Consider the following 48239-nt stretch of genomic DNA (forward strand, 5'->3'; position numbering starts at 1 on the left):
TTTTTCTTTGCGCGCAGCGCGACCCGCAACAGGTCACCGCCAGGGGCTTTATCCCAAAAACCCGGTCTCATTGAGGCCGGGTTTTTTCTTTGCGCCTGTGGGAGCGCGCTCGCGCGCGATCAGGTGCTCGCCCCAAGCATCCCAATCCCCGGTGGGAGCCAGCCTGCTGGCGAACGGTGCTCGCGGCAAGCCCCCTTCGCCAGCAGGCTGGCTCCCACCAGGCTGATGCTTATCGGATTAGTCGGGTCCACCACATTCGACGGACCCGCACCAGCGACATGACACCCACGCGACAAGGCGGCATCATGTCCCCCGCGCTATGCGTTAACGGGACGGACGATGGAGTCACGACTCAACAGACGACAGGAAGAACTCATCGCGATCGTGCAGCGCGAGGGCTTCGTTGGCGTGGAAGATCTCGCCAGTCATTTCGACGTGGCACCCCAGACCATCCGTCGCGATCTCAACTTCCTTGCCGACGGTGGCCTCATCCGTCGCTATCACGGGGGCGTCAGCGCGCCCTCGAGCGTCGAAAACGTCGCTTACGCGGCACGCCAGGCGCTCCAGACCGACGAGAAGAATCGCATCGCGGCATCGATCGCCGCGGCCATCCCCAACGGCTCGTCGCTCTTCATCAATCTGGGCACGACCAACGAAGGCGTCGGCCGCGCGCTGCTGGATCATCGCGATCTTCGCGTTATCACCAACAACCTCAACATCGCGATCCTGCTCAGCGACAACCCGACGTTCGAAGTGATCGTCGCCGGCGGCGTGGTGCGTGGACGGGACCATGGTGTCACCGGCGAGGCCACGATCGAGCTGATACGCCAGTTCAAGGTCGACATCGGCATCATCGGCATTTCGGGCATCGAGCTCGACGGCACGCTCCTGGACTTCGACTTCCACGAGGTCCGTGTCGCGCAGGCCATCATCGAGCACTCGCGCCAGGTCTTCCTCGGTGCGGATCACAGCAAGATCGGCCGTAACGCGATGGTTCGCCTCGGCGACTTCTCGCAGGTCGACGCGTGGTTCACCGACCGCGAGCCGCCCGACGCCCTGCGACCGGTCCTCGACGCATCAGGCACCCAGGTCCACATCGCCGGCTAGCCCGCGCCCCGAGCAACGAGCCGCCCGACCTGTGGGAGCGCGCTCGCGCGCGAGCGCGCTCCCACAGGGCACCCGTTACCGCACAGCACACCATACGAACCACTCTTCGCTGCACTGCAGCGTGCGATGTTCGTTTATGTTCGAATATGCTCGTTTACATGCAGGCGAAGCCTGACCGCGCGTATGAAATGTTCGAATGCGCAAGGATCGATGCGCATGGCACGGAAAACGAACGTACCCGAGCGTAGGGTTTTCTTACCGTCGGCGGCATCGCCTCCCACCTCTGGAGTGCGCGATGGTCGAGCAGGTCGATGTCTTGGTGGTCGGTGGTGGTGTCAACGGCGTCGGTATCGCCCGTGACGCCGCGGGACGTGGTCTCAGTGTGTGGCTCTGCGAGCGCGACGACCTCGCGTCGCACACGTCGAGTGCCAGCACGAAGCTGATTCACGGGGGGCTGCGTTACCTCGAGCAGTTCGAATTCGCCCTCGTGGGCAAGGCGCTCGCCGAGCGCGAAGTGCTGCTCCGCGCCGCGCCGCACATCATCTGGCCGCTGCGCTTCGTCCTCCCTCACCAGCCGCACCTGCGCCCCGCGTGGATGATCCGCATCGGCCTGTTCCTCTACGACCACCTCGGTCGCGGCCGGCGCACGCTCCCGGGGTCGCGTCGCGTGCGCTTCGCCAAGCACGTCACCGGCGAACCCCTGCGCGATGACTTCAGCGTCGGCTTCGTCTACTCCGACGCCTGGGTGCAGGATGCCCGACTCGTCGTGCTCAACGCGATGGACGCGGCACGGCGCGGCGTGAAGATCGAGACGCACACGCGCTGCGTCAGCGCGCGCCGCGACGGCGAAGGCTGGACCGCGGAGCTCGAAGCGCGCGACGGCAGCCGTCATTTCGTGAAGGCACGCGCGCTCGTGAACGCCGCCGGTCCCTGGGCGGCGTCGTTCCTCGACGACGTCGCGCACGTGAAACACGATCACTCGCTGCGCCTGATCAAGGGCAGCCACATCGTCGTGCCGCGCATCTTCGACCATCGCTACGCCTACATCTTCCAGCAGCCCGATCGCCGCATCGTGTTCGCCATCCCCTATGAGCGCGACTTCACGCTCGTCGGTACCACCGATATCGAATACAAGGACGACCCGTCGCATCCGGTCATCACGGACGACGAAACCCGCTACCTCTGCGATGCCGCGAATCGCTACTTCAAGAAGCAGCTCACGCCGGACGACGTGGTCTGGAGCTACAGCGGCGTGCGTCCGCTGCTGCAGGACGAGTCGGGCAACGCGTCGGAAGTCACGCGCGACTACCTGCTCGACATCGACACGAAGGGCCCGCCGCTGCTCAACGTCTTTGGCGGCAAGCTCACGACGTTCCGCAAGCTCTCCGAGGAGGCCGTGGACCGTCTCGCGCCGCTGCTCGGCAACGAGCGTCCGGCGTGGACCGCCGACGCGCCCCCGCTGCCGGGTGGCGGCGAGCGCGACATCGACGAGCTCCTCGCCGACGTACGTGCGACGCGCCCATGGCTGCCGGAAACGTTCGCGTGGCGTCTCGTGCACAGCTACGGCACCCGTGCACGCGACCTGCTCGGCGAAGCCGATGGTCTCCACGCCTTGGGCACGCACTTCGGCGCCGACCTCTACCAGGCCGAGGTCGACTACCTCGTCCGCCACGAGTGGGCGACGGAAGCCGAGGACATCCTCTGGCGTCGCAGCAAGCTCGGCCTGCGCGTCGGTCCCGACGACGTCCAGCGCCTTTCCGCTTACCTATCCACGAAGCGCTGAGCGCTCGCGGTCCCCAGCGCGCGCCGGACTGCTGACCGGCGCGTGTTTCCCAGAAAAAAAGGAGTACTCAGCATGTCGGTGTACCTGAGTGAGTTCCTCGGAACGATGGTGATGATCCTGCTCGGCGATGGTGTCGTCGCCGGCGTGCTGCTGAAGGACTCGAAAGCGAAGGATGCGGGCTGGAGCGTGATCACGTGGGCGTGGGGCCTCGCGGTGCTCATGGGTATCTTCGTCGCCGCGAAGAGCGGCGCGCACATGAATCCGGCGATCACGCTGGCGATGGCGTCCGTCGGCAAGCTGTCGTGGTCGCTCGTGCCGGGCTACATCGTCGCGCAGGTTGCCGGTGCGTTCACCGGTGCCGTGCTGGTCTACTTCACCTACCTCGCGCACTGGCGCGGCACGCAGGACCCGACGGCCAAGCTCGGCATCTTCTGCACCATCCCCGCCGTGCGTTCGCTGCCGGCGAACCTGCTGACCGAAGTCATCGGTACGTTCGTGCTCGTTTACTGCGTGCTCGCCATCGGCAGCAACGACCTGTCCAAGGGCCTCGCGCCGATCGCCGTGGCGCTGCTCGTCGTCGTCATCGGCATGGGCCTCGGCGGTCCCACCGGTTACGCGATCAATCCGGCGCGCGACTTCGGCCCGCGCCTCGCCCATGCCCTGCTGCCCATTCCGGGCAAGGGCGGTTCCGACTTCGCTTATGCGCCCGTGCCCATCGTCGGCTCGATCGTCGGCGCACTGCTTGCCGCCTTCGCCTATACCGCCCTCGCAGCGTGAACCTGAGGACCCCAGACGTGACCACGAAGAAGAAGTACATCCTCGCCATCGACCAGGGCACCACGAGCTCGCGCACGATCCTGTTCGATCACGATGGCAACATCGCCGGCACCGCGCAGCGCGAGTTCACGCAGATCTTTCCGCAGCCGGGCTGGGTCGAACACAATCCGCGCGAGATCATGACGAGCGTGCTGTCGACGATGACCGAGGTCATAAGCAACTCGCAGGTCGACGCGTCGTGCATCGAAGGCATCGGCATCACGAACCAGCGCGAGACCGCGGTGGTGTGGGATCGCCACACGGGACAGCCGATCTACAACGCCATCGTCTGGCAGTCGCGACAGACCGCCGAGATCTGCGACAAGCTGAAGGCCGACGGCTTCGACGACATGGTGCGCGAAAAGACCGGCCTGCTCATCGACGCCTACTTCGCGGGCACGAAGGTGCGCTGGATCCTCGACCACGTGGAAGGCGCGCAGGAAAAGGCGGAAGCTGGCGACCTGCTGTTCGGCACGATCGACACGTGGCTCATCTGGAACCTCACTGGCGGCAAGGTGCACGTCACCGATTACACCAACGCGTCGCGCACGCTGATGTACGACATCTTCGAGCGCCGGTGGGACGACGAGCTGCTGAAGATGCTCAACGTGCCGCGCGCCATGCTGCCCGAGGTGAAATCGTCCAGTGAGGTATACGGCACCACGCAGGCGAAGCAGTTCTTCGGTCGCGAAGTGCCGATCGCCGGTATCGCCGGCGACCAGCAGGCCGCGCTGTTCGGCCAGGCGTGTTTCGAAGAAGGCCTCGCGAAGAATACGTACGGCACCGGCTGCTTCATGCTCATGAACACGGGCGAGAAAGCGGTGCGCTCCAAGAACGGCCTGCTGACGACGATCGCGTGGGGTGTCGATGGCAAGGTCGAGTACGCCCTGGAGGGCAGCATCTTCGTCGCGGGTTCGGTCATCCAGTGGTTGCGCGATGGCCTGCGCATGCTCGGCAAGGCGTCGGATTCGCAGGCGTACGCCGAGCGCGCGAAGGACAACGATGGCGTTTACTTCGTGCCGGCGTTCGTTGGCCTCGGTGCGCCGTACTGGCGTAGCGACGTACGCGGTGCGGTGTTCGGCCTGTCGCGCGGTACCACCAAGGAGCAGTTCATTCGCGCGGCGCTCGAATCGATGGCGTATCAGACGCGCGACGTGCTCGAAGCGATGCAGACCGATTCGGGCATCGAACTGAAGGAATTGCGCGCGGACGGTGGCGCGATCGCCAACGACTTCATGGCGCAGTTCCAGGCCGACATTCTCGACGTCACGCTGCTGCGTCCGAAGGTGCAGGAAACCACCGCGCAGGGCGCCGCGTATCTCGCCGGACTGGCGGTCGGTTTCTGGAAGGACAAGAAGGACATCGCCACGCGCTGGGCGGTCGATCGCGAGTTCAAGCCGGCGATGACGAAGGAGCGCCGCGACGATCTGTATGACGGCTGGAAGCAGGCGGTGAACGCGACGATGGGTTTCAAACCGCGCAACTGAGGCAAGCGCGTTCGCCAGCAGGCTGGCTCCCACCGACGGGCACTGGCCATTAATGGGCTGAGCTCTTTCGCCAGCAGGCTGGCTCCCACCGACGGTGATTGCCTGGTGGGAGCCAGCCTGCTGGCGAAGGGTGCTCGCGAAAGCGATCAATAAAAGAAGGGGCGGCGCATCGCTACGCCGCCCCTTCGTTTCAGGCCTTTCGACCGATCAACCGATCGTGTAACCGAACTGCTCTTCGAATGCCGTGGCGAACTGCTCGTACGTGAAGAACTGATTCTGCGTACCCGGGTGCTCGACCTTCAGCGCGCCCATCAGCGACGCCATGTTGCCGATCGTCTTCCAGTCGTAGCCCTTCATGATGCCGAAGATCAGACCGGCACGATACGCGTCGCCGCAGCCCGTGGGATCGACGACCTGGCGCTCGCGCGCCGGTCCGATCTCGATCGTTTCGCCACCGGCGTGGATCAGCGACCCGCGCGGGCCGAGCGTCACGATGTATGCCTTCACCTTCGACGCGATCTCAGTCGCGCTCCAGCCGGTGCGCTGCTGCAGAAGCTGCGACTCGTAGTCGTTGACGATGACGTACGTGGCCTTCTCGATCATCGAGCGGAACTCGTCGCCGTTGAACAGCGGCATCGCCTGGCCCGGATCGAAGATGAAGGGCACGCCACGCGCGGCGAACTCCTCGACGTGCTGCAGCATCGCCTCGCGGCCGTCCGGCGCGACGATGCCGAACTCGTAGTCGGGAATGTCGCGCACGTGGTTGTCATGCGCGTTCGACATCGCACCCGGATGGAACGCGGTGATCTGGTTGTTGTCCAGGTCCGTCGTGATGAAACACTGCGGCGTGAACATGTCGTCGTACTGGCGCACGCCGTCGAGGCGGATGCCGTGCTTCTCCATGTGCGCGCGATACGGCGCGAAATCCTGGCCCACCGTGGCGACCGGCATCGGGTCGCCGCCGAGCAGCTTCAGGTTGTAGGCGATGTTGCCGGCGCAGCCGCCGAACTCGCGGCGCATGGCCGGCACCAGGAACGACACGTTCAGGATGTGGACCTGATCGGGAATGATGTGATTCTTGAACTGGTCCTGGAACACCATGATGGTGTCGTAGGCGAGCGATCCGCAGATAACGGCAGTCATGCGTTGAGTGGCCCTGGAAGGATAGGTGGGACGACCCGGTCGGGTCGCCGCAAACGCCGCCCGCGACGGGTCCGGCAAACCTGCGGATCGTACCCAAAAACGGGTCCGGAGGCGACCTCCGATGTGGTGCCGGACCACGCGAGACGGGGAGGGCGCTCACGCATCATCCGGACTTACAAGGCTTTCTTAACGTATTCGCCCTTGCACGGGAGGGGGCGCCAATCTAGACTCGCACGCTTACTTTTTGCCGCTACGGGCGCCCGCCGCACCATGTTTAAGAAGTTCCGCGGACTTTTCTCGAACGACATCTCCATCGATCTCGGTACGGCGAATACGCTCATCTACGTGCGCGGTCAGGGCATCGTCCTGAACGAACCGTCGGTGGTGGCGATCCGTCAGGACCGCGGTCCCGGTGGCCCCCGTGCCGTCGCCGCCGTCGGTGGCGACGCCAAGCGGATGCTCGGCCGTACGCCGGGCAACATCGCCACCGTGCGTCCGATGAAGGACGGCGTTATCGCCGACTTCACCATGACCGAGGCGATGCTGCAGCACTTCATCAAGCAGGTGCATCGTTCGCGCATGCTCCGCCCGAGCCCGCGCGTGCTGGTCTGCGTGCCGTGCGGCTCCACCCAGGTGGAGCGCCGCGCGATCAAGGAATCGGCGGAAGGCGCCGGCGCCCGCGACGTCTTCCTCATCGAAGAGCCCATGGCCGCCGCGATCGGCGCCGGGATTCCGGTGCACGAGGCCCGCGGCTCCATGGTGCTCGACATCGGCGGCGGCACCTCCGAGGTGGCTGTGATCTCGCTGAACGGCATCGTGTACTCGCAGTCGGTGCGCGTCGGCGGCGATCGCTTCGACGAAGCCATCATCAACTACGTGCGCCGTAACCACGGCACGCTGATCGGCGAATCCACCGCCGAGCGCATCAAGCTCGAAATCGGCTGCGCCTTCCCGCAGAGCGAAGTCCGCGAGATCGAGATCTCCGGCCGTAACCTCGCCGAGGGCGTGCCGCGCATGTTCACGATCAACTCCAACGAGGTGCTCGAAGCCCTCCACGAGCCGCTCTCCGGCATCGTGGCGGCCGTCAAGGCCGCGCTGGAACAGACCCCGCCGGAGCTCTGCTCCGACGTGGCCGAGCGCGGCATCGTGCTCACCGGCGGTGGCGCGCTGCTGCGCGACCTGGATCGCCTGATCTCCGAGGAAACCGGCCTGCACGTGGCCGTGGCCGACGACCCGCTCACCTGCGTGGCGCGTGGCGGCGGCAAGGCCCTGGAGATGATCGACCAGCACGGCAGCGACTTCTTCGCGTTCGAATGATGACGGCGCGCAGCGGCGCTATGGCCGGAGCGCGCTGAATGGCCCTGAATCGCGACGACAAGTCGCCCCTGTTCGCACCGGGCGTGGCGGGAACGCTGCGCCTGATCGTGTACCTCGCGCTCGCCTGCGTGCTCATGGTGCTCGATCATCGCGGTGGCTGGCTGGGTAACGTCCGTTACGGCCTTTCGCTCGTCGTCGAGCCCGTCTACCGCATCGCCGGCCTGCCGTCGCAGGGTTTCCAGGCGGCGACGGTCGCGTTCGCCGACCGGCAGCGCCTGACCGAACAGAACCAGCGCCTGCGCGAAGACCTGCTGCTGGCCAACGCCAAGCTCAACCGCATGGCGTCCGTGGCCGAGCAGAACACCCGCCTGAAAGAGCTGCTCGACACCCAGCACAGCCTGTCGCTCAACGTGCAGCTCGCGCGCCTCATCGGCGTGGACCTCGGCAGTTTCCGCCACCGCATCGTGCTCAACGTGGGCGCGCGCGACAAGGTGCAGCCCGGGCAGGTGGTGATCGACGCGCGCGGCGTCATGGGCCAGATCGTCGAAGTGATGCCCACGACGGCGGTGGCGATGCTGATCACCGACCCCAACCATGCGATCCCCGTGACCATCGAACGCACGGGGCTGCGTACCATCGCCTACGGCTCGCGCGCGGGCGACATGCTGACGCTGCCGAACATCCCCGTGTCCGCCGATGTGCAGGTGGGCGACAAACTCGTCACCTCGGGGCTCGGCGGGCGCTTTCCGCCCGGTTTCCCCGTGGGCGAGATCCGCGACGTGGCCCAGACGGCGTCGGGCACCTTCCTGTCCGCGCAGGCGAAGCCGGCCGCCGATCTGGACCGCAGCGAAGACGTCCTATTGCTGCACGACCTCGCGGAATCCGCGGGTCCGCCGCCGCCCGCGCCCAACGTCGGGCCGCCGTCCGACCTGAAACCGGATCCGGCCGTCGCCCCGACGCTGCCGTCCGTGACGTCGCCCACCGCCACGCCGCTGCCCGCGCGCGCGTCCACCGCCGCCACACCGACGGGGGCCACGCCATGAATCGTCTCCGCGTTCGCCAGCTCTGGTTCGCCGCCACGCTGCTGCTGTCGCTGTTCCTCATGCTGATCCCGCTGCCGGGTCCGCTCACGCCGTTCAAGCCCTACTGGCCGGCACTGATCCTGCTCTACTGGTGCCTGCAGTCGGGCGATCGCGTGACGCTGGGGCTCGCCTTCTGCGTCGGCGTGGCCGCCGATCTCTTCGACGGCGTGCTGCTGGGCGAACAGGCGCTGCGGCTCACCGCGATGGTGTTCATCGCACTGCGCTTCCGCTCGCGCCTGCGTTTCTTCCCGATGTGGCAACAGTCGCTCGCCGTGCTCGGCTTCCTCGTCAACGACCGCATCCTGCTCCTGCTGGTGCGCGTGTTCGGTGGCGATCCGCTTCCGCCGGTGGAGTACTGGATCTCGCCGCTGGTCGGCGCGGCCCTGTGGCCGTTCGTCTTCCTGATCCTCGACGACCTGCGCGCGCGGCTGCGCATTCACGACGCATGAAGCGCCGGCGCGCCTCGATCAAGGAAAGCCGCGGCGAAGTCGCGCTGTTCCGTCGCCGCGCGCTCGCCGGCTTCGCGCTGATCCTGCTCGGCCTGTGCGCGGTGTGCGTGCGCTACGTGTACCTGCAGGTGCTGCACCACGAGGAATTCGTGGCGCGCTCGGACCAGAACCGCGTGAAGCCCCGTGCGATCCCGCCCGCGCGCGGTCTGATCTACGACCGCAACGGCGTGCTGCTCGCCGACAACGTGCCGGCCTTCCGCCTGGAAGTCACGCCCGAGCAGGTCGGCGACATGGACGACATGCTCGGCAAGCTCGGCGCCGTGGTGCCGCTCAGCGACGACGACATCGCCACCTTCCGCAAACAGGTGAAGCAGGGCCGCCGCTTCGAAGGCATCCCGCTGCGGCTCAAGCTGACCGAAGACGAGATCGGCCGCTTCGCCGTGAATCGCTGGCGTTTTCCGGGTGTGGACGTGGTGCCGTACCTCACGCGGCGCTATCCGCTCGGGCCGTCGATGGCCCACGTCATCGGCTACGTCAGTCGCATCGACACCGACGACCTCGACCGCATGGACGACGACGAAGAGGCCGGCTACAAGGGCACCACGCACATCGGCCGCATCGGCATCGAACGTTATTACGAGAAGCTGCTGCACGGCGCGCCCGGGTACGAGCTGGTGGAGGTGAACGCCGACGGTCGCACGCAGGCCGTGCTGGACACCACGCCGCCCACGCCGGGCAAGAACATCTACCTGAGCATCGACGTGCGCCTGCAGAAGGCGGCCGAGCAAGCGATGGCGGGCAGGGCGGGCGCGGCCATCGCGATCGATCCGCGCAACGGCCAGGTGCTCGCGTTCGTCAGCGTGCCGGACTTCGACCCCAACCTTTTCGTGAACGGCATCAGCTCCGCCGACTACAAGGCGCTGACCACCGCGCCCGACAAACCGCTGTACAACCGCGCGCTGCGCGGTGTGTATCCGCCGGGTTCCACCGTCAAGCCCTTCCTCGCGCTGGGTGGCCTCACGCTGGGCATCCGCCGCCCGAGCGACACCGTGCTCTCGACGGGCGAGTTCTGCATCCCGGGTCAGTCGCGTTGCTATCGCGACGACAAGCGTGGCGGCGACGGCACGGTGAACATGATCCGCGCCATCGAGCTGTCGACGAACACGTATTTCTATCGCCTCGCGCTCGACATGGGCATCGACCGGCTGGCCTCGTGGATGGGCAGCCTCGGCTTCGGCAAGAAGACGGGCATCGATCTCGTCGGCGAAGTGGAGGGCATCCTGCCGTCGCGCGAGTGGAAGATGGGCCGCAGCAAGGCCGGCTGGTACCCGGGCGAGACGATCATCGCCGGCATCGGCCAGGGCTACTGGGCCGTCACGCCGCTGCAGCTGGCGCACGCCACCGCGACGTTCGCGGGGCACGGCATTCCGTACACGCCGCACCTGCTGCTCGACACGCAGGATGGCGTCGACAGCCCGCGCGTGCCGCAGGCGTTTCCGCCGTCGGGGCCGTCCGTGGTGCGCAAGCAGGCCGACTGGAACGCCGTGAACGAAGGCATGGAAGCGGTCATCAACTCCGGCAAGGGCACCGGCAAGAAGCTGGGCATCGGCTTCCCGTACCTCATCGCGGGCAAGAGCGGCACGGCCGAGCGTTTCTCGCGCAAGACCGACGCCTACGACAACAACAAGAACACCGCGTACCTCGCCACCCGCCACCGCGCGCTGTTCATCGCGTACACGCCCGCCGACGATCCGAAGATCGCCGTCGCCGTGGTGCTCGAGGCTGGCGCATGGGGTGCCGCGGACTCCGGCCCGATCGCGCGCAAGATCCTCGATCAGTGGGTGGTCGACGAGGGTGGTCCGCGTCCGGCGGAACCGCCGCCGGGGCCGGTCGCCACCGCGGACGCCGATCCGGCGGATAGCGCCGACGAACCCGCCGCGCCGTCGAGCGCGGGCGAGCCGCCGCAGGACGACGGGGAGGACCAGTAACCATGTTCCCGCAATTCACCGCGCGCATGAAGCGCTTCGGCCTGCGGCTGCTGACGAAGCCGCGCCTCGACCTGCCGCTGCTGCTGGCGCTTTTCGTGCTGGCCATCGTGGGCCTCTGCAATCTGTACAGCGCAGGGGGCGACAACGTCTCGCTCGTGACCGGGCAGGCCGCGCGCTTCGTGCTCGGCGGCGTGCTGCTGCTGGTCATTTCGCGCATTCCGCCGCCGGTGCTGCGCTCGTGGACGCCGTGGCTCTACCTCGGCAGCACGGCGTTGCTGGTCGTGGTGGCCATCCTGGGCGAAGGGCGCGGCGCATACCGCTGGCTCGATCTCGGCGTCATGCGCTTCCAGCCGTCCGAGCTGCTGAAGCTGACGATGCCGATGATGGTCGCGTGGTATCTGCACCCGCGACAGCTGCCGCCGGGCTGGAAGGACATCGCCGTCGTGGGCCTGCTGATCGCGGTGCCCGCGGGACTGATCGCCGAGCAGCCCGACCTGGGCACGGCGCTCCTCGTGGCGGGCGCGGGCGCGTTCGCGCTGTTCCTCTCGGGCATGGCGTGGTGGCGCATCGGGTTGCTGGGCGGCGCCGTGGGCGCGGTGATCCCCGTGGCCTGGCAGTTCCTCCACGAATACCAGCGCAACCGCGTGCGCACGCTGCTCGATCCCGAATCGGATCCGCTCGGCAAGGGCTGGCACATCATCCAGTCCAAGATCGCGGTGGGCTCGGGCGGCACGTTCGGCAAGGGCTGGCAGCACGGCTCGCAGTCGCGCCTGGAATTCCTGCCCGAGCACACCACGGACTTCGCCTTCGCGGTGTTCTCCGAAGAGTTCGGCCTGGTCGGCGTGATCCTGATCATGCTGCTCTACGCGTTCATCATCGGGCGCTGCCTGTGGATCGCGATGAACGCGCGCGACACCTATTCGCGACTTCTGGCCGGCGCCATCGGCATGAGTTTCTTCGTCTACGTGGCGGTCAACGGCGGCATGGTGGCGGGCATCCTCCCCGTCGTCGGCGTGCCCATGCCGCTGCTGAGCTACGGCGGCACCTCGGCGGTTTCGCTGCTCACCGGCTTCGGCGTGCTGATGTCGATCCACGCGAACCGCAAGCTGCACGACTGAGGCGCGAGACCGCGAAAGCCTGAACATTCCCCGAAGCCCGCCCCGGCCATGCCACGACAGCGTGATACGCTTCCTTGCATGGATGAAGTTCTCGCCGCGCGCCGCGCACGACCCGCACGACACCTCCCGCGCCTCGCCGGCGCGATGCTCGCCTTCCCCCTGCTGTTCGCCTCCGCTGCGCATGCGCAGACCCATCCGGGGCAGGAGCAGCTCGTGCGCGAAGTGGCGAAAGACACGGGCAAGAGCAAGGCCTCGCTGAACGCGCTGCTCGACGGCGCGAAGAAACAGCAGGCGATCCTCGACGCCATCAGCCGCCCCGCCGAGGGCAAGCCGTGGCGCGACTACCGCCCGATCTTCCTCACCGAGCAGCGCATCGAGGCCGGTGCGGATTTCTACCGCGAACACCGCAAGCTGCTCGACGGCATCGGCCGCAAGTACGGCGTGCCGCCGGAATACATCGTGGCCATCGTGGGCGTGGAAACCTTCTACGGCCGCAACACCGGCAAGTGGAAGGTGATCGACGCGCTCACCACGCTCGCCTTCTATTACCCGAAGCGCGCCCCGTTCTTCCGCGAACAGCTGAAAGCGCTGCTCGAACTGCCGCAGAACCATCTCGGCGGTCCGATCGACACGCTCACCGGTTCCTACGCCGGCGCGCAGGGCTGGGGGCAGTTCATGCCGTCGTCCATTCGCGACTGGGGTGTGGATTACGACGGTGACGGTCGTATCGACATGAAAGGCTCGATGGGCGACATCTTCGCCAGCGTCGCCAATTACTTCAAAGACCATGGCTGGGAGACCGGCGGCCCGATCGCCATGCGCGCGCAGCCCGATCGTCGCGCCGTCGCGCCCGCGGTGCCGAAGGACTGGCGCCCGGTCAAGCCGATCGAGGCCTTCGTCGCCGACGGCTTCGCGCCGCTGAAGCACGTCAACCCGGGGCGCGACGCGCAGCTCGTCCGCCTCGACGGACCCAACGGCGACGAATACTGGTTCACCTTCCAGAATTTCTACGTCATCACCACCTACAACCGCAGCCCGATGTACGCGATGGCCGTCGACCAGCTGGCGCAGGAGATCCGCGCCCGTGTGAACGGACCGGCCTCGCGATGAACCGGCTCGTCGGGGGGCGCGCCGTTCTGGATCAGACCCGTGGCACGCGCACTGGCGCGCTCCTGCGGTGGGTGGTCGTCGCGCTTCTGCTTTCCTTGCTCGCCGCCTGTGGCGGCGGCAAGAACGCGCGACCCGCGGGCGCGCGTGCTGGCGGCGGCAGCTCGTCCTCGCAGCGCGGTCACGACGACATCCGCAAATCGCAGGGCTCGCGCTACCGGTCGAGCTCGGACAGCGTGCCCACCGATATTCCCGACGTCAGCAAGCTGCCCGAGCCGGTGCCGAAGGTCGAGCCGCGCGCGCTCTACGGCAACAAGTCGCCGTACTCGGTGCTCGGCCAGAGCTACACCGTGCTGCCATCGCCGCGCGGCTACGTGGAACGCGGCATCGCATCGTTCTATGGCAACAAGTTCCACGGCTACAAGACCTCGAGCCTCGAGGAATACGACATGTACCAGTTCTCGGCCGCGCATAAGACCCTGCCGCTGCCGAGCTACGCCCGCGTCACCAATCTCGAGAACGGCAAGAGCGTGATCGTGCGCATCAACGATCGCGGCCCGTTCCACGAAAACCGCGTGATCGACCTTTCGTTCGCCGCCGCCGTGAAGATCGGCGTGTGGCCCAAGGGCACCGGCCTCGTGGAAGTGCGCGCCATCGATCCCACGGAACCCGGCAGCGATCGCGGCGCGCCCTACGTGAACACCGCGCCGAAGCCCGCACCGATCACCGCGCCGCCGCCGCCCGCCCGTGTGGTGGCGACCGCACCTGCCGGCGCCCGCCCGGCCACGACCCCCGAACGCGCCGTCACCCGCGCGCCGTCGGCCGCCATCGCCGCTCCGGTCGGCACGTCGGCCGCTCTGGTGGGAGCCAGCCCTGCGGCCGAAACGAGCTCGCCTCAGCCCACCACGAGCGACGACCACGTCCCCGGCATGACCAACATCTCGCCCACCGAAGCCCTGCCGCCGCTCGCGGGCGCGGGCGCGGGCGTCGCCGCCGCGAATCGACCCGCCACCCCCGCCACGGGCGCGATCACCGCGCCGGCAGCCGGCAAACCCAGCATCTACCTCCAGGTCGGCGCGTTTTCCGATGCCGTCAACGCCAACCGCGTGGCCGACCGACTGAGCCAGGCCGGCCTCGGGCCGGTCAGTGTGGTGGAGGCCACCATCGGCGGCCGTAGCGTGCGCCGCGTCCGCGTCGGGCCGCTCGCCGATGTGGACACCGCCGATCGCGTCACCGACCAGATCGCCGGCATGGGCCTGCCCCGGCCGTCGGTCGCGGTAGACTGACCTTCTTTTTTCCCGCTTTGACTGGACCGCTGAAACGATGAAGCTTTTGCCCCGCTCCCTGTTCGCTTTCGCCGCCGCCGCGCTCGTCGCCGGCGTGACCGTGGCGCAGCAGACGCCCCCGCGTCCCTCCGTGCCGCGTCCCGTGGTGCCCGAGGCGCCGGTGCCGCCGCCGCCGGACGTGGAGGGCAAGAGCTGGGTGCTGATGGACTACAACACCGGGCAGATCATCGCGTCGAAGGATCCCGACGTGCAGCTCGAGCCGGCCTCGATCACCAAGGTGATGACCGACTACGTCGTCTCGGCGGAAATCGGCAACGGCAAGATCCACATGACCGATCCGGTCACGATCAGCGAAAACGCGTGGCGCGGCGGCGGTGCGGGCACCGACGGCTCCACCAGCTTCCTGAAGCTCAACAGCCAGGTGCCGCTGAAGGACCTGCTGTACGGCATGATCATCCAGTCCGGTAACGACGCCGCCATCGCGCTCGCCGAGCACACCGCCGGCTCCGAGCCGGCCTTCGCGAACCTGATGAACGCGTACGCGAAGCAGCTGGGCATGACCCACTCGCAGTTCCAGAACGCGTCGGGCTACCCGGTCGCCAACCACTACACCACCGCGCGCGACATCGCGGTGCTGTCGCGCGCCCTGATCCACGACTTCCCCGAGGACTACGCGATCTCGGCCGTGAAGGAGTTCGAGTGGAACGGCATCAAGCAGCACAACCGTAACCTGCTGCTGTGGCGCGACAACACGGTCGACGGCATCAAGACCGGTCACACCGCCGCCGCCGGTTACTGCCTCGCCGCCTCGGCGAAGCAGGGCGACGCCCGCATGATCGCCATCATCATGGGCGCCAGCAGCGAGAAGGGCCGCGCCGATGCCGCGCTGGCGCTGCTCAACTACGGTTTCCGGTTCTACGAGTCGCACAAGCTCTACGAAGCCAACAAGCCGCTGGCCACGCCGAAGCTGTGGAAGGGCGCCGAAAACACCCTGCCGCTGGGTCTCGCCGAAGACGCGATGGTCTCGGTCAAGCGCGGCGATTACGACAAGCTCAAGGCCAACCTCGACATTCCGACCACGCTGATCGCTCCGTTCAAGAAGGGACAGCAGGTGGGCACGCTGCGCGTGATGCTCGACGACCAGCCGGTATTCACCGCGCCGCTCGTGGCGCTGGCCGATGCCCCGGAAGGCGGTTTCTTCTCGCGCCTGTGGGACACGATCATGCTGTGGTTCCACAGCGACGGCGACAAGAAGTAAGAGGACAGGGCCATGCGTGAGATCGATTTCAGCGAAGCGCAGAAGGACGGCAAGGGCTTCCAGTTCCCGGGCGAGTTCGAGATCACCGCGATCGGCAACGCCAACGCGGGCCTCGACAAGCACGTGCCGTTCCTGCTGCACGGCATCGGTCTCGAGGTGCTCCACGAGACCCTGACCACCAAGCTCACCCCGGCCGGCAACTACCAGTCGGTCACCGTGAGCTTCGTCGCGCCGACCCGTGAGAAATACCTCGAAGCGCACAGCACGCTGCGCGCGGACGCGAACATCCGTTTCACGATGTAGCGCGTCGCGGACCCGTATCGCCAGCAGGCTGGCTCCCACCCGAGGGTCCCAGGGCCCGGCGGGAGCCAGCCTGCCTGTCGCGGCCGACGCTCTGGTGGGAGCCAGCCTGCTGGCGATGGGTGCTTGCGATAGCCTTGCATCCCAGGCCCTGAGCCCACAGCTTCCCCCCATCTCCTACGACCGCACCCCCATGACCCACCCCCTCAACGTCCGCCGGCTGGGGCGCGTCCCCTACGAAGCCAGCTGGAAGGCCATGAGCGCCTTCACCGACAACCGCACCGACGACACCGTCGACGAGCTGTGGCTGCTGGAGCACGATCCCGTCTTCACCCTCGGCCAGGCCGGCCTCGACGAACACGTGCTGTTCGCCGGCGACATCCCGGTCGTGCGCGTCGACCGCGGCGGCCAGGTGACCTACCACGGCCCGGGCCAGATCGTGGCCTATCCCATGATCGACCTGCGCCGCGTCGGCGTGGGCGTGCGGGAGCTGGTCTGCCGGATCGAACAGGCCATCATCGACACCCTCGGCGAGTGGAACATCGGCGCGGAGCGGCGCGAAGGCGCCCCGGGCGTCTACGTCGCCGAGGCCAAGGTCGCGGCGCTCGGACTGCGCATCCGCCGGGGGTGCAGTTTCCACGGACTGGCCTTCAACGTGGACATGGACCTCGAGCCCTATCACCGCATCAATCCCTGCGGGTACAAGGGTTTGGAGGTCACCCAGGTGGTAGACTTGGGCGGTCCGTCGCGATTGGCAGACGTGGAAGACGTCCTGGTTCAGGAATTCTGCAAGCAGTTCGGCTTCCACGCCGTGCCCGCCGATCCCATTCTCCCCGAACTCCCCGCGCGCCTTGCGGTCTGAGGCTGACAGACTTATGAGCCAGACTTCCGCCAATCCCCTCCGTAGCATCCCTATCGCCGTGGTCGACAAGCCGGGCGAGAAGATGCTCGGCAACGACAAGATCGGGCTTAACCGCGCGAGCTTCGACGCGTCGCAGCCCGTGCTGCGCAAGCCCGGCTGGATCCGCGTGCGCCTGCCGCAGGGCAACGCCGTGCAGCAGCTGAAGGCGCGCCTGCGCGAGAACTCGCTCGTCACGGTGTGCGAAGAGGCGTCCTGCCCGAACATCCACGAGTGCTTCTCCAAGGGCACCGCCACCTTCATGATCCTCGGCGAGGTCTGCACCCGCCGCTGCTCGTTCTGCGACGTGGCCCACGGCCGCCCGCTGGCGCCGGATCCGCTCGAGCCGGCCCGTCTGGCCGAGACCATCCGCGACATGCGCCTGCGCTACGTGGTGATCACCTCGGTCGACCGCGACGACCTGCGCGACGGCGGCGCCGAGCACTTCGCGGCCTGCATTCGCGCCGTGCGCCACGCCAGCCCGGACATCCGCATCGAGATCCTCACGCCCGATTTCCGCGGCAAGGGTCGCATGGAGCGCGCGCTCGACGTCCTGAAGGATTTTCCGCCCGACGTCTTCAACCACAACCTCGAAACCGTGCCGCACCTCTATCGCGAGGTCCGTCCCGGCGCCGACTACCAGTGGTCGCTCGATCTCCTCAAGCGTTTCAAGGCCCAGCACCCGACCGTGCCGACCAAGTCCGGCATCATGCTCGGCCTCGGCGAGACCATGGACCAGGTGCTCGAGACCATGCGCGATCTACGCGCCCATGACGTCGACATGATCACCATCGGCCAGTACCTGCAGCCGACGGCGCATCACCACCCGGTGGTCCGCTACTGGACGCCGGACGAATTCGAGGAACTGCGTGTCGCAGGCGAGGCCATGGGTTTTTCCCATGTCGCTTCCGGCCCGTTGGTGCGATCCTCCTACCATGCCGACCTGATGGCCCACGCCGCCGGCGTCGTCGAATAAACGCACCATCGAACACCGAGGCCCCGACTACATGACTCTTCGCCCCGCGATCGCTCTCCTGCTGGCCCTTTCGGCCGCGGGCGTCCAGGCCCAGAACGCTGCGCCCGCGCAGATGCAGCAGCCGGGATCGACCGCGCCGGCGACGAAAGCCGCGCCGCAGCCGAAGGACGCCTCGGAGGCCGCGACGTCGCCGGAGCCGCAGCGCAAGGAGTCCAGCCTGCCGCTGAAGCCGACGCCGGCCGAAGCGCAGGCGTCGCAGTTGTCGGCGCGTTTCCTCACGCGGTTCCACTACCAGGCGCAGCCGCTCGACGACGCCATGTCGGCCAAGATCTACAAGGCCTACATCGAGTCGCTCGACAGCGAAAAGGTGTTCTTCACGCAGGAAGACCTCGCGAAGTTCGAACCGCTGAAGACGCAGTTCGACGATGCCATCTGGAACCAGGACCTCGGTGGCCCGTTCTCGGTGTTCAACCTGTACATCACGCGCGCGGTCGACCGCATGAACTACGCGCGCGGTCTGCTCGCGAAGGGCTTCGACTTCAGCGGCAACGACAGCTTCAACTTCGACCGCAAGAAGGCCGCCGCGCCGAAGAACCAGGCCGAGCTCGACGACGTGTGGCGCAAGCGCACGATGAACGACTGGCTGCGCCTGAAGCTCGCCGGCAAGAACGACGACGAAATCCGCAAGACGCTCGACAAGCGCTACGCCACGTACATCTCGCGCGTGCGCCAGCTCGACGACGAAGACGCGACGCAGGCCTTCATGACCGCGTACGCGAATTCCACCGATCCGCACACCGATTACCTCGGCCCCCGCGCCGCCGACACCTTCGACATCGCCATGCGCCTGTCGCTGGAAGGCATCGGCGCGGTGCTGCAGGCACGCGACGACTACACCACCATCCGCGAGCTCGTACCGGGCGGCCCGGCGATCAAGTCCGGCAAGATGAAACCCGGCGACCGCATCGTCGCCATCGGCCAGGGCGAGACCGGCCCGATGGTCGACGTCGTCGGCTGGCGCCAGGACGACGTGGTCAAGCTCATCCGCGGCAAGAAAGACACCACGGTCCGCATCGAGATCCTTCCGTCGGACGCCGGCGTGGACGGCAAGCACGAGATCGTGACGCTCGTCCGCAAGAAGGTCACGATGGAAGAGCAGGCCGCCAAGTCGAAGGTCATCGACGTCAAGGACGGCGACGTCACGCGCAAGATCGGCGTGATCGAACTGCCCACGTTCTACCAGGACTTCGGCGCGCGCCGTAACGGCGATGCCAACTTCAAGAGTGCCACGCGCGACGTGTCCAAGCTGCTCACCGAGCTGAAGGCGCAGAAGGTCGAAGGCGTCATCATGGATCTCCGCAACAACGGCGGCGGTTCGCTCAACGAAGCCACCGAACTCACCGGCCTCTTCATCGATACCGGCCCGGTCGTGCAGGTGCGCGACGCACGCGGCCAGATCGACGCGCAGGGCGACGACGCGCCGGGCATGGCGTGGGACGGCCCGATGGCCGTGCTGGTCAACCGTGGTTCGGCCTCGGCGTCGGAGATCTTCGCTGCCGCCATCCAGGATTACGGCCGCGGCGTGATCATCGGCGAGCCGACGTTCGGCAAGGGTACCGTGCAGAACCTGGTCGACCTCGATCGCTTCGGCAAGGCCACCACGGGCGAGGACGCCAAGTACGGCGAACTCAAGATGACGATCGCCGAGTTCATCCGCATCAACGGCGACAGCACGCAGCTGCGTGGCGTCACGCCCGACATCCAGTTCCCGCAGAACGGCGACGCGAAGGAATTCGGCGAGTCCACCTACGACAACGCGCTGCCGTGGCGTCACATCGATCCGGCCGACTACAAACCGGTCGCCGATCTGAAACCCATCTTTGGCCCCCTCAACCAGAAGCACCAGGCCCGCGTGGCGAACTCGCCGGCGTGGAAGCTGATGCTCGACGAACTCGCGCAGTACCAGAAGCTGCGCGACAAGACCGACATCTCGCTCAACTTCGCCGCGCGTCAGGCCGAGCGCAAGCAGTACGAAGCCATCCAGACCGACTTCCGCAATCGTCGCAAGGCGATCTTCGGCGGCGACGGCAGCCCGGGCGATACGGGCGACGACACCGCGTCGTCGGACGACGGCCTCAACGCGAACGAGCGCAGCATCAAGACCGAGATCAAGCAGGAAGCCGACGCCAAGAAGGCCAAGGACACCCCGCTCGACGAAGCCGCGCACATCGTTGGCGACGAGGTCGCGATGATCAAGGCCGACCCGAAGGTCGCCGCGGCGGTGCTCCCGTACGGCGGTCGCAAGATCGACGCCCCGCAAACGGCGCAGGTGCCGGCAAAACCGGCACCGGGTACCAACCCGTAACGAAAAGGCGCCGAAAGGCGCCTTTTTTTTGCACCCGTCCTGGCCATGGGTTGAGTGCTCAACCAGCGTGCTCCCACATCGAACTGCATGTTCACTTCCACCCTGCTAGCCTCGATGCGCTTTTCCCAACGCACAAAGGCAGGGCAATGACCGACTTCCTCGATCGCCTCGGCATCGATCATGCGATGCGCGTCCTGATCATCACCTACTCGATCCGCATCGGCCTCGCGCTGCTGCTGCTCCTCGTGGGCTTCTGGATCGCCGCGCGCCTCGCCAACTTCGGCCGCCGCGCCCTCGAACGCGCCCGCGTCGACGTCACGCTCGCCGGGTTCCTGCGCAACATCATCTACGGCATCCTCATCGCGCTGCTGATGATCCAGGTGCTCGGCATGGCCGGCGTGCCCACGGCATCGTTCATCGCCGCCATCGGTGCCGCCGGCCTCGCCATCGGCCTCGCGCTCAACAGCTCGCTGTCCAACCTCGCATGGGGCGTGCTGCTGATCCTCTTCCGTCCGTTCCGCGTGGGCGACTTCGTCACCGTCGGCGGGGTCGACGGCACGGTGGAAAGCGTCAACCTGATGCACACCTACCTGATCACGCCCGACAACCGCCAGGCCGTGGTGCCGAACGCGAAGGTGGGCGGCGACGCGATCATCAACTACAACGTCCGCGGCACGCGCCGGTTCGAACTGAAGGTCGGCATCGGCTACGGCGACGACATCGGCAAGGCGATGCAGGTGGTACGCGATCTGTTCGCCGCCGACCCGCGCATCCTGAAAGACCCCGCGCCGGGCGTCTGGACCGAGGCGCTGGGCGACTCCAGCGTCAACCTGGTCATCCGCGGCTGGACCGCCACCGGCGACATGTGGGAAACGCAGACCTCGTTGCTGCGCGGCATCAAGGAGCGCTTCGACGAAAACGGCATCACCATCCCGTACCCGCAGAGCGAAATCCGCGTGGTAGGCCCCACGGCGGAAGCGCAGCCAAACCCCCTCCAGCCCCGGGCATGAGCTCTGGTGGGAGCCAGCCTGCTGGCGAAGGGTTCTCGCCGCAGGCTCTCTTCGCCAGCAGTCCGGCTCCCACCATCCGCAGCTTGCCGCCGACGACCGACCCGAACGCCCGTTTGAATCGAGGCAAAACGGGACCCACTTGCCCCCAGTGGCATTACAATCGACCGGTTGCGCCGCAGCATGGCGCTCGTCCTTCCCCCGCCAGCGGGTTCGTCCGCCCGCAAGCGCCTGTTTTTCTGGAGGTTCCATGGCCGACGTCAAAGAAGCCCGCGTCCCCGATATCGGTGGAAAGCCGGTCCCCGTCATTGAAATCATGGTCAAGGTCGGCGATCGCGTCGAAAAGGACCAGAGCCTCATCACGCTCGAATCCGACAAGGCCACCATGGAAGTCCCCGCGCCGTTCGCCGGCGTGGTCAAGGAAGTGAAGGTCAAGGTCGGCGACGAAGTCGACGAAGGCGCGGTCATCGCGCTCGTCGAGGCCGAGGGCGATGCCCCGGCCGCCGCCGCGCCGCAGGCCGAGGCCCCGAAGACCGAAGCGCCCAAGGCCGCCGCGCCGGCACCGGCACCTGCGCCGGCCGCCGCGAAGGCGCCGTCCGCCTCGAAGGCCTCCGGCCCGGTCGACGTCAGGGTGCCCGACATCGGCGGCAAGCCGGTGCCCATCATCGAGATCATGGTCAAGGCCGGCGATCGCGTCGAGAAAGACCAGAGCCTCATGACGCTCGAGTCCGACAAGGCCACGATGGACATCCCGGCGCCCGCCGCCGGTGTCATCAAGGAACTGAAGGTCAAGGTCGGCGACGAGGTCAACGACAACGACGTCATCGCCATCCTCGAAGGCGAGGGCGGTAGCGAGGCACCGGCCGCCGCGCCGGCCCCGGCAGCGGAAGCACCGGCCGACGCGCCGAAGCCCGTCGCCGCCGCCGCGCCCGCGCCGGCGAAATCCGAGGCACCCGCAGGCGGCGCACCGCGCACGCCGCCGGTCGCGTTCGACGCAAGCGTCATCATGCCGGACAACGCGCCGTACGCCAGCCCGGCCGTGCGCGCCTTCGCGCGCGAGCTCGGCGTCGACGTGGCCCAGGTCAAGGGTTCGGGTCGCGGCGGTCGCATCCAGCGCGAAGACATCGCCGGCTACGTGAAGCAGGTGATGACCGCCGGCGCGTCGCCGTCGAAGGGCGGTGCCGTCGCCGGTGGCAACGGCCTCACGCTGCTGCCGTGGCCGAAGGTCGACTTCTCGAAATTCGGCGAGATCGAAGAAAAGCCGCTCGGCCGCATTCCGAAGATCTCGGCCGCGAACCTCGCCCGCAACTGGGCGATGATCCCGCACGTCACGCAGTTCGAAGACGCCGACATCACCGAGCTCGAAGCCTTCCGCAAGAAGCTCGGCGAAGAGAACAAGGATCTCAAGATCACCCCGCTGGTGTTCCAGATCAAGGCGGTGGTCGCGGCGCTGAAGAAGTTCCCGACGTTCAACGCGTCGATCGACGCCGCCGGCGAAACGATCACGCTGAAGAAGTACTTCCACATCGGCATCGCCGTCGACACGCCGGACGGCCTCGTCGTCCCGGTGATCCGCGACGCCGACAAGAAGGGCCTGCTCGAACTCGCCGCCGAACTCGGCGAGATCTCGAAGAAAGCGCGCGACAAGAAGCTCACCGCCGCCGACATGTCGGGTGGCTGCTTCTCGATCTCCTCGCTCGGCGGCATCGGTGGCACGGCGTTCACGCCGATCATCAACGCGCCGGAAGTCGCGATCCTCGGCGTGTCCAAGGCCGCGATGAAGCCGGTGTGGAACGGCAAGGAATTCGCGCCGCGCCTGATGCTGCCGCTGTCGCTGTCGTATGACCACCGCGTCATCGACGGCGCGCTCGCCGCGCGCTTCGCCGTGTACCTGGCCCAGCAGCTCGGCGACATCCGTCGCCTGTTGCTCTGACGGGAGGACCGCACGCATGGCTAACACGATCGAACTGAAGGTCCCCGATCTCGGCGGCTCGCACGACGTTCCCGTCATCGAGATCCTGGTGAAGGTCGGCGACACCGTCGCCAAGGACCAGAGCCTCATCACGCTGGAATCCGACAAGGCCACGATGGACGTCCCCGCCTCGCAGGGCGGCGTCATCAAGGAGCTGAAGGTCAAGGTCGGCGACGAACTCAACGACGGCAGCGTCATCGCCATCATCGAAACCGAAGGCGCCGCCGCACCGGCGAAGGCGGTCGGGCAGTCGACGACGAAGGAAGCCCCGGCTCCCGCCACGCCGTCGCCCGCGCCGGCACCGCCGAAGCCCGCCACGCCTGTCGCGGCGCCGCAGGCCGCAGGCGACAGCGGCCGCAAGGCCGACATCGAGTGCGAACTCGTCGTGCTGGGCTCCGGTCCGGGCGGCTACACCGCGGCGTTCCGCGGGGCGGACATCGGCCTGGACACCGTGCTGGTCGAACGCTACGCGTCGCTCGGCGGCGTGTGCCTCAACGTCGGCTGCATCCCATCGAAGGCCCTGCTGCACGCGGCCGCCGTCATCGACGAAGCCGCGCACATGGACCAGCACGGCATCACCTTCGGCAAGCCGACCATCGACCTCGACAAGCTGCGCTCGTTCAAGGACAAGGTCGTCGGCAAGCTCACCGGCGGTCTCGCGCAGATGGCGAAGGCCCGCAAAGTCCGCACCGTCACCGGCGTGGGCAGTTTCGTGTCGCCGAACGAGCTCGAAGTGCAGACGGCCGACGGCCCGAAGCTCATCCGTTTCCGTAATGCGGTGATCGCCGCCGGTTCGCAGTCGGTCAAGCTGCCGTCGTTCCCGTGGGACGACGAGCGCATCATCGACTCCACCGGTGCGCTCGAACTGCGCGACGTGCCGAAGACGCTGCTCGTCGTCGGCGGCGGCATCATCGGCCTGGAAATGGCCACGGTGTACGCCGGTCTCGGCTCGGAAGTCACGGTCGTCGAACTCGCCGACCAGCTGATCCCGGGCGCCGATGCCGACCTGATCAAGCCGCTGCAGCAGCGCATCGCCAAGCGTTACAAGGGCATCCACCTCAAGACGAAGGTCGTCGAGGCGAAGGCCACCAAGAAGGGCATCGAAGTCACCTTCGACGGCGAGAGCATTCCCGAGACCAAGCTCTACGATCGCGTGCTCGTCTCCGTCGGCCGCTCGCCGAACGGCGGCAAGGTCGGCGCGGAGAAGGCCGGCGTGGAAGTCACCGATCGCGGCTTCATTCCCGTCGATCGCCAGATGCGCACCAACGTGAAGCACATCTTCGCCATCGGCGACCTCGTGGGCCAGCCGATGCTGGCGCACAAGGCCACGCACGAAGCCAAGGTCGCGGCGGAAGCCGCGGCGGGTCAGAAGAGCTTCTTCGATGCGCGCGTGATCCCGTCGGTGGCGTACACCGATCCGGAAATCGCCTGGGTCGGCGTCACCGAGCGCGAAGCGAAAGAGAAGGGTCTGAAGGTCGGCGTCGGCAAGTTCCCGTGGGCCGCCTCCGGTCGCGCCATCGGTATCGATCGCACCGAAGGCTTCACCAAGCTCATCTTCGACGAAGAAACCCACCGCATCGTCGGCGCCGGCATCGTCGGCCCGCACGCGGGCGACCTCATCTCCGAACTGGCCCTCGCCATCGAGATGGGCGCGGAAGCCGGCGACATCGGCCGCACCGTGCACCCCCACCCCACGCTCGGCGAATCCGTCGGCATGGCGGCAGAGGTCTACGAAGGCACGATCACCGACCTGTACATTCCGAAGAAGAAGTAGCCCTACGTGCGCGCTGCTGGTTGCCCGGCAGCGCGCATCGTGCATGCGCGCCATGCTCCGTGCATGTTGTCTGCTTCGAACGTTCTGCGTCGCGGGCGGGTCTCGGAGACCGGTCGCGTATACCTGATCACGGCTGTCACGTGGAACAGGTCGCCTCTGTTTCGCGATCATCGGTGTGCACGCGCCGTCGCGCGAATCGCCCACGATCCGCGAACCTGGCGTGACTCCCGGTGTCTCGCATGGGTCGTCATGCCCGACCATTGGCATGGTCTCGTCGAACTCGGGGACGAGTCGCTCGATCGTGTCGTAGGTCGATTCAAGGCGGCGGTCACTCGCGCCATGAACCGTACGTCGTCCCGTTCGTACCCGGTGTGGCAGCGTACCTTTCACGATCGCGCCCTGCGCAGGGAAGACGACCTCAAGGCTGCCGCCCGGTACCTCGTGGCAAACCCCCTCCGGGCCGGCCTGGCGACCTCGGTCGGCGATTACCCCTACTGGAACGCCGTGTGGCTCTGACCGAACCGCCCGCCCCCCGTAGTAGCCGCTACAGCGGCGAGCTCTCCCGGCTACGAAGCGAAAAGCTCGCCGCTATAGCGGCTCCTACAACGCCCGCCCCCTGTAGGAGCCGCTACAGCGGCGAGCTCTTCCCGCTACGAAGCGAAAAGCTCGCCGCTATAGCGGCTCCTACAACGCCCGCCCCTGTAGGAGCCGCTACAGCGGCGAGCTCTCCCGGCTACGAAGCGAAAAGCTCGCCGCTATAGCGGCTCCTGCACTGCGGCGGCGCGGGAACCCCACCTCGCACCTTCGCCGCGCTTATGGCATCGTCCCCCGATGTCAGCACCTCAGCCAGCCCACTACCTCCGTCGCCTCGGCATCTGGGATGCCGCGATGATCGTCATCGGCGGTGTCATCGGTGCGGGTATCTTCCGTACACCGTCCACCGTCGCGCAGCTCACCAGTTCCGGCACGGAAGTGATCGTGCTCTGGACCCTCGGCGGTCTGCTCACACTCGCCGGCGTGCTCTGTTACGCCGAACTCGGTGCGCGACGCCCGCAGGCAGGCGGCACCTACGTCTACCTGCGCGAGGCCTTCGGCCAGTTGCCGGCGTTTCTGTTCGGCTGGACCATGGCGCTGATCAACTACCCGGGTAGCGTCGCCGCGGTCGCCACGACCTTCGCGGACTACGCCTGCCGCGCCATCGGTCTGCCGCATGAATGGGTGAAGCCGCTCGCGGTCGGGGCCATCGCCTTCATCGTCGCCGTGAACTTCTTCGGCATCCGCGCCGGCGCGTGGGTGCAGAACATCTTCACCGTGCTGAAACTCGGCGCCGTCGCGCTGCTGATCATCGTCGGCCTGTACCTCGCGCGCGGCCACCTCGGCGCGGCCTTCGTCGCGGATCCCACGCACGACGTGCCCGCCAGCACCGTCATCGGCGCGTTGCTGCCGGCGCTCTTCGCGTACGGCGGGTTCCACTACCTCAACGACCTCGCGGGCGAGGTCCGCGACCCGCAACGCACGCTGCCGCGCGCGCTCGGTCTCGGCATGGCCAGCGTCGTCGTCTGCTACGTGCTCGTGAACATCGCCTACATGGCCGGCCTCGGCCACGCAGGACTTGCGGCCAGCACCGCCCCCGCCGCCGATCTCATGCGCCGCGTGTTCGGCGAATCCGGCGCTACCATCATCGCCGTGGGCATCGCCTGTTCCACGTTCGGTTACTGCAGCATCGCCATCGCGGGCGGCGCTCGCGTGCTTCAGGTGATGAGCGCGGACGGCATGTTCTTCCGCCCGATCGCACGCATCGACGCACGCACGGGTGCGCCTCAGTTCGCACTGGCGGCACTGGGCGGATGGGCGATCGTGCTGATCCTCTCCGGCAGCTTCAACGCGTTGCTGAACTACACGACGGTCGGCGAATGGTTGTCGCACGCGTTCGGCATCGCGACGATCTTCTGGTATCGCAGGAAACTGACATCGGAGCCGTCGCCGTACCTCGTGCCGGGGTATCCGTGGCTGCCGATGATCTTCACCACCACGGTGCTCTGCGTCATCGCCGCCACGGCAATCGCGGCGCCGGCCGACGCCGGCATGAGCCTCGTCATCATCGCGATCGGCGTACCGGTGTACTACCTGTGGCGCCGCCGGTCGGCAGCATAGGTTTACGGAACCGGGAAAAAGGAACCTGATCCGGTGGGAGCCAGCCTGCTGGCGAAGGGTGCTCGCGGCAAGCACCCTTCGCCAGCAGGCTGGCTCCCACCAGAAGAAGCCGCTTGTGGCAAAGTGCCTCGCATGCGTGCCTACCTCGTCACCTGTCTAGTGTTGACGTCCGCAGCCTCCCAGGCCGCGACGCTCGATATATCGGTCGCCCCTTCTGGCCTCACGACACGCACCACCAACGCCACTCTCGACCCCACCATTCGCAAGACCGCCACCGGCGAACCGCTCGTCGCCGTCACGTTCGCGCCAGCCCCGAAGCCCTCGCTGGTCCTCGCCCCGGCCCAAGGCACATGGCACTGGCCGACCAACGGCACGATGCGCCTGCGCGTCCAGAACGGCATGCCCTGGCCCGTGACGCTCATCGTCGACGTCGCATCCAACGACAAGCACCTCACGACCACGGTGGGCGTTCCGCCGGGTCCACCGCAGACGCTTTCCGTGCCGCTGCAGGCGACATCCCCGCGCGCGTTCGGCATGCACGTCGCGCCACCGATGCCGTTCGACGATGGCACGACGAAACGTCTCGTCGCCACGCAGGTCGACGGTGCGATCGACGCGCAGGCGGTCACGTCCGTCACGCTGTCGATGCCGCAACCCGGCGCGGCGCAAACGCTGCTCTTCGGCACGCTCGACGACGTGACCCGATCCGACGATCTGCGTCATGCCTACACCGCCATCGTCGACCGCTATGGTCAGTACACCCGCGCCACGTGGCCCGAGAAGATCGCCGACGATGCCGCGCTCGAGGCGAAAGCGAACGCCGCGCCGTCCGTGCCGAAGGCGACGAACCTCGACCGTTACGGCGGACGCACCGATCTGCCTGCGCTGAAGGCCACGGGCTGGTTCCACACGCAGAAGCAGGGCGACCGCTGGTGGCTGGTGACGCCGGAAGGCCACGCCTTCTTCTCGCTGGGCGTCAACGCGGTGAACCTCACCGATGGCCGAACGTACGTGCAGGGTCGCGAGTTCATGTTCACGAATCCGCCCGCGGCCGGCGCGCCCTACACCGGCATCGCCGACAGCCGCAGCGATCAGGGCTCGCAACGCGACAACGGCATGAATCACGGACGCTGGTGGGATATCTACGCCAACAACGTCGCACGCACCCTGGGCGACAAGCCCGAAACCGCGTGGCGCCAGCGCACCGTCGATCGCCTCAAGCGCTGGCGCTTCAACACGCTCGGCAACTGGAGCGATCCGGCCTTCGCCGGCGACCACCGCATTGCCTACACGGTGCCCATCCTCATCACCGGTCGCTACAACACGGTGGGCACCGGCTTCGACTACTGGGGCCGCATGCCCGATCCGTTCGATCCGACGTTCACCGCAGCGACGGACGCCGCGGTGGCGAAGGCGACGAAGGGCGTGCGCGACGATCCGTGGTTGCTCGGCTACTTCGCGGACAACGAACTCGCGTGGGCGGGGCAGGGGCCACAAGGGCGCTGGGCGCTCGCCACCGGCAGCTTGGCGCAGGGGCCCGACAGCCCGGCGAAACAGGCCTTCCTCGCGTATCTGAAGAAAACGCACGGCGATGTCGCGACGTTCGCGAAGGCATGGGGCGTCACGGCCGCGACGTGGGACGACGTCGCGAGGCAAGGCTTCATGGCGCCTGACCCGAACGAAGCGCACCCGGCCATCGCCACCGACTACATCGCGTTCCTGACGCTTTACGCCAGCCGGTACTTCGAGACGGTCGCCACGGCGCTGAAGAAGGCGGACCCGCACCACCTGTTCCTCGGGGGGCGACTCGCCGTGCGCACGCCGGAAGTGGAAGCCGCGAGCGCGCGCTACGCCGACGTGACCAGCATCAACACCTATACCGACCTGCCCGAGCACGGCTTCGACGTCGCGGCGTTCCGCCAGCACGACACGCCCGTGATGATCACGGAGTTCCACTTCGGATCGGCGGATCGCGGCCCGTTCGGCAACGGTGTCGCCGCGGTGGCGAACGAAGACGAGCGCGGCAAGGCCTACGCGCGCTTCGTCGACGCGGCGGCATCATCGGGCGTCGTCGTGGGCACGCACTGGTTCCAGTATGTCGATCAGCCGGTGACGGGACGCGTGCTCGACGGCGAGAACGCCCACATCGGTCTCGTCGGCATCACCGACATCCCGTTCGACGGTTTCACGCGCGCCGTGACCGACACCAACGCCCGCACAGGCGGCGGGCAAGCCGCGTCAGGCGGCGGTCGATAGGGGGAGGCCGCGGTGGTCTCCACGGGCCAGGTCACGGCCCAGCGCGAACGCGATCGGTTCCGCGATGCCGACGATCGTGCTGATCGCGACATTCTGGTTCACGGCGTAACTCATCGAAAACGCGATGCTGAAGTGCGTCGCGGCATATTTGATCTTGCGGGCCATAGCGAGCCACTCCAATGGGAATGAATCTCATTATGGGGACGCCGGGCCGCAAGTCCAACGGATGCTCTCAATCGCGACGATAGGGACACACTATCCCGGAAGAAGCCAGCGCTTCATGGGGTCACTGGTGGGAGCCAGCCTGCTGGCGAAGGGTGCTCGCGCCAAGCCCCCATCGCAGCAGCCTGGCTCCCACCCATCAACGATGAATGGCCGTCCCCGTCACCATCGCCACCACCATCACCAGCGCCACGACCATGCAGGCGCTGGTCGGCTTCACCCGTCGGGCATCGATGCGCGGCACCAGGCGCCAGATCAGCCACACGCCCACCACCATGTCGAGGATGAGCGCGGCACGCATCCAGGGCAGGGCGAACAGCGACTGCCCCGCCGCCTGCCCATGCTGCGAGGCGATCACCAGCCCGCCGGTGAGCACCGCCACCAGCATCCACAGCAGGCTGGCGAGGTAGGCGCGGTTGAACACCACCGCCGTCTTCTCGAGCCAGCGCAGCGTGAGCCACGTGATGAGCGCCGGCACGACCGCCGCGGCGCTGGAATAGATCACCCACCAGATGGCGGCGGAGAGCAGGGTCAGGATCGATTGGGTCACGACAGGTCCGTCAGTACGGCACGCCGAAGCGCGCGAGCGCCTTGCTCATCAGCCACGCGGGGCCGATCAGCAGGTACTGGAGATCGGTGAGGAACGACGGGCGCCGGCCTTCGATCCGGTGGCCGATGAACTGGCCGATCCACGCCACCACGAACACGCCGACGGCGAGCCACAGAAGGCCCGTGCTGCCGATGGCGCGGTAGAGCATGTCGGTCAACAGCGCCAGCACGACGAACGCGCCGGCCATGGCGAAGCCGATCCGGCGCGACAGCCGGTAGTAGTAGAAGCAGAACGCCAGGAACATCGCCAGCACCGCCCAGAAGCCCGGCCGGCCGAGCCAGCCAGGGACGGGGATCAGCCAGACGAAGGCGACCACCGTCCAGGTGATCGCCGGCACGCAGATCCAGTGGATCAGGCGGTTGGTCGCGTTCTGATGGTCGTGGCTATAGTTGCCGAACCAGGTGGCTGCGTCGCGCATGGCTTCCCCTCCGTCGCTGGCGTGGCCGTCAGCTTAATCCAGGCGGATGCCGGCCAGCTTGTCGAGCGCCTCGGCGTACTTCGCCGCCGTGCCCGCGATGACGTCCGCCGGCACCTTCGGCGCGGGCGGCTGCTTGTTCCAGCCCACCTGCTCCAGGTAATCGCGCACGAACTGCTTGTCGTAACTGGGCGGGCTGATGCCCACCTGATATTTGTCGGCGGGCCAGAAGCGCGAGGAATCCGGGGTGAGCATCTCGTCCATGATGTGCAGCACGCCGTTCTCGTCGGTGCCGAATTCGAACTTGGTATCCGCCACGATGATGCCGCGCTCGGCGGCATGGGCGGCCGCGAACGCGTAGATCTTCAGCGTCGCGTCGCGCACGGCGTTGGCGAGCTCCTCGCCCACCTGCGACACGACGCTGTCGAAGCTGACGTTCTCGTCGTGGTCGCCCACGGCGGCCTTCGTCGACGGCGTGAAGATCGGCGCCGGCAGCTTCTGCGCCTGCTGCAGGCCGGCGGGCAGCGCGATGCCGCAGAGCGCGCCCGTGGCCTGGTAATCCTTCCAGCCCGAGCCAATGAGGTAACCGCGCGCGATCGCCTCGACCGGCACCGGCTTCAGGCGCTTGGTGATCACCGCGCGCTTGGCGTAGAGCGCCGGGTCGACGCCGGCCGGCAGCACGGAGCGCACGTCTTCGCCCGTGAGGTGGTTCGGCATCAGGTGCGCGGTCTTTTCGAACCAGAAATTCGAGATCTGGGTGAGCATCTCGCCCTTGCCGGGGATCGGATCGGGCAGCACCACGTCGAACGCCGACAGCCGGTCCGTCGCCACCATCAGCAGGCGATTGCCGGGCAGTGCGTAGACGTCGCGCACCTTGCCGCGATGGATGAGCTCCAGGCCCGGCAGGTCGGATTGCGAAAGGGTGGTGGGCACGGCAAGGCTCCGGTGAGGCGGGAATCCGCCCATTGTAGCGATGTCGCCGGAAAGCATAGCCAGCAGACTGGCTCCCACCACGTGTCGACAGCCCCGGTGGGGCCCAGCCTGCTGGCGATGGCTGCTTGCCGCACCCTGCTAGAATTCCCGGCCATCGCCCCCATAGCCTCGCCATGCGCATCCTCACGACCGCGGCAATCGCCCTGGCCCTGTCCGCCCCTGTCCTCGCCGCCCCGCCTGCGAAGCCGGCGCGCCTCGGGCTGTGCGCGGCGTGCCACGGCGAAGACGGCATGGCGAAAATCCCCGGCGCACCGAATCTCGCAGGCCAGAAACTCGATTACCTGCGCGAGGCCCTCCGCCAGTATCGCGACGGCCGCCGCGACATCCCCGTGATGCGCGCGGCGACCGGTCCCCTCACCGACGCGGAGCTCGACCAGCTCGCCCAGTGGTACTCCGCGCTGACGCCCAGAGCTCCTCAATGAATTTCACCGCGACCCTCATCGGCGCCGTCATCGGGATGTACTTCACGCACAACCTGATCGGCGCCCTCGTCGGCGGTGCGCTCGGCTTCATGTTCGACGCCAGCCGCCAGCAGCAGCGCCGCCGTACGCCGACGCAGGGCGGCTACGTCGCGCCGCTGTTCGCGCTGATCGGCGCGGTCGCCAAGGCCGACGGCCGGGTGTCCGAAGCCGAGATCGCCATCGCCGAGCGCCTGATGGCCCGCATGGGTCTCGACCAGGACGCACGCCGCGTCGCCATCGAAGCCTTCAACGAAGGCAAGCAGCCGGAATTCGATGCCACGGCCGTGATCGACGAGCTGCGCCAGTGGGTCGGCCATCGCCGCGACCACGCGTTCCCCGTCATCGACGTGGTGATCGAGACCGTGCTCGCCGAAGGCCAGCCGTCGCCCGAGAAAATGGCCATCCTGCGTCAGCTCGCCTTCGCGCTGCGCGTCAGCGACATGGAGCTCATGGCGCTGATGGCCATGAAGGGCTACGCCTGGAACGCCGGGCAGGGCGGTCGCTCCTACGGCGGCGGCCGCGCGAACGGCGGTGGTGGCTACGTGCCGCCGCAGCGGAACCCGCAGGGCCCCGACCCCTACGCGATCCTCGGCATCCAGCGCGACGCCGACGACCGCGCGATCAAGCGCGCGTACCGCAAGCTGATCTCCGAACACCATCCCGACCGCCTCGGCGACCTCCCCGAAGACATGCGCCGCCGCGCGGAATCGCGCGCCAGCGAAATCAACGCGGCCTACGAGCGCATCAAGGCGGAGCGAGGCTTCAAGTAACGAACGCCGCCTGGGTGGGAGCCAGCCTGCTGGCGAAGGGTGCTCGCGGCAAGCACCCTTCGCCAGCAGGCTGGCTCCCACCGATAACGGCACCAAGCCCGTCCGCGCGCTAACGGTTTACCCTTAAGCATCCCGCCGCCCGAACACGGTACCCCTCATGGCCAAGCAGTCCCCCGTCATCGCCCCGTCCATCCTCTCGGCCGACTTCGCCCGTCTGGGCGAGTCCACGCGCAAGGTGCTCGACGCCGGCGCGCAATGGGTGCACTTCGACGTGATGGACAACCATTACGTGCCGAATCTCACCATCGGCCCGATGGTGCTGAAGGCGTTGCGCGATTACGGCATCGTGGAGCACATCGACGTGCACCTGATGGTCAAGCCGGTGGATCGCATCGTGCCCGACTTCGCGAAGGCCGGTGCGCGCAGCATCAGCTTCCACCCGGAAGCCACCGAGCACGTGGACCGCACCATCCAGCTGATCAAGGACGAGGGCTGCGAGGCCGGGCTGGTCTTCAACCCCGCCACGCCGCTCTCGTGGCTGGACTACGTGATGGACAAGATCGACATGGTGCTGATCATGTCGGTGAACCCCGGCTTCGGCGGGCAGAAGTTCATCCCCACCGCCCTCGACAAGATCCGTCACGTGCGCGAGCGCATCGACGCCAGTGGCCGGGCCATCCGCCTGGAGGTGGACGGTGGCGTCAACGCCGACAACATCGGTCAGATCGCCGCCGCGGGCGCGGATACCTTTGTCGCCGGCTCGGCCATCTTCAATGCCCCGGATTACGCCGACGTCATCCGCCGCATGCACGCCGCGATCGAGAAGAACGCCTGAGGGGGCGGGAGCCAGCCTTCGGGCTCCCGGCCTAAAGAACATTTCACGACTCAAAAGCGAACTCTGTAGTACTGTAAATTGGCCCAGGGGGGCTGATGGAGGATGCGCTCATGAAGTCGTTATCCGTACTTGCCTTGACCCTCGCGATCGCCGCGCCGCTGGCCGCCCAGGCCGGCGAGCGACCGCAGCCGTTGCCCGACCAGAAAAGCGTCGTCGCCAGAACGTTGCAACCGTGTCCTGGCGGACTCGAACGCTTCCTCCCCGGCGACTACTACTTCTGCTCCGCTGCCCGTAACTACTGGAGCGGCAACGAAGGCCTGGCGCGCGAAGGCCTGAAGAACGCCGCCGCCTGGGCCAGCAAGCCCGCGCAGTACGCGCTGGGCGTCATGTACTTCAATGGCGACCACGCGCAGAAGAATCGCCCGCTGGGCCTGGCCTGGCTGGCGCTCGCGGCCGAACGCCACGACCCCGCGTACGAACCGACCTTCATCTCCGCCTACCAGCAGGTGACGCCGGAAGAGCGCGCGCAGGCCGACGCGTACTGGAAGGAGCTGAAAACGACGTATGCCGACGACATCGCCGCCCCCCGCGCGGAGCGTCGCTTCGATCGCGAATACCAGCAGATCGCCTGGGCCACCAACTTCGGCGGCAGCGTCTTCATCGACGGCGTGACCATCCCGTACGGTTTCGGCTTCCCGGACGACGGCCCGCTGCAGTCGGGTTTCTCGCTCGGACGCATCCTGCAGACGCAGAAGGCGATGTATTTCTACGGCTACAACAGCCACGTGTTCGTGGGCGAAGCGCAACTCGTGCCCATCGGCACCGTGGCGGCACGCACGACGCCGGCCGAGCAGAACTAAGCCAGGAACGGTGGGAGCCAGCCTGCTGGCGAAGAGTGCTCGCGACAAGCACCCTTCGCCAGCAGGCTGGCTCCCACCGGCCAGAACCGGAAAATCGCCTCCAAGGAGAAAGGCATGTCGGTGAAACGTATCGCGCTCTTCGTACTGTGCAGTGTCTTCGCCACCGGTGTGTTCGCCGGTGAAGCGCCACCCACCAACCCGAAGGACGTGATCCGCCAGACCGTGCGCTATTGCGCCACCGGTCTCGAGCGCCTCCTGCCGGGCGAATACTATTTCTGCGCGGCCATCCGCGATTTCGGCAAAGGGCACAACAACCTCGCCGCCGAGCGCCTGCGCGATGCCGCCTTCTGGGCCAGCAAGCCTGCGCAGTACGTGCTGGGCCTCATGTACTACAACGGCGACGAGGGCAGGGCGAATCGCCCGCTCGGCGTGGCGTGGCTCGCGATCGCCGCGGAGCGCCACGATCCGAAATACGAAGCGGCCTTCGCCCGCGCCTATCTCGAAAGCACGCCGGACGAACGCGCGCAGGCCAACGTCTACTGGCGCGACCTGCGCGGGGAGTTCGGCGATGCGACGGCCGGCCGTCGCGCGCATCGCCGCTACCTGTCCGAGATACGCATGATCGAAGCCGCGTCCTTCTTCGGCGGCTCGGTCTTCATCGCCGGTCTGACGCCGCCCAGCGGCGACGTGCCGGGCCAGTTCGGCGACGGCTCCGAGGCGTCGCGTGCCGGTGGCGTGTCGGGTTTCAGCGTGATGCGCGTCATCAAGAAGGACGCCGACGAATACTTCCGCGGCCTGAACGGCACGGTGACCGTCGGCGAGGTGCAGCCGACGAACCTCGTACCCATCGGTCAGGTCGCCACGCACGTCTCCGCGCCAGAGTAAGCGGACACGAAAAAGCTCCCCCAGCCAGGCGGCCGGGGGAGTGAAGGGAGGCTCCCGGGGAGGAGCGTCTCAGGGGAAAAGGGTCAGACCGGCTGCCAGTTGGGGTCGGGCTCCGCCGCCCCGGCGACCGGCACGCATCCGTGCGCACCGGCCGCGCCATGACCTTCCATGGCCGGTTCCACGAAGTCGTCGAAGAGATCCATGAGCGTGTCCTCTCGTCAGTGCATGCCGAACAGCAGACCCAGCGCCAGGGCGCCGAGCGCGAGTGCCACGCGCAGCGGCTCGAAGTCGCGGTCCAGTTCGGTGTTGTCGGCGTCGGGTTTGGTTTTCATGGGTTCTCCTCCGGCGCCGGATGGCTCGCCGTCGTGGACAGTTGAACGCCGCTGACGGCGGGCGGAGCGTCCTCGCTGGGGCAATCCGCAGATGGTTTATGGCAAAGCGCGGGCAAAGTTTTCGTGATGCGGCGGGCGCGGCCCCTTACCGGCGCGCCGGGAGGCGAAACGCGGGCAAAGCAGGCACGGCCCTTGCAGATGACGCGGCCACATAGCAACCTGCGCGCAGCCGATCCACTCACGGAATGCCCATGGCCCGCAGCATCGCCATCGTCGAAGACGAACCCCTGATCCGCGCGAACTACGTCGAGGCGCTCAATCGCTTCGGCTACGAGGCCCGCGGCTACGGATCGCGCGGGGAAGCGTCCACCGCGTTCGCCATGCGCCTGCCCGAACTCGTGATCATCGACATCGGTCTCGGCGACGAGCCCGAAGGCGGTTTCGATCTCTGCCGCGAACTGCGCGCGAAGTCCGCCACGTTGCCGATCATCTTCCTCACCGCGCGCGATTCCGATTTCGACGTGATCTCCGGCCTGCGCCTCGGTGCGGACGATTACCTGTCCAAGGACACCAGCCTGCATCAGCTCGCCGCGCGCATCGCGGCGCTGTTCCGCCGCATCGAGTCGCTGAAGACGCCGACGGCGAGCGAGACGGTGATCGAGCACGGCCCGCTGAAGCTGGAATCCGAGCGCATGCGCGTGCTGTGGAATGGCATCGAGATTCCGCTCACCGTCACCGAGTTCTGGATGGTGCACACGCTGGTGCGCTTCCCCGGCCACGTGAAGAACCGCGACCAGCTGATGCGCGAAGCGGAACTGGTGGTGGACGACGCCACCATCACCTCGCACATCAAGCGCATCCGCAAGAAGTTCGTCGCGCTGGCGCCGGACTTCGACGCGATCGAAACGGTGCACGGCGTCGGCTACCGCTGGACGCCGTGATGGGTGGGAGCCAGCCCGCTGGCGATGGATGCTCGCCGCGAGCACCCATCGCCAGCAGGCTGGCTCCCACCCGGCAACATCCATGACCCTCCGCCAGAAACTCCTCCTCGTCGCCCTCTGCACCCTGGCCCTCCCCGTGGCCGGGTGGCTCTACGTGCGCCAGATGGAAACGCTGCTGCGCGAAGGCCAGGCGCAGGCGCTCGTCGCATCGGCGCGCGGCATGGCCCGAAGCCTCGTGGTCGTCGACGCGCCGATTCCGCCGGCCGGGCCTGCGTGGTACGTGCAGCGCACCACCGTACCCATCGCGATCGACGGCTACGGCGACGACCTCGCCTCGCTCAGCCCGTGGGCCCAGTCGTTCGGCCGCAACGCGCGGGTGATCCTCGCGGAAGACGATCACTGGCTCTACTTCTACATCGACGTGCGCGCACCGCAGCGCCGTCGCGCCGACGCCACCGATCGACTTGCCCTCAGCGCCGACCACCTCGTGGTGTCCATCGCCAGCGGCGACGACACGCAGCGCTACCTCCTCGCCAGCGCCGCGCCCGGCGCGACCACCGCCATCGCGCTCGACGCCGAGGCCGGCGTGCTGCCCGATCGCATCAACGCGCAGTGGCAGGAAGACGGCAGCGGCTTCCGTGCGGAATTCCGGCTGCCGCGCGGACTCCGGCTCGACCGCTTCGGCCTTGGCGTGCACGTCATCGCCGAGGGCGATCACGAACCGCTGACCGCGGAGAGCCGCCCGCTGCTCGACTTCTCGCCGTCGCTCTCGCAGGAAATCGGCCGCCTGGCGCCCGACGGCGTGCGCGTGCGCGTGCTGTCCGATGGCGCGTGGTTGATGGCGCAGAGCGGCAAGCTCGACCTGCCCGATCTTCCGTACAGCGAACGCCCCGGCTGGTTCGCGTCGCTCGTCTACCGCTCGCTGCTGGCCACGCGCCTCGACCCCGACAGCGCCTGGGCGGAAGACGCGCCGCGCATCGAGCTGCCGGAAGTGCGCGAAGCGCTGCAAGGCCGGCCCGCCACCGCGTGGCGCGCCGGCGAAGCGCGCGGCAGCGTGGTGCTCGCCGCCGCGACGCCGATCGAGGTACGCGGCAAGGTGCACGGCGTGGTGCTGCTCGAACAGCCGAGCCGCGCGGTACCGCTGCTCGCCAACCGCGCGCTGTTCGGGCTGCTGCTGACGAGCTTCGCGGTGCTGCTCGTCGCCGGCGGCGTACTGCTGCTGTTCGCCACGCGCCTGACGATCCGCCTGCGTCGCCTGCGCAACGCCGCGGAGCGCGCGCAGGACAACGACGGCCGCCTCGACGGCCCGTTTCCGCTCACCGACGCCACCGACGAGCTGGGTGACCTCGCTCGCAGTTTCGCGCGGCTGTTCGACGTGGTGGGTGGCTACACCGACTACCTGCGCACGCTCGCGTCGAAGCTCTCGCACGAACTCAACACGCCGCTGGCGATCGTGAAGTCGTCGCTCGACAATCTCGACCACGCCGGCCTGCCGGCGGAAGCCGAGCCCTACCTCGCGCGTGCCCGCGACGGCGTGGCACGACTCGGTGCGCTGGTTCGCGCGATGAGCGAAGCCTCGCGCATGGAGCGCGCCATCGCCGCCGCCGAAGCCGAAGACGTCGATCTCGCCGACATCGTGCGCGGCTGCGCGGACGGCTACCGCCACCTCACCGGCGACCGCGAGCTCGCGGCGGAGCTGCCCACCACGCCGGTCTTCATGCACGTGTCGCCCGAACTCATCGCGCAGGCGCTCGACAAGCTCTTCGACAACGCGCTGTCGTTCACGCCGCCCGGCGGCTGGATGCGCATCGCGCTGCGACCTACGGCGGAGGGCGCGGACATCGAGCTCGCCAACGAAGGCCCGCCGCTGCCCGCCGCGATGCAGGGCCGCCTGTTCGACTCGCTGGTCAGCCTGCGCGACAAGGCCACCCCCGGCGACGCACCACACCTGGGCCTCGGCCTGTACGTCGTGCGCCTCGTCGCCGAGCGCCACCAGGGCATGGCCAGCGCCCGCAACATCGAAGGCGGCGTCGCGTTCACCCTGCACCTGAAGGGCATGCCCCGCCAACGCCTCGCCTGAGCGGCGCCGCTGGGCGCCAGCCCGCTGGCGAAGGGAGCTCGCCGCAAGCCCCCATCGCGGCCAAGGCCGCTCCCACACAGGCATCGAACCCCCGGTGGGAGCCAGCCCGCTGGCCTCAGGTGGGAGCCAGCCTGCTGGCGAAGGGTGCTCGCCGCAAGCCCCCCATCGCGGCCAAGGCCGCTCCCACACAGGCTGCGATCTCCCGGTGGGAGCCAGCCTGCTGGCGAACGGTGCTTGCCGCAAGCACCCATCGCGGCCAAGGCCGCTCCCACACAGGCTGGCTCCTACCTATTAACGGCTACAATCGACGGTCACCCCGAAGCCGATCTCCGCCCCATGATCTCCCGCGACCAATTCGACGCTTACGCCGCGCAGGGACACACCCGTATTCCGCTGGTGCGCGAGGTGTTTTCCGACCTCGATACCCCGCTGTCGGTGTACCTCAAGCTCGCCGATGGCCCGTACACCTTCCTGTTCGAATCCGTCGAGGGCGGCGCCACCTGGGGACGTCATTCCATCATCGGCCTGCCGGCGCGGCGCGTGTATCGCCTGCGCGGTCACGAGCTGGAAGTGGAAGAAAGCGGCGAAGTCGTCGAACGCCGCCACCTCGACGACCCGCTCGCCGAGATCGAAACGCTGCGCAAGCAGTACGACGTGCCGAAGCTCCCGGGCCTGCCGGACTTCACCGGCGGACTCGTCGGCTACTTCGGTTTCGAGACCATCGGTTACATCGAAAAGCGCCTCGCACAGTGGGACAAGCGCGACGAGCTCGGCACGCCCGACGTGCTGCTCATGCTCGCCGACGAAGTGGCGGTGTTCGACAACCTCAAGGGCCGCCTCTACCTCATCGTGCACGCCGACCCGTCGGGTCCGCAGGCCTATGCCGAAGCGTCGCGCCGTCTCGACGCGCTGACGTTCCGCCTGCGCCAGTCCGGCGTGTCGTACCCGCAGATGCTGCAGCCCGCCGCGCTCGACGAGTCCGATTTCAAATCCTCGTTCACGCGCGAGGAATACGAAGCCATGGTGCGCACCGCACAGGAATACATCCGTGCGGGCGACATCTTCCAGGTGGTGCCGTCGCAACGCCTCAGCATCGGTTTCAACGCGCGGCCGGTCGACGTCTATCGCGCGTTGCGCGCGACGAACCCGTCGCCGTACATGTACTTCATCGACATCGGCGAAACGCAGATCGTCGGCTCGTCGCCCGAGATCCTCGTGCGCCTGAAGAATGGCCGCGTGGTACTGCGTCCGATCGCCGGCACGCGCCGCCGCGGCAAGGACGACGCCGAAGACATCGCGCTCGAGACCGAACTGCTCGCCGATCCGAAGGAACGCGCCGAACACCTCATGCTGATCGACCTCGGTCGCAACGACGTGGGCCGCGTCAGCCAGACGGGCACGGTGGAGCTCGCGGAATCGTTCGTCGTCGAGCGCTACTCGCACGTGATGCACATCGTGTCGCAGGTCGAGGGCGACATCCGCGACGACCTCAGCTACATGGACGTCATCAAGGCCACGTTCCCCGCCGGCACCGTCAGCGGCGCGCCGAAGATCCGCGCGCTCGAGATCATCCAGGAACTCGAACCGTTCAAGCGCAACATCTACGCCGGCGCCATCGGCTGGCTCGGCTGGTGGGGCGACGCGGATACCGCCATCGCCATCCGCACCGCGGTGATCCAGGACGGCCGACTCCACGTGCAGGCCGGCGGCGGCGTGGTCTACGACTCCGACCCGGCCGCCGAGTGGGAAGAGACGATGAACAAGGGCCGCGCGCTATTCCGCGCGGTGGCACAGGCGGCCAAGGGCCTCTGATTCCAACCCTTGCAGCAGCGCGCCTCGCGCGCGACCGCTTGCGAGGCCAGACGCATCAGGCCCTGCGCGCGCCTGCCGGATCGACGATGCATCTGCCCCGAAGCCAGCACACGACATGCCCATGACCACCCGAACCCTCATCGCCGCTACCTCGCTCGCCGTGTTCGCCGCCACCGCGCAGGCGCGCGAGCCGTGGACCGATGACGTCGCCTCGCGCACGCAGGTGCTGGCGCTGCTGCAGTCGTTCAACGCCGACCTGCTCAGCCACCCCAGCGCCACGCTCACGCTGGAGCGCTGGTGCGGCGTGCATCAGCTCGCACCGGAGGCGAAGATCGTTGCGCACCGGATCAAGGGTCAGGACAAGCCCCTGCCCGACGACGCGCGCGAAACGCTCGGCATCGGCAAGGACGAGCCGGTGCGCTACCGCCGCGTGCAGCTCGCCTGCGGCGACCACGTGCTGTCCGAAGCCGATAACTGGTACGTGCCGGCCCGGCTCACGCCGGAGATGAACCAGATCCTCGACACCACCGACCAGCCCTTCGGCAAGGTGGTGCAGGCGCTGCACTTCCGCCGCCAGACGATCAGCGCCGAACTGCTCTGGTCCCCGCTGCCCGCCGGCTGGGAAATGGACGCGCCGCTGCCACCGTCCCGCGACGGCGCACTCGCCATTCCGCACGACGTGCTCCGCCACCGCGCGGTGCTGTTCAATCAGGCCAACCAGCCCTTCAGCCTCGTGGTGGAAACCTACACGGCAGAAGTCCTGGCCTTCGGCCACCGCTGATTCGGCAAGCCAGGCACCGAGCCCCCGGTGGGAGCCAGCCCGCTGGCGAAGGGAGCTCGCCGCAAGCCCCCATCGCGGCCAAGGCCGCTCCCACACACCCACAGGCATCGAACCGCCGGTGGGAGCCAGCCTGCTGGCGAAGGGTGCTCGCCGCGAACACCCATCGCAGCCAGCGGCTCCTACGCCAAGCCGCGTATCCCATCCGGCCGACTTGGCACCTGGGCCGCCGCACCGGAAGCTGTGTTCCAGCCCCGAAGGAGCGCCGCCGTGTCGTCCGTGCCGATCTCCGCACGCAAGCCGCCCAACGCCAGCCTTCCCGGCACGCACGGTTACGCTTCCCTGCTGAGCATCAGCAACACGCCCCGGCTCGGCCCGCAGCCCAATTCCCTCGACCACGCCGTGAGCTGCGCCACCCACTGGGTACGGATGTCGGACGGTCGCCGTCCCGACGCGATGTGGCTCGAAGCCGGCGCGATGATGCAGAAGATCGTGCCGCGCGCGGAATGGGTGCGTTACCTCCGCAAGATCCGCCTCGATCGCGGCGCACTCGTCGGCCGCGAGTGGTTCGAAGTCACCCGCGTCCGCGATCCGGCCGGGTTGCCCGCAGGCGACTACCTCAACGTCATCTTCGTCGCGCATTACGCTCGTGCGCTCATCTACGAAACCGTCTCGCTCGCACCAGGCAGCAGCGGATGGCTGCCCGTCGGCTACGTGATCCGCCCGATCCAACGCGAGATCAGCTTCGCGCCGTAGGCGAAGGCACGGCCCGTCACCCGAACCACTCCAACCGAAGAGGGTGGGAGCCAGCCTGCTGGCGAAGGTTGCTCGCCACAAGCCCCCATCGCGGCCAAGGCCGCTCCCACACAACCGGTGGGAGCCAGCCTGCTGGCGAAGGGTGCTCGCCGCAAACACCCATCGCGGCCAAGGCCGCTCCCATACACACAGGCATCGAACCTCCGGTGGGAGCCAGCCTGCTGGCGATCCGCGCAGCGGCCCATCACCCGAATCACCCCTTCGGCAGCACCACCTCTACCACCGGGTGATCGTCGATCGCTCGCTCAAAGCGCCCCATCCAGCGCCTCATAAAACCGCTCGGGCGCCTCGATCATCGGCGAATGCCCCAGCCCGTCCAGCAACACGAACCGCGCGCCAGGAATCCGCGCCGCCGCCTCCTTGCCGAGCGCCGGATAATCCCCCAGCTTCGCGGCGACATCCGCGGGCGCGGCATCCTTCCCGACCGCCGTGCGGTCCTTCGATCCCACGATCAGCACCGTCGGCACGCGGATGTCCGGAAACTCGTAGACCAACGGCTGCGTAAAGATCATGTCGTACGTCAGCGCCCCCGCCCACGATGACACCTCACGCCCGTCGCCTTCGTACATGCCCGCCTGCATCAGCGCCCAGCGGTCGTATGCCGGCTTCCATCGACCGTCGTAGTAGCTCTTCAGCTGATAGGCCTTGATGCTCGCGTACGACGTCTTCAGCTCGCTCGCGTACCACGCATCGACACTGCGCCACGGCACGCCCTTGGCCTTCCAGTCCTCCAGTCCCAGTGGATCCACCAGCACGAGCCTCTCGACGCCCTGCGGAAACATCAGCGCGTAGCGCGCGCCGATCATCCCACCCATCGAATGCGCGACCACGGTCACCTTGTCCACGCCGAGCCGCTTCAGCAGATCGTGCGTGTTCGTCGCGAGCTGCTGAAAGGTGTATTGATAACCGCGCGGCCTGGACGATTTGCAGAAGCCGATCTGATCCGGAACCACCACGCGATAGCCTTCCGCACGCAGGTGTTCCGCGGTCGCCGCCCAATAGGGCCCGCAGAAATTCTTCCCATGCAGCAACACCGCGGTGCGTCCGTTCGCGTGCTCCGGTGTCAGGTCCATGTAGGCCATCTCTAGCGACTGGCCCTGGCTCTTCACCGGGAACATCGTCACCGGGTACGGATAGTCGAGCCGTTCGAGGCGCGCGCCGAGGTCTTCGACCTTCGGGCCGTCGTCGGCCAGCGCGGGCAGGGCGACGAGCAACAGGGAGGCTGCAAGCGTACGGAACATGAAGGTCTCCGACTGTAGGAGCCGCTATAGCGGCGAGCTCTTGGCGACGCGCGAAAGAGCTCGCCGCTATAGCGGCTCCTACACGAGCACCAGCCTGAGCTTATAGCCATCCATCGGCCCGGTGGCATACTCGCCCTCACGCACCATGAAGGGATGTCGCCATGTCGGATTTCGAAACGCCGTCACATACGTACACGCGCCCGCCGATGACGCGCGGGGTCGATCCCCAGCGGATGAACTGGCTCTGGCAGCTGATCCTGCAGGCCACGGACCTCGACACGGCGGACGTGCGCGCCGCACTGGCGGCGGCCGGCGTCGGCGGCGCCGACAAGCGCATCGCCAGCTGGCAGGCCCAGGACGGCGACGACAACTATTTCCCGCTGACCATCGCGGAACTGGAGCGCAACCTGCGCTCGGTGGTGGCGTGGAAGGCGAAGCAGAGCGAGCAAGAGACCTGACGCCCTGGTGGGAGCCAGCCTGCTGGCGAAGGGTGCTCGCGACAAGAACCCATCGCCAGCCTGCTGGCTCCCGCCGAATTACGAATAGCGCTCCGACAGAAACCGGAAGAACGCCCGAAGCCCCTGCGCTTCGCCACCGCGCGGATGCGCCGGGCGGTCGCCGTCGTTCCACGAATACGTATCCAGGTGCATCCAGTTCTGCGTATCCGGCACGAAGCGCTCCAGATACAGCGCCGCCGTGATCGCGCCCGCATGCCGCGAAGGCCCGGCATTCGCGAAATCGGCAATACCCGATTCCAGCATCCGCCGGTACGGCCGCCACAGCGGCAACCGCCACATCGGATCGCTCACGGCTTCCGCCGCGCCGATGACACCGTCGGCCAGCTGGTCGCGATTGGTGAACAACGCCGGCAGCTCCGGCCCCAGCGCCACGCGCGCCGCACCCGTGAGCGTGGCGAAATCCACGATCAGATCCGGCGCCTGTTCCACCGCGTAAGCCAGCGCATCGCACAGCACAAGGCGACCCTCGGCATCGGTGTTGTCCACCTCCACCGTGTGGCCCGCGCGCGTGCGGATGACCTCGCCCGGACGCATCGCGTTACCGGCGATGGCGTTCTCCACGGCGGGCACCAGCAGCGTCAGGCGCACCGGCAGCTTCGCCTTCATCACCAGGCCGGCGAGCGCGATGGCGTGCGCGGCACCGCCCATGTCTTTCTTCATCCAGCGCATGCCATCGGCCGGCTTGATGTCGAGGCCGCCGGTGTCGAAGCACACGCCCTTGCCGACGATCACGAGCTTCGGATTCGAATTCTTGCCCCACGTCAGCTCGATCAGGCGAGGCGGACGATGGCTCGCGCGACCCACGGCGTGGATGGTGGGGAAATTACCGGTGAGCAGTTCGTCGCCGACCCACTCCTGCACCTTCGCCTTGTGCTCGTCGGCGTGCGCGTGGATGGCCTTGGAGAGATCCTCCGGGCCCATATCTTCGGTCGGCGTGTTGACGAGGTCGCGCACCTGCGCGGTCGCATCGATCAACGGGGCCAGCGCGCGCAGCGTGGCCGGGGCCACGGCGAGCTGCGACGACTTGCGCTCGAACGTGCGATAGCGCTCGAAGCGATACGCGCCCAGCGCCCAGCCGAGCGCCGCGAGCTCGGTGTCCTCGATGACGCCATCCTCGTCCAGCTCGTACGTGCCCAGCGGCAGACGGAACGGCAGGCCACCCAGCGCGGACAGCGGCTGGTGACGATCGACGCCGATCAGCACGCGCGAGATCTCGCCCTTCGCACCCGGCAGCACCGCGAGCGCGCCAGGCATCGGACGGAAGCCGGTGGACGTGAGCCATTTGCGCTGCGGCGTGTCGAGGCGACTTTCAGCCGCCGCCATGCTCGTCGGATCGACGGTCTCGATGGGGATAGCGGTGCGCTTGCCGGATTTGCGTTCGATCAGAGGTGACATCAGGCCTCCCGTGCCTCGCGGTTGCCAGACCGCGTCGATGAATTGTTACCGTCGGTGAACCACTATTCTAACGGCCAGCGGCGGACGCCGCGTCAATCCAATCGGCAAGAGCCGTCATGTCGGGGAATTCCAGATCCGGCGCCGGCCCGTGCGACCAGCGCTCGCCCGTGCGGTTGAGCCACACGGTGCGCATCCCCGCATCGCGCGCGCCGACCACATCGAGCAGGGGATCGTCGCCCACGTGAAGGATGTCCTGCGGCGCGATACCGAGGGCGTCGGCGGCCGCGAGGAAGATCTGGGGGTGTGGCTTGGCCACGCCCACGCCGCTGGCGTTGAGCCGCGTGTGGAAATACGTGTGCAGCCCGATCACTTCGAGATCGGCATTGCCGTTCGAGATGCTGACCAGCGGCATGCGCGAGGCGATGCGATCGAGCGCGGGCAGGGTGTCGGGGTAGAGCTCGACGTTGTTGCGCGCCGCGAAATAGATGCGCCACAGCTCGTCGACGGGGGCATCGTGGATACCGCAGGCCGCGAAGGCGTGACGGATGGTGAGGCGGCGTTGTTCGCTGAAATCGTGCGAGAGGTGGGTGTTTTCCCGCGCCACCTTCTCGCGGAGCTCGCGCATGGCCTCGATGGGCCACGCGCTAGCGACATCCGGATGGTGCTGCTTCAGCCAGCGATCCACGCAGTGCTCGGCCTCGATCAGGGCCGGCAGAACCGGCCACAGGGTGTCGTCGAGGTCGAGGGATACGGCGCGGATCGGCACGGCTTAGCGCGCGCCGACCTTCAGCACCTGGCCGAGACGGACGTTGTTGTCCTTCAGGCCATTCATGGCGCGGAGCTGGTTCACGTCCACCGCGTTCTTCTTCGCGATGGAATAGAGCGTGTCGCCCTGCGCCACCTTGTAGGTGCGCGCCGCGGCGGCCGGCTTCTTCGCCTCGGCCTTCGCGACCTTGGCCGGCTTGGCGACCGGCGCGGCGTCGGCGACCTTCGGCGTGGCGACGGCGCTGGACTTCTCCGTCGCATCGACCGGCGCGGCCGGCTTCGCGACCGGCTTGCCCTTCACCGTGACGGCATCGGCCAGCACCTTGGCGAACTTGCCGCCCACCTTGGCGTTGTCCGACGAGGTGAAGGCTTCGGCGTGCACGCCCTTGAAGCCCTGATGCGCCGACGTGGTGACGCTGGCGACGACCTTGGCGAACTGCGACGGCTCCGCCGTGGTGGCGACCGAGGCCTTGGTTTCCTTCGCGGCCTTCGCACCCTTGCCGGCGACCTGCGCCTTGGCGACGGCCGTTTCCTTCGCGACGGCCGCGGCGGCGAGCGCCGGTGCAGCGGCCGGGGCCGCGGTCGGCGTGGTCATCGGCTGGCCCACGTTGGCACGCGTGCCGACGGTGGAGGCGATGGACGCGCGACGGGCGGCATCCTTCGAGGCCAGCGAGGCGCCATCGGCGTACGGCACCAGGTTATGCGAGCGCAGCAGCGAGCTGCCGGCGCTGGAGGTGACGAACGCGATGAAGTCCTTCACCTCGGCGGCCTTCGGGCCGGTCTCGTTCGTGACCAGGTAGAGCTCGGTATACAGCGGGTAGGCGCCGCTACCGACCGTCGACATCGAGGGCGCGACGCCGTCGATGGAAAGGATCTTCACCTTCTTGTTCGAGGATGCGCCCGCGAGCGTGCTGGCGCCGAGGCCGCGCTTGTCGAGCGTGACGCCTTCTTCGAGCTTCGCCACGTTCACGTAAAGGCGCGGCGCAGCCACCGGCTGGTTGCCGCGGCCGAAGAGCAGGCGACGCAGGCTGTATTCCACGCCGTCCTGCGGGCTGGCCACGGCGTAGAGGTTGATCGGGGCGTCTTCGCCGCCGAGGTCCTTCCAGTTCGTGATGCGGCCCATGTAGATCTCATGGAGCTGCTTCAGCGTGATGTTGCTCACCGGGTTCGACGGGTAGGTGACCATCACCAGGGCGTCCCACGCCACCGGCGTGAAGGTGAGCGACTGCTCCGCGGCGCCGATGCCCGGGCGGGCCGAACCGGCGAGATCCGCCGAGCCCTTGGCGACGGCGTCGATGCCGGAGGCCGTATTGAAGGGCTGCAGTTCGATCTTGCCCTTGCCGGCTTTCTCCCATGCCTTCGCGACATCGGTGACCACGCCGCGCGCGGTGGTGATATCGCCACGCCAGACGAGCTGCGGGCCGGCGGCGAGAACGGTGGCGGAGGCGCTAAGGCCGATCAGCGTGGCGGTGAACAGTCGCGCGAGACGAAGAGACATGGACGGCAAGAACCTCGGTGGAGATAGGACGGGCGAGCAAGGCCGCAATTGTGGGCCATCGTGGGCCCGCGCGCACCATTGACGTCAGTGGAGCATCCTGCCGACATGAAACGGAACGTAACCTGTCGGGAGATTCAGGTTCGTCGCAAGCACCCATCGCCAGCAGGCTGGCTCCCACCAAAGCTCGGCAGTCGCTTTGTGCCGAAGGGTGGAAGCCAGCCCGCTGGCGATCCGGCGAAGCGGGCACTCTCGCGATGACATGCTTCCCGAAGGGTGGGAGCCAGCCTGCTGGCGATCCCGCGAAGCGGGCACTCTCGCGATGACATGCTTCCCGAAGGGTGGGAGCCAGCCTGCTGGCGATCCCGCGAA

General features: G+C 67.5%; 42 protein-coding genes. 33 read left to right on the forward strand and 9 right to left on the reverse strand.

The window, feature by feature from the left end:
* The first annotated feature begins 339 nt into the window (after window positions 1-339).
* The 4 genes from BMX32_RS08330 (at window position 340) to glpK (ending at window position 5193) form a co-directional block, all read left to right on the forward strand.
* On the forward strand, window positions 340-1107 hold the full coding sequence (locus BMX32_RS08330; protein ID WP_089977175.1) for a DeoR family transcriptional regulator: 768 nt from the start codon (window positions 340-342) through the stop codon (window positions 1105-1107).
* Window positions 1108-1402: 295 nt separating this feature from the next.
* Window positions 1403-2890 (forward strand): glycerol-3-phosphate dehydrogenase, encoded by a 1488-nt coding sequence (gene glpD, locus BMX32_RS08335; protein WP_089977179.1) that lies wholly within the window; start codon window positions 1403-1405, stop codon window positions 2888-2890.
* A 72-nt stretch (window positions 2891-2962) separates the two neighbouring features.
* Window positions 2963-3667, forward strand: coding sequence for an MIP/aquaporin family protein (locus BMX32_RS08340; RefSeq protein ID WP_089977182.1), 705 nt, complete (start codon window positions 2963-2965; stop codon window positions 3665-3667).
* A 17-nt stretch (window positions 3668-3684) separates the two neighbouring features.
* A complete protein-coding gene (glpK, locus tag BMX32_RS08345) occupies window positions 3685-5193 on the forward strand; it encodes a glycerol kinase GlpK (protein WP_089977186.1) in 1509 nt (502 codons plus the stop codon).
* Window positions 5194-5400: 207 nt separating this feature from the next.
* Here glpK and BMX32_RS08350 read toward each other — a convergent pair whose 3' ends face one another.
* Window positions 5401-6336 (reverse strand): carbohydrate kinase family protein, encoded by a 936-nt coding sequence (locus BMX32_RS08350; protein WP_089977189.1) that lies wholly within the window; start codon window positions 6334-6336, stop codon window positions 5401-5403.
* 270 nt (window positions 6337-6606) lie between these two features.
* Between BMX32_RS08350 and BMX32_RS08355 the strand changes: the two genes are divergently transcribed.
* The 18 genes from BMX32_RS08355 to BMX32_RS08440 all read left to right on the forward strand — a co-directional run bounded on the left by BMX32_RS08355 (window position 6607) and on the right by BMX32_RS08440 (window position 29643).
* On the forward strand, window positions 6607-7653 hold the full coding sequence (locus BMX32_RS08355) for a rod shape-determining protein (RefSeq protein ID WP_045831253.1): 1047 nt from the start codon (window positions 6607-6609) through the stop codon (window positions 7651-7653).
* A 38-nt stretch (window positions 7654-7691) separates the two neighbouring features.
* Complete coding sequence (gene mreC / locus BMX32_RS08360; RefSeq protein ID WP_089977193.1) at window positions 7692-8696, forward strand: rod shape-determining protein MreC; 1005 nt, start codon at window positions 7692-7694, stop codon at window positions 8694-8696.
* Window positions 8693-9184 carry a rod shape-determining protein MreD gene (gene mreD, locus BMX32_RS08365; RefSeq protein ID WP_089977196.1) on the forward strand — a complete coding sequence of 164 codons (492 nt, stop codon included), beginning with the start codon at window positions 8693-8695 and terminating at the stop codon, window positions 9182-9184. The genes mreC and mreD overlap by 4 nt, the downstream gene beginning before the upstream one ends.
* Entirely contained in the window at window positions 9181-11172 is a 1992-nt protein-coding gene (gene mrdA, locus BMX32_RS08370) for a penicillin-binding protein 2 (RefSeq protein ID WP_089977200.1), read from the forward strand. The genes mreD and mrdA overlap by 4 nt, the downstream gene beginning before the upstream one ends.
* A gap of 2 nt (window positions 11173-11174) precedes the next feature.
* Window positions 11175-12290 (forward strand): rod shape-determining protein RodA, encoded by a 1116-nt coding sequence (rodA, locus tag BMX32_RS08375; RefSeq protein WP_089977203.1) that lies wholly within the window; start codon window positions 11175-11177, stop codon window positions 12288-12290.
* 144 nt (window positions 12291-12434) lie between these two features.
* Complete coding sequence (gene mltB / locus BMX32_RS08380) at window positions 12435-13400, forward strand: lytic murein transglycosylase B (protein ID WP_089980134.1); 966 nt, start codon at window positions 12435-12437, stop codon at window positions 13398-13400.
* Window positions 13397-14683 carry a septal ring lytic transglycosylase RlpA family protein gene (locus BMX32_RS08385; RefSeq protein ID WP_089977207.1) on the forward strand — a complete coding sequence of 429 codons (1287 nt, stop codon included), beginning with the start codon at window positions 13397-13399 and terminating at the stop codon, window positions 14681-14683. The genes mltB and BMX32_RS08385 overlap by 4 nt, the downstream gene beginning before the upstream one ends.
* Before the next feature lie 37 nt (window positions 14684-14720).
* Window positions 14721-15941 carry a D-alanyl-D-alanine carboxypeptidase family protein gene (locus tag BMX32_RS08390; protein ID WP_089977210.1) on the forward strand — a complete coding sequence of 407 codons (1221 nt, stop codon included), beginning with the start codon at window positions 14721-14723 and terminating at the stop codon, window positions 15939-15941.
* Between the two features lie 12 nt (window positions 15942-15953).
* A complete protein-coding gene (locus BMX32_RS08395; protein WP_089977213.1) occupies window positions 15954-16244 on the forward strand; it encodes a DUF493 family protein in 291 nt (96 codons plus the stop codon).
* A gap of 190 nt (window positions 16245-16434) precedes the next feature.
* Window positions 16435-17103, forward strand: coding sequence for a lipoyl(octanoyl) transferase LipB (gene lipB, locus BMX32_RS08400; RefSeq protein WP_280140828.1), 669 nt, complete (start codon window positions 16435-16437; stop codon window positions 17101-17103).
* 13 nt (window positions 17104-17116) lie between these two features.
* Complete coding sequence (gene lipA / locus BMX32_RS08405) at window positions 17117-18115, forward strand: lipoyl synthase (RefSeq protein ID WP_089977220.1); 999 nt, start codon at window positions 17117-17119, stop codon at window positions 18113-18115.
* 31 nt (window positions 18116-18146) lie between these two features.
* Window positions 18147-20480, forward strand: coding sequence for a carboxy terminal-processing peptidase (locus BMX32_RS08410; protein WP_089977225.1), 2334 nt, complete (start codon window positions 18147-18149; stop codon window positions 20478-20480).
* Window positions 20481-20626: 146 nt separating this feature from the next.
* Window positions 20627-21490, forward strand: coding sequence for a mechanosensitive ion channel family protein (locus BMX32_RS08415; RefSeq protein WP_089977229.1), 864 nt, complete (start codon window positions 20627-20629; stop codon window positions 21488-21490).
* A 247-nt stretch (window positions 21491-21737) separates the two neighbouring features.
* Window positions 21738-23420: a dihydrolipoyllysine-residue acetyltransferase gene (aceF, locus tag BMX32_RS08420; RefSeq protein ID WP_089977233.1), complete on the forward strand. Its 1683-nt coding sequence runs from the start codon at window positions 21738-21740 to the stop codon at window positions 23418-23420.
* A gap of 16 nt (window positions 23421-23436) precedes the next feature.
* Complete coding sequence (gene lpdA, locus BMX32_RS08425) at window positions 23437-25233, forward strand: dihydrolipoyl dehydrogenase (protein WP_089977236.1); 1797 nt, start codon at window positions 23437-23439, stop codon at window positions 25231-25233.
* A 63-nt stretch (window positions 25234-25296) separates the two neighbouring features.
* Complete coding sequence (locus BMX32_RS08430) at window positions 25297-25749, forward strand: REP-associated tyrosine transposase (RefSeq protein ID WP_089977238.1); 453 nt, start codon at window positions 25297-25299, stop codon at window positions 25747-25749.
* A gap of 315 nt (window positions 25750-26064) precedes the next feature.
* The gene (locus BMX32_RS08435) at window positions 26065-27387 is read left to right on the forward strand and encodes an APC family permease (RefSeq protein ID WP_089977240.1); all 1323 of its coding nucleotides are present in this window, start codon (window positions 26065-26067) and stop codon (window positions 27385-27387) included.
* A 132-nt stretch (window positions 27388-27519) separates the two neighbouring features.
* Window positions 27520-29643: a beta-agarase gene (locus tag BMX32_RS08440; RefSeq protein WP_089977243.1), complete on the forward strand. Its 2124-nt coding sequence runs from the start codon at window positions 27520-27522 to the stop codon at window positions 29641-29643.
* On the opposite strand, the gene BMX32_RS08445 is transcribed toward BMX32_RS08440, so the two are convergent.
* The 4 genes from BMX32_RS08445 to BMX32_RS08460 all read right to left on the reverse strand — a co-directional run bounded on the left by BMX32_RS08445 (window position 29626) and on the right by BMX32_RS08460 (window position 31823).
* On the reverse strand, window positions 29626-29808 hold the full coding sequence (locus BMX32_RS08445; RefSeq protein ID WP_089977246.1) for a DUF2061 domain-containing protein: 183 nt from the start codon (window positions 29806-29808) through the stop codon (window positions 29626-29628). The genes BMX32_RS08440 and BMX32_RS08445 overlap by 18 nt on opposite strands.
* Window positions 29809-30004: 196 nt before the next feature.
* The gene (locus BMX32_RS08450; protein WP_089977249.1) at window positions 30005-30415 is read right to left on the reverse strand and encodes a hypothetical protein; all 411 of its coding nucleotides are present in this window, start codon (window positions 30413-30415) and stop codon (window positions 30005-30007) included.
* 10 nt (window positions 30416-30425) lie between these two features.
* Window positions 30426-30893 carry an Mpo1 family 2-hydroxy fatty acid dioxygenase gene (locus BMX32_RS08455; RefSeq protein ID WP_089977252.1) on the reverse strand — a complete coding sequence of 156 codons (468 nt, stop codon included), beginning with the start codon at window positions 30891-30893 and terminating at the stop codon, window positions 30426-30428.
* Between the two features lie 33 nt (window positions 30894-30926).
* Window positions 30927-31823, reverse strand: a complete 897-nt coding sequence (locus BMX32_RS08460; protein ID WP_089977255.1) for a phosphoribosylaminoimidazolesuccinocarboxamide synthase — start codon at window positions 31821-31823, stop codon at window positions 30927-30929.
* 173 nt (window positions 31824-31996) lie between these two features.
* On the opposite strand from BMX32_RS08460, the gene BMX32_RS08465 reads away from it, so the two are divergent.
* From BMX32_RS08465 to BMX32_RS08510, 10 genes are all read left to right on the forward strand, one after another.
* Window positions 31997-32305 (forward strand): c-type cytochrome, encoded by a 309-nt coding sequence (locus BMX32_RS08465; RefSeq protein WP_089977258.1) that lies wholly within the window; start codon window positions 31997-31999, stop codon window positions 32303-32305.
* Window positions 32302-33114, forward strand: coding sequence for a co-chaperone DjlA (djlA, locus tag BMX32_RS08470; protein ID WP_089977265.1), 813 nt, complete (start codon window positions 32302-32304; stop codon window positions 33112-33114). The genes BMX32_RS08465 and djlA overlap by 4 nt, the downstream gene beginning before the upstream one ends.
* A 157-nt stretch (window positions 33115-33271) precedes the next feature.
* The gene (rpe, locus tag BMX32_RS08475) at window positions 33272-33949 is read left to right on the forward strand and encodes a ribulose-phosphate 3-epimerase (protein ID WP_089977270.1); all 678 of its coding nucleotides are present in this window, start codon (window positions 33272-33274) and stop codon (window positions 33947-33949) included.
* 110 nt (window positions 33950-34059) lie between these two features.
* Window positions 34060-34809 carry a hypothetical protein gene (locus tag BMX32_RS08480; protein ID WP_139206697.1) on the forward strand — a complete coding sequence of 250 codons (750 nt, stop codon included), beginning with the start codon at window positions 34060-34062 and terminating at the stop codon, window positions 34807-34809.
* 114 nt (window positions 34810-34923) lie between these two features.
* Window positions 34924-35694 (forward strand): SEL1-like repeat protein, encoded by a 771-nt coding sequence (locus tag BMX32_RS08485; protein ID WP_089977276.1) that lies wholly within the window; start codon window positions 34924-34926, stop codon window positions 35692-35694.
* Window positions 35695-36277: 583 nt separating this feature from the next.
* On the forward strand, window positions 36278-36967 hold the full coding sequence (pdsR, locus tag BMX32_RS08490) for a proteobacterial dedicated sortase system response regulator (RefSeq protein WP_089977278.1): 690 nt from the start codon (window positions 36278-36280) through the stop codon (window positions 36965-36967).
* 82 nt (window positions 36968-37049) lie between these two features.
* A complete protein-coding gene (locus tag BMX32_RS08495; RefSeq protein ID WP_089977281.1) occupies window positions 37050-39047 on the forward strand; it encodes an ATP-binding protein in 1998 nt (665 codons plus the stop codon).
* 336 nt (window positions 39048-39383) lie between these two features.
* Complete coding sequence (gene trpE / locus BMX32_RS08500; protein ID WP_089977285.1) at window positions 39384-40859, forward strand: anthranilate synthase component I; 1476 nt, start codon at window positions 39384-39386, stop codon at window positions 40857-40859.
* Between the two features lie 121 nt (window positions 40860-40980).
* Window positions 40981-41640 (forward strand): hypothetical protein, encoded by a 660-nt coding sequence (locus tag BMX32_RS08505; protein ID WP_089977288.1) that lies wholly within the window; start codon window positions 40981-40983, stop codon window positions 41638-41640.
* 267 nt (window positions 41641-41907) lie between these two features.
* Window positions 41908-42393 carry a DUF4019 domain-containing protein gene (locus tag BMX32_RS08510; protein ID WP_089977292.1) on the forward strand — a complete coding sequence of 162 codons (486 nt, stop codon included), beginning with the start codon at window positions 41908-41910 and terminating at the stop codon, window positions 42391-42393.
* 305 nt (window positions 42394-42698) lie between these two features.
* Here the strand turns inward: BMX32_RS08510 and BMX32_RS08515 are convergent, their stop codons facing one another.
* On the reverse strand, window positions 42699-43694 hold the full coding sequence (locus BMX32_RS08515) for an alpha/beta fold hydrolase (RefSeq protein WP_089977295.1): 996 nt from the start codon (window positions 43692-43694) through the stop codon (window positions 42699-42701).
* A 161-nt stretch (window positions 43695-43855) separates the two neighbouring features.
* Here BMX32_RS08515 and BMX32_RS08520 point away from each other — a divergent pair, with 161 nt between their 5' ends.
* Window positions 43856-44152, forward strand: coding sequence for a hypothetical protein (locus BMX32_RS08520; RefSeq protein ID WP_089977298.1), 297 nt, complete (start codon window positions 43856-43858; stop codon window positions 44150-44152).
* Window positions 44153-44230: 78 nt separating this feature from the next.
* Here the strand turns inward: BMX32_RS08520 and BMX32_RS08525 are convergent, their stop codons facing one another.
* The 3 genes from BMX32_RS08525 to BMX32_RS08535 form a co-directional block, all read right to left on the reverse strand.
* Entirely contained in the window at window positions 44231-45607 is a 1377-nt protein-coding gene (locus BMX32_RS08525) for a leucyl aminopeptidase family protein (protein WP_089977302.1), read from the reverse strand.
* Between the two features lie 67 nt (window positions 45608-45674).
* On the reverse strand, window positions 45675-46373 hold the full coding sequence (locus tag BMX32_RS08530) for an HAD family hydrolase (protein WP_089977305.1): 699 nt from the start codon (window positions 46371-46373) through the stop codon (window positions 45675-45677).
* A gap of 3 nt (window positions 46374-46376) precedes the next feature.
* Window positions 46377-47870, reverse strand: a complete 1494-nt coding sequence (locus BMX32_RS08535) for a LysM peptidoglycan-binding domain-containing protein (protein WP_089977309.1) — start codon at window positions 47868-47870, stop codon at window positions 46377-46379.
* Window positions 47871-48239: the final 369 nt, after the last annotated feature.

Origin of the sequence: Luteibacter sp. UNCMF331Sha3.1 (assembly GCF_900109915.1) — a bacterium.
In the GTDB taxonomy this organism is placed as follows: domain Bacteria; phylum Pseudomonadota; class Gammaproteobacteria; order Xanthomonadales; family Rhodanobacteraceae; genus Luteibacter.

Coding starts and splice junctions, on each gene's coding strand:
- BMX32_RS08515 (WP_089977295.1), bottom strand. CDS start 43,694: ATGTTCCGTACGCTTGCAGCCTCCCTGTTGCTCGTCGCCCTGCCCGCG.
- BMX32_RS08485 (WP_089977276.1), top strand. CDS start 34,924: ATGTCGGTGAAACGTATCGCGCTCTTCGTACTGTGCAGTGTCTTCGCC.
- BMX32_RS08430 (WP_089977238.1), top strand. CDS start 25,297: ATGTTGTCTGCTTCGAACGTTCTGCGTCGCGGGCGGGTCTCGGAGACC.
- mltB (WP_089980134.1), top strand. CDS start 12,435: ATGCTCGCCTTCCCCCTGCTGTTCGCCTCCGCTGCGCATGCGCAGACC.
- BMX32_RS08525 (WP_089977302.1), bottom strand. CDS start 45,607: ATGTCACCTCTGATCGAACGCAAATCCGGCAAGCGCACCGCTATCCCC.
- BMX32_RS08520 (WP_089977298.1), top strand. CDS start 43,856: ATGTCGGATTTCGAAACGCCGTCACATACGTACACGCGCCCGCCGATG.
- aceF (WP_089977233.1), top strand. CDS start 21,738: ATGGCCGACGTCAAAGAAGCCCGCGTCCCCGATATCGGTGGAAAGCCG.
- BMX32_RS08445 (WP_089977246.1), bottom strand. CDS start 29,808: ATGGCCCGCAAGATCAAATATGCCGCGACGCACTTCAGCATCGCGTTT.
- BMX32_RS08415 (WP_089977229.1), top strand. CDS start 20,627: ATGACCGACTTCCTCGATCGCCTCGGCATCGATCATGCGATGCGCGTC.
- lipB (WP_280140828.1), top strand. CDS start 16,435: ATGACCCACCCCCTCAACGTCCGCCGGCTGGGGCGCGTCCCCTACGAA.
- BMX32_RS08495 (WP_089977281.1), top strand. CDS start 37,050: ATGACCCTCCGCCAGAAACTCCTCCTCGTCGCCCTCTGCACCCTGGCC.
- mreC (WP_089977193.1), top strand. CDS start 7,692: ATGGCCCTGAATCGCGACGACAAGTCGCCCCTGTTCGCACCGGGCGTG.
- BMX32_RS08340 (WP_089977182.1), top strand. CDS start 2,963: ATGTCGGTGTACCTGAGTGAGTTCCTCGGAACGATGGTGATGATCCTG.
- lipA (WP_089977220.1), top strand. CDS start 17,117: ATGAGCCAGACTTCCGCCAATCCCCTCCGTAGCATCCCTATCGCCGTG.
- mreD (WP_089977196.1), top strand. CDS start 8,693: ATGAATCGTCTCCGCGTTCGCCAGCTCTGGTTCGCCGCCACGCTGCTG.
- mrdA (WP_089977200.1), top strand. CDS start 9,181: ATGAAGCGCCGGCGCGCCTCGATCAAGGAAAGCCGCGGCGAAGTCGCG.
- BMX32_RS08480 (WP_139206697.1), top strand. CDS start 34,060: ATGAAGTCGTTATCCGTACTTGCCTTGACCCTCGCGATCGCCGCGCCG.
- BMX32_RS08440 (WP_089977243.1), top strand. CDS start 27,520: ATGCGTGCCTACCTCGTCACCTGTCTAGTGTTGACGTCCGCAGCCTCC.
- BMX32_RS08435 (WP_089977240.1), top strand. CDS start 26,065: ATGTCAGCACCTCAGCCAGCCCACTACCTCCGTCGCCTCGGCATCTGG.
- BMX32_RS08535 (WP_089977309.1), bottom strand. CDS start 47,870: ATGTCTCTTCGTCTCGCGCGACTGTTCACCGCCACGCTGATCGGCCTT.
- BMX32_RS08390 (WP_089977210.1), top strand. CDS start 14,721: ATGAAGCTTTTGCCCCGCTCCCTGTTCGCTTTCGCCGCCGCCGCGCTC.
- rodA (WP_089977203.1), top strand. CDS start 11,175: ATGTTCCCGCAATTCACCGCGCGCATGAAGCGCTTCGGCCTGCGGCTG.
- BMX32_RS08465 (WP_089977258.1), top strand. CDS start 31,997: ATGCGCATCCTCACGACCGCGGCAATCGCCCTGGCCCTGTCCGCCCCT.
- BMX32_RS08355 (WP_045831253.1), top strand. CDS start 6,607: ATGTTTAAGAAGTTCCGCGGACTTTTCTCGAACGACATCTCCATCGAT.
- lpdA (WP_089977236.1), top strand. CDS start 23,437: ATGGCTAACACGATCGAACTGAAGGTCCCCGATCTCGGCGGCTCGCAC.
- BMX32_RS08350 (WP_089977189.1), bottom strand. CDS start 6,336: ATGACTGCCGTTATCTGCGGATCGCTCGCCTACGACACCATCATGGTG.
- BMX32_RS08395 (WP_089977213.1), top strand. CDS start 15,954: ATGCGTGAGATCGATTTCAGCGAAGCGCAGAAGGACGGCAAGGGCTTC.
- BMX32_RS08455 (WP_089977252.1), bottom strand. CDS start 30,893: ATGCGCGACGCAGCCACCTGGTTCGGCAACTATAGCCACGACCATCAG.
- trpE (WP_089977285.1), top strand. CDS start 39,384: ATGATCTCCCGCGACCAATTCGACGCTTACGCCGCGCAGGGACACACC.
- rpe (WP_089977270.1), top strand. CDS start 33,272: ATGGCCAAGCAGTCCCCCGTCATCGCCCCGTCCATCCTCTCGGCCGAC.
- BMX32_RS08505 (WP_089977288.1), top strand. CDS start 40,981: ATGACCACCCGAACCCTCATCGCCGCTACCTCGCTCGCCGTGTTCGCC.
- glpD (WP_089977179.1), top strand. CDS start 1,403: ATGGTCGAGCAGGTCGATGTCTTGGTGGTCGGTGGTGGTGTCAACGGC.
- BMX32_RS08330 (WP_089977175.1), top strand. CDS start 340: ATGGAGTCACGACTCAACAGACGACAGGAAGAACTCATCGCGATCGTG.
- BMX32_RS08385 (WP_089977207.1), top strand. CDS start 13,397: ATGAACCGGCTCGTCGGGGGGCGCGCCGTTCTGGATCAGACCCGTGGC.
- pdsR (WP_089977278.1), top strand. CDS start 36,278: ATGGCCCGCAGCATCGCCATCGTCGAAGACGAACCCCTGATCCGCGCG.
- BMX32_RS08410 (WP_089977225.1), top strand. CDS start 18,147: ATGACTCTTCGCCCCGCGATCGCTCTCCTGCTGGCCCTTTCGGCCGCG.
- djlA (WP_089977265.1), top strand. CDS start 32,302: ATGAATTTCACCGCGACCCTCATCGGCGCCGTCATCGGGATGTACTTC.